The sequence below is a fragment of the Pseudomonas sp. 910_23 genome (assembly GCF_052850795.1).
In genome coordinates, this window is the sequence record NZ_VXCZ01000002.1 from 1 (window position 1) to 56,779 (window position 56,779).

Below are 56,779 nucleotides of genomic sequence, written 5' to 3' on the forward strand. Positions count from 1 at the left end.
TTTGGATCTCAGTGCTCTTGGGATCAGCTCAGGTTTTCCAAGGTCTGCGTGTCCCACCTTTGGGTCTTGATCGCCAGGTAGAGCATACCGATGGTCAGCGGTATTTTGTCGCCACGGCCTTTGGCGCGCCGCTTCAAGAATAAGTCGAACATCGGCGGCTGAAAGTAACGATAAGCGTCGTAGTCGCTTAGGTCGACCCCAAAATCCTGTTCCAGTGCCTCCATGAATTGCTTGGCCTCAACGCCATCGCAAGCAAGGTCGAAGTTGAGCGAGGTTTGCAGGCGAATGGTCTTGTGTTGCGGCAGACCGATTTCTTCATGCAGCAATTGCAGGAGCTGCTGCATGACGGGGTCTTCGGGGAAGTGGGGGGCCAGGTTCATGGTGGGGGCACGTAGGAGTGGGTGAGGGGGCCTTTTAGCTCTTGTCGATTGTTTGGCATCACGGTGAGTCGAATTACCGTGAAAGTGATGCCATAGTGACCGACATATTGAGTCCTTTCGATGTTCACAAATTTATGCCGACAGAGCTTGGAGAGGGCTCTAGTTTCGCTCAGGCGAAAGGTATTTCCGTAGAGGGCGAGCGATTGTTTGAAGCAGTTTGGGAAGCGGACGACGCGCCATTTGGTGGTTTCTTACAGTGGTTTCCTGGGTTTACGGCTTGATACCGATTTGGCAGGCTGAACTGGCAAAAAGTGGGAGCCGGGCTTGCCCGCGATGGCGGTGCGTCAGGTTTAAAAAATATAGCCCGATACGCCGCCATCGCAGGCAAGCCAGCTCCCACACGTTTAGCTGTGTAGCGGATCGCTTTGTGTTGGTTGGTCGGCCGCTGGTCGCATTTGCACGTGTTGAGTAGCTTCGAGCAAATCACAGCCGTCCTGAACGAGCAGGTACAGCGCATTGATGATGTGAGAAATGTCTTTGAGGTCGGCGTGTTCGAAGGTCAGGCAAGAGAAGGTTTCTACTAAATCGCTGGCGGCGCGGATACGCTGGTGGGCGGCGGATTGGATGTCATCACAGTGTTCCAATACAGATTCAAAGAAATACGCCAGAGGAGCTGGCACGTTTGTCTCTGCTGTTTTTCGGGTGACCAAACCCGGTCGCTGAATTGGCAGCGACGAGCTGAACCTTAGAAGTGAGGTTGTTCTCGAGCAATAAACATATGGTTTGGTCGTTCGCGGTTCGATCAGGCTCTGGGAGGCTTACTGATACACCGCTCAAAAATCGCCTCCAGTCCTCGATAGTCACACGCCACCGCATCAATATTCGCGGGTATCCATGCCGCGTGTTTCACCAGCCACCAATTCACCGAAAATCCCGCATTCACGATGATCTGTTCAAAGAGGATCCGCTGAGCCCGTCCATTGCCTTCACGGAAGGGATGGATGACATTCAGATCGCCATAAGCTTCAGCGATGTGGTGAACGAGATCGGCCTGGGACGCGCCGGTATACCAATTGGCTTCCTGCATATGCCGAATGATTTTTGCAGCTTCCGGCGGGATACGCTCCGGAGTGCAGAACAGCGTCTCACCTTTCTGGATGTTGACGCTGCGCAGTTCACCGGCCCAATCGTAGATGTCACCGAACAGGACGCGGTGGATGTGTTGCAGACGATCAAGGTCGTAGGGCGGCGGAAAAAGCGGAAGGTTGCCTACTGCAATCTCGGATAACTCCCGCTCTGCCTCGTGCAGGCGGTGTTCATCGAGCAAATCGAGGCGGTTGCGCAGGACGCTGCTACCGGGGTAGCAGTACGGGTCCTGGCCCACCCCGTATTTGTCGAGCATCAGCGTGAGGTATTGCGGTATTTGGCCAGGACGGCTTCGCGGGTCGGCAGGGGCTTGTCGACATCGGTCGGTTGGGTATCGAACCCTTCCAGGCGCAGGCTGGCCAGGTAATTGGAACGGCGGATCTTGTGATAATGATCCTGCTTTTGCTCAAACGTCAGTTCGCTCATTGCAGCGTACTCCTGGGTAGCAAGGCTGTGATTGTAGCGCAATGCTTCAGGGGGAAGGCAGTATAAAAACCAAGTCGTAACCTGTATCAAAATCCCGCCGAAGATCTTAATTCAATGTGAGTTTTCGCAATATTCCCCGTCGGCCCTGGGCCATCCCCTGCCTGTGTATCATCTTGTCTCTTATTTCCTTGCGACCTTTCTCGATTCGCCGAACTTACTGGGCTACGTTTTTAAGCCACGTTCAGCGGTCAATGGAGTGACAGCCTTATGCACGACACCCTCCAGCGGGTCTTTGGTTATCCACAGTTTCGCCTGGGCCAGGAAGAGACGGTCAGCGCCGTCCTGGCCGGGCGTTCGGCAGCAGCAATTTTCCCTACGGGGTCGGGTAAATCTTTGTGCTACCAGCTGTCGGCGGTGTTGCTGCCGCACCTGACGCTGGTGGTGTCGCCTTTACTGGCGTTGATGCAGGATCAATTGGGGTTTCTGCAGCGTCATGGCATTTCGGCAGGCAGTATCGATTCGGCCCAGAGCCGTGATGAGGCCAACGATGTGATGGCCCGTGCGCGTTCGGGCGAGTTGAAAATCCTGATGATTTCGGTGGAGCGTTTGAAGAACGAGCGCTTTCGTAACTTCCTGCACAGCGTGCAGATTTCGCTGCTGGTGGTGGATGAAGCGCACTGTATCTCCGAATGGGGCCATAACTTCCGCCCGGATTACTTGAAGCTGCCGGACTACCAGCGCCAGTTCAATATCCCGCAAGCATTGCTGTTGACGGCCACAGCCACGCCCAAAGTGATTGCCGACATGCAGGCCAAGTTCGCGATTGCCCCCGGGGATGTGGTGACCACCGGCTTCTATCGGCCCAACCTCAACCTGCTGGTGGAACCGGTCAGCGGCCAGCACAAGCGCCGCAGGTTGGTTGAATGGATGACGGAACGGGCCAACCAACCGAGCATCGTCTATGTCACTTTGCAAAAAACCGCCGAGCAGATTGCCGAGCATCTGAACCACCACGGCATTCAGGCCGAGGCTTACCACGCGGGGCTGCCCCACGATAAACGCGAGGGCATCCAGCAGCGTTTCATGGGTGGGCGTTCCAATTGCATCGTCGCAACCATCGCGTTTGGCATGGGCATCGATAAAAGTGATATCCGTAATGTGGTGCACTTCGACCTGCCAAAGTCCATCGAGAACTACAGCCAGGAAATCGGCCGTGCAGGGCGTGACGGGCAGCCATCGGATTGCCTGGTGTTGGCCAATCGCGACAGCCTCAATGTGCTGGAAAATTTCGTCTACGGCGACACGCCGGAGCAAGAGGGCATTGGCCGTGTCCTCGAGGAGTTGCAGGCCGCACGCAGTGAAGGGCAATGGGAGTTCCTGCTCAGGTCGCTGTCCGACCACAGCAATATTCGCGAGCTGCCACTCAAGACGCTGCTGGTGCAGTTGGAACTCAAGGGTGTGATCGCGCCGCGCTACGCGTTTTATGCCGAATACCGTTTCAAGTACCTGGTCGAGCCCGACGCTTTGCTCGCACGTTTTTCCGGCGAGCGGCAGCAGTTTGTCGCGGCGATCATCCAGGTGTGCAAGCGTGCGAAAACCTGGGCAACAGTGGATTTCGACGCGCTGTATCAACAGCACAATGCCGAGCGCAGTCGGGTGGTGAAGGCGCTGGATTACTTCCAGGAACAGGGCCTGATCGAGCTGGAAAGCAAGCAGATGACCGAGGTCTACAGTTTGCTCGACACCGATTTTGATCCAGTGGTGTTGAGCGCCGAGTTATACACAGGCTTCAAGCAGCATGAAGTGACGGAGGTGGCGCGGATTCACGCCATGCTCGACCTGTTCGCCACCGAACACTGCCTGGGGCAACGCCTGGCGCAGTACTTCGGTGATGAAAACGCTCCCCAGCGTTGTGGGCATTGTTCGGTGTGCCACGGCCATGTCGCGTATCTGCCGCCTCCGCCAAGCCTGCCGCCACTTGTGGATAAAAGTTTTATGGGGCTGTGCGGCGATTTTATCCACAGGCATCATGAGCACACTGGCGAGCTACCCGGTGCCGAGCGGCTGACGCGATTTCTCGGTGGTATCAGCGTGCCGTTGTTTACCAAGTTGAAGGCGCGGGGGGTTCCCGGTTTTGCCGCGCTGGAGGACTACCCCTACGCCGAAGTGCGCGACTGGGCCCACGCTCAATTAAACCTACTCTGACGAGACTTGCCGATGCCTGACTCAACGCCCCAGCGCGCCGATTACCGCTACTTCCAGCCGATCACCACGCGCTGGCACGACAACGATGCCTACGGGCATGTGAACAACGTCACCTACTACAGCTTCTTCGATACGGCGGTGAATACCTACCTGATCGAACAGGGCGGGCTGGATATTCACGACGGCGAGGTGGTGGGGTTCGTGGTGAGTTCGGCGTGCGATTATTTTGCGTCGATTGCCTTTCCCGAGCGCATTGAAATCGGCCTGCGAGTGGGCAAGTTGGGCAACAGTTCGGTGCAGTATGAGCTGGCGGTGTTCAAGGCAGGCGAAGAAGAAGCCTGTGCGGCGGGGCGCTTTGTGCATGTGTTTGTGGATCGGGCCTCGAACCAGCCTGTGCCGATACCGGGGATGTTGCGCGAGGCGTTGCAGCGACTGGTGGTCTGACCTTGCGGCACCCCATGTGGGAGGGGGCTTGCTCCTCCCACATTAGTACTGCGGTGCTCTTCAGAGCTTACCGATGACGGTAGTGGTGCTTGTTCTTGCGATGCCCATAGGCATGACCACGGCCTGGATGGCCATCGCGGTAGTAGCGACGGTCGTCACGGTCGCGGTCGCGATAACGGCGGTCGTCGCGGTCACTTTCGTTACCCATGTAGTTGCCCAGTGCACCGCCCGCGCCACCGCCGGCCGCCGAGCCGATCAGTGCGCCGGTACTGCCGCCGACACTGCGGCCCACGACGTTGCCGCCAGCTGCGCCCAGTGCGCCGCCAATGGCGGCTTCGCCACGGCTGCGCTTGTCGGCGCCGACCGCACTACCACCCGCGCCGCCCAGGGCCGCGCCGATGGTCGAACCGGTATTGCCGCCCAGCTGCTGGCCGACAACAGAACCTAGAACCCCGCCCAATGCGCCGCCTACACCGGCTTCGGTGGTGCCACCGGCCATGGCTGCGCCACTGACCAGGCCAAGGGACAACAAGAGAATCGAGGAGAACTTCATTCAGGGAAACCTCAAGGGGATGACGGCGCGATCCTGAGGTTGTATCGAGCCGCTGACAATCGAAATCCGACCGGCGGAAGAGGTTGTATACAATTTGCTAAGTTGCTGTTTTGTATGGGGAACTTAAGTTGTTTTTACAGGTCTTTAGTTACTTCGGAACGGCCGCTTTTATGCAAAAGCGGCCTTTTTTGTGCCCGTAGAATATGTAGAGATTGTGCGGGCCTCGAAAGCGGTCGTTCAAACAACAAAGATCCCGGGTCAGGCCGAGCGCGCCATGATCAACCCAGTATCACTCGCCGCCTCCAGACGAATCGCGACGAACTTCGACGTTGGCGTATGGCTGCCGTCGCCAGTGCTTTCCAACGGCACCAGTGGGTTCACTTCCGGGTAGTACGCTGCCGCCTGTCCGGCCGGAATATCAAACGCCAGCAAGGTAAAGCCCTTCACCCGGCGCTCACGGCCGTCCTCCCACAGCGACACAATGTCGGCCTTCTGCCCTGGCTTGAAGCCCAGGCGGATGATGTCGGCTTCGTTGACGAACAGCACGTCACGCTGGCCCTTGACGCCACGGTAACGGTCGTCCAGGCCGTAGATGGTGGTGTTGTACTGATCGTGGGAGCGCATCGACTGCATGATCAGGTCTGGTACCCGGCCCGTGGCGTGGGTGCGTTCGTGGATCAGGTCTTTGGGCAGGATGTTAGGGCGGAAATTGGCGCGGCCCGACGGCGTGTTCCAGCGACGTGCACCGGCCGAGTTGCCAAGGTAAAAACCACCTGGGTGCTTGATGCGTTCGTTGAAATCCTTGAAGCCCGGGATGGTGTCGGCGATCAGGTCGCGGATGCGCCCGTAGTCGGCTACCAACCAGTTCCAGTCCACCGGTGTGCTGCCCAGGGTGGCGGCGGCAATTCCGGCGAGGATCGCGGGCTCGGATTTCATCAGCGCCGACAGCGGTTGCAGTTGGCCATTGGAGCCATGGACCATGCTGAACGAATCTTCCACCGTCACCGCTTGCGGGCCGTCGGCCTGAATGTCGATGTCAGTACGGCCCAGGCACGGCAGGATCAGTGCGTCTTTACCGTGCATCAGGTGGCTGCGGTTGAGCTTGGTGCTGATTTGCACGGTCAGGTCGCAATTGCGCAGGGCTTCGAAGGTACGCGGGCTGTCAGGCGTGGCTTGGGCGAAGTTGCCGCCCAGGCCGATAAACACCTTGGAGCGGCCTTCGAGCATGGCGTGAATCGCTTCCACCACGTTGTGACCATTGTCTCGCGGCACCTGAAACTGGAAACGACGCTCCAGCGCGTCAAGGAACGCCACCGGTGGGCGCTCGTTGATGCCCATGGTTCGATCGCCCTGCACGTTGCTGTGACCGCGCACGGGGCACAGGCCGGCACCAGGGCGGCCGATATTGCCGCGCAGTAGCATCAGGTTGGCGATTTCCTGGATGGTCGGCACCGAGTGACGGTGCTGGGTAATCCCCATTGCCCAGCACATGATCACGTTCTTGCCTTTGGCGTACATGCGCGCCGCTTGCTCGATCTCGACCAGGGGCAGGCCGGATTGCTCGACGATTTCTTCCCATGAGGTGTCGTCGATCTGGCCCAGATACTCCAAAACGTTGGCGGTGTGCTCATTGAGAAAGTCATGGTCGAACACCGCTTCCTTGCCTTCGGCCAGCGCTTGGCGTTCCCACAGCAGCAGGAACTTGGCCATGCCGCGCAGAATCGCCATGTCGCCGCCCAGGGCCGGGCGGAAGTAGGCAGTGTTGGTCGGCTTGTCGCCGTTAGTGAGCATTTCGAGCGGATGTTGCGGGTGCTGGAAGCGCTCCAGGCCGCGCTCTTTCAGGGGGTTGATGCACACCACCTGGGCACCGCGCTTCACCGCTTCGCGCAACGGTTCAAGCATGCGCGGGTGGTTGGTGCCGGGGTTCTGGCCCCAGACGAAAATAGCGTCAGCATGTTCGAAGTCGTCAAAGGTCACGGTGCCTTTGCCCACGCCCACACTTTGTGCCAGGGCTACGCCGCTGGCTTCGTGGCACATGTTCGAGCAGTCCGGGAAATTGTTGGTGCCGTAGGCGCGCACAAACAACTGATACAGGTAGGCGGCTTCGTTGCTGGCGCGACCCGAGGTGTAGAACTCGGCCATGTTCGGGCTGGGCAAGGCGTTGAGGTGCTTGCCGACCAGGTCAAATGCCGCATCCCAGCTGATGGGGGTGTAGCGGTCGGTTTGTGCGTCATAGCGCATCGGCTCGGTCAGGCGGCCCTGGTATTCCAGCCAATAGTCGCTTTGCTCCAGCAATGCTGTGACGCTGTGCTTGGCGAAGAAGGCTGCATCGACGCGGCGCTTGGTGGCTTCCCAGTTGACCGCCTTGGCGCCGTTTTCGCAGAACTTGACCATGCCGCTTTCCGGCGAGTCGCCCCAGGCGCAGCCCGGGCAGTCGAAGCCGCCGTTCTGGTTGGTCTTGAGCATCATGCGCAGGTTTTTAAGCGCGTTATCGCTGGTCAGCCAGGCTTGCGCCACGCTGATCAGGGCGCCCCAGCCGCCGGCCGGGCCTTTATAAGGCTTGTAGCGCGGAGTCGGGGTTTGGTCGGCTTGGTGGTGAAGGCTCATGGCTGGTGCTCCATCGCTGGGCTGTAGACCCGTGGCGCGCTTTTCTGCGGCAGGTGGATGAGATTGAGGTTATGCCGGCGCGCCCATTGCAAGGCCAGGCCGGTGGGCGACGACAGGCTGACCAGGGTTTGGATGCCTGCACGCAAGACTTTCTGGATCAATTCAAGGCTGCAGCGGCTGGTAACAATCGCCAGGCCGCCGTCGGTCTGAATCTTTTGGCGGATCAACGCGCCGATCAATTTATCCAAGGCGTTATGCCGGCCGATGTCTTCACGGCCCAACAGCAATTCGCCTTGATCGTTCATAAACACCGCTGCGTGCACTGCACCGCTGTACTGGCCCAACGGTTGGAACGCACTGATGCGCTGGCGCAGGCCGTCGAGCCATTGCGCTGGCGGCAAGGGCGCGCCGGGCAGCACTTGAAGGTCGGGCAGGGCCTGCTCAACCGCTTCTACACCGCACAGGCCGCAGCCGCTGGTGCCCGCCAATTGGCGGCGCTGCTGCTTGAGGTTCCAGAAGGCCCGGTTGGAAATCTGTACCTGAGCATACTGAGCGGAGCCCGCGCCGCTGATTTTGAGATCATAAATATCGCTAACGTCGGCAATAATGCCGCTGCCGAGGCTGAAGCCGACGATAAAATCCTCAAGATCAGTCGGTGTGACCAACATGACAGCCTGACTGATATCGTTATAGGCAATGGCCAACGCCACCTCTTCGGCCAACGCAGTGCTGCCGACTTCAGTGTGTTCAAGATTGCAGTATTGGTAGCTCTGGCTGGCGGCGGGCGCGGGCGTTTCAAGGGCGGGCGCCGCGCAGGTTGGGCGCTTGGCGTTCATGGGGCAGTACCACCGACGGATTGATCAGTGTTCAGACTAGGCGCGACAAAGGGTCGCGTCTAATTGCCAGTATTGATGTATTGATAGATGGCGTCGATCAAGGTTCCCGCCCATTTCGCCGGGGGCTTATTCCAGGGACGGCGGATCTGGATACTTTTGAGTCTTTAGCCGGTTTGGAACCCAAGTCTGCTGGACTGGTCTAGTCTTGGGCATCTGGAAATTAAATCCCAAGGAGAGCGCACCATGAGTATTTTTAGCTTTATCAAAGAAGCCGGCGAAAAGATTGTCGACCTGTTGACGCCGGGTAATGCGAATGCGAGTGAGCAGCTGAAGGAGCATGTGAGCAAGGTGGGCCTGGGTAATCCAAACGTGCAGACCACGGTGGATGGCGACAAGGTCACTGTGACTGGTGAAGTGGCGAGCCAGGAAGAGAAAGAAAAGATCCTTTTGGCACTGGGCAACATTGCTGGCGTGGCAAGCGTAGATGACCAGATCACTGTCACCGGCCCTGCAGTTGCCGCGGCTCGCTTCGTCGTGGTGAAAAAGGGCGACACACTCAGCGCGATTTCTCTCGCGGTGTACGGTAACGCCAACCAGTACAACAAGATTTTCGAGGCTAACAAGCCGCTGCTGTCGCACCCGGACAAAATCTATCCAGGCCAGACACTGCGTATCCCTGAGTAATACGCAGGACAAAATGTGGGAGGGGGCTTGGCCCCCTCCCACATGGGTTCAGAGCCCGACAATGAGATCGCGGTAATCCTCTACTGCCGCAAACTCTGCGGTGTCCTTCGGGCCTTTCTTGCTATCAGGCTCTTTGACTGCCAGCAAATGCCCCACGCCGAAATCCCGGGCACTGCGCAGGATCGGCAAGGTGTCATCTATAAACAGACTACGGGCCGGGTCAAAGTGGATATCGGCTTGCAACGCTTCCCAGAACTGTGGGTTTTCCTTGGGAAAACCGTAATCATGGGAGCTGATCAATCGCTCGAAATACGGCGCCAGTTCAATGCGTTCCAACTTCAATGACAGCGAATCACGATGAGCGTTGGTGATCATGATCACGCGCTTGCCGGCCTGTTTGATCGCCTTCAGAAAAGTATCGGCATCCGGGCGCAGGGCGATCAGGTGGGCGGTTTCCAACTTGAGTTCGCGCACCGGGATCGCCAGTTCAGTGCTCCAGAAATCCAGGCAATACCATTGCAACTGTCCGGCGTTACGCTCAAACAACGGCTGCAACTCCATTTCGGCCATGGCCCGGCTCACGCCGTGCAGTTCGGCGTAGCGGTGGGGCAGATGTTCCATCCAGAAATGGTTGTCGTAATGCAGGTCGAGCAGGGTGCCGTCCATGTCCAGCAGGACGGTGTCGATGGCGTGCCAGGGCAAAGAGGGCATGGTGCGTTCTCATGTAAGTAAAGATATCCGACACAGACAATCGGAAAAGCCACGGTATAGTAACCCGATCACGCCAAGGAGCCGCTTATGCGCCAGAAACCCACCGTCCTCGCCCGCGAAATAGTCGCCAGTAGCCGTTTGTTCCGCGTGGAGGAAGTGCAGTTGCGCTTTTCCAATGGCGTTGAACGGACCTACGAGCGCCTGGTGGGGCGCGGCGCGGGCTACGGCGCGGTGATGATTGTGGCGATGATCGACGAGGATCATGCATTGCTGGTCGAAGAATACTGCGGTGGCACTGACGAATATGAATTGTCCTTGCCCAAAGGTTTGATCGAGCCCGGCGAGGACGTGCTGGCGGCGGCGGACCGCGAGCTCAAGGAAGAAGCTGGCTATGGCGCACGGCAGTTGGAGCACATCACCGAGCTGTCGTTATCGCCGGGCTATATGAGCCAGAAAATTCAGGTAGTACTGGCCACCGACCTTTACGAAGAGCGCCTGGAGGGCGATGAGCCTGAGCCGATGCGCGTGGACAGGGTCAACCTGCGGGAGCTTTCTGCGCTTGCGCAAAACGAGCAATTCAGCGAGGGCCGAGCGCTTGCCGCGCTGTACCTGGTACGCGATCTGTTGACCCAGCGTGGAGCGTTCAACGCATGAGCGAACTGTTTTTAGGCCACCCGTTTATCGCCCCCGTGATTGAGCTGGCCCGCCAGGCCGGCGAAGCTATCCTGCCCTACTGGCGCGCCAATGTAGCCGTGACCTCCAAAGCGGATGATTCGCCGGTGACGGCTGCCGATCTGGCCGCTCACCATCTGATTCTCGCGGGCCTGACCGCGCTCGATCCGAGTATTCCGGTACTGTCCGAAGAAGACGCCGATATCGATCTGAGCGTGCGTGCCCAGTGGCAGCGCTGGTGGCTGGTGGACCCATTGGATGGCACCAAGGAATTCATTTCCGGCAGCGAAGAATTCACTGTCAATATTGCCTTGATCGAACAGGGCCGCGTGGTGTTCGGCGTAGTGTCGATGCCGACCACTGGCCGTTGCTACTTCGGTGGCGCGGGCCTTGGGGCATGGCGTTCAGATGTGAAGGCCGCACCCAAGCAGATCCAGGTACGCCAGACCCCGGCCGTGGGCGAAGCCTTTACTGTGGTCGCTAGTCGTCGGCATACCAGCCCTGAGCAGGAACGCCTGCTGGATGGCTTGAGCGAAGGTTTGGGCGCGCTGAAGCTGGCGAATATCGGCAGCTCGTTGAAGTTTTGCCTGCTGGCCGAAGGCAGTGCTGACTGCTATCCGCGCCTGGCACCGACCTCACAGTGGGATACCGCTGCGGCACAGGGCGTACTGGAAGGCGCGGGAGGTGAAGTGTTGGAGTTGAATGGTCAGCCGTTCAGCTACCCGGCGCGGGAATCGCTATTGAACCCGTTCTTTCTGGCGCTGCCAGCCAAGGCCGCATGGCGTGAGCGCCTGTTGACCCTGGCCAGATCTTAAGATCACTGCAGAGCAAAATGTGGGAGCATCGCTTGCCCGCGATGACGGAGTGTCAGTCATACAGGTATTGGCTGATCCACCGCTATCGCAGGCAAGCCAGCTCCCACTTTTATTTTATGTAATGGCTGCTAGCGGTGCAGGACGTACTGGCCGGTAAAGGCCACTGCACGCTCCTCACTGCCCTCATTCACAATCCATGTCTGCAGCGCCAACCGCGCCCGTCCATAACGCTTGTACGTCGCCAGGAAACGCTTCCACACTTTTTCTTCCGGCGCCGCGCAAATGGCCGTTGCATCCTGCGTCACCGGCAGCGGATAGCTGATCTGCCCTTCCTGAATCACGATATGACCGTCTTCTATCCCCGCTTCGCGCAGCTTCAGGTGCAGCCAACCCCAGCCTGCCAGTACGGCGCCACAGTAGAGGCTGCCACCGAACATGGTGCTTTTGTGGTTGATATTGGCTTGCAAGGGCAGGTGCAGCTGCAGTTGGTCGTGTCGCCAGTCGAGCACCTTGAGACCCATCTCCCGGGTGAGGGGAATGTCGTGGTGAAGGACGGCTTCCAGGTAACGGCTGTCGCGGCTCATAGCGGTCTCTTGGTGGTAGGCGGGTTCATTCGTCGTCGGCGCTCTGGCTGGTGCTGTCGGCGAAGTTCAGACCGTGTTTGCGTAACTTGTCGTGCAAGGTCTTGCGCGGCACGCCCAACGCTTCGGCGAGGCTGCGCACGGAGCTGTGAGGGCGGGTGAGTTCGGCGGCGATCAAGCTTTTTTCGAACTGCTCGACTTGCTCGCTCAAGCCGCCGGGCGTGGACGTCAGCACGCCCGCGGCGGGATTGTCCTGGGCGCTATCGAGCGCCAACTCCAGGCCCAGGGCGAAACGCTCAGCGGCGTTTTGCAGTTCCCGCACATTGCCCGGCCAGCTGTGGCGCAATAACAGCGCGCGTTGGCCCGGTTGCAGCTCATGCAGGGGCAGGCCGTGGCGGCTGCTGGCCTCGTCGGCGAAGTGCTGGAACAGCATCAATGCATCTTCACCACGCTCGCGCAGAGGCGGGATGCGTAGCGGTGCGACGTTGAGGCGGTAATACAAGTCGGCACGGAAACGGCCCTGGTCGGCGGCTTGGCGCAGGTCTTCCTTGGTGGCGGCGATAATGCGGATATCCAGCGGAATCAGCTGATTGCCGCCCAAGCGCTCCACCACGCGCTCCTGCAACAGGCGCAGCAACTTGACCTGCACATCCAGGCTCATGCTTTCGATTTCATCAAGAAACAGCGTGCCGCCATTGGCGAACTCGAACTTGCCGATGCGGCGTTTCTGCGCGCCGGTGAACGCCCCCGGCTCATGGCCGAACAGTTCGCTTTCTACCACCGATTCGGCCAGCGCCCCGGCGTTGATCGCCACAAATGGGCCACTGCGGCGGCTTGAAAGATCATGCAGGGCGCGGGCGACGACTTCTTTGCCAGCACCGGTTTCGCCCAGGATCAGCACATCGGCCTTGGTCGCGGCCAAGGCGCCAATCTGCTCGCGCAGGCGCAACATTTGCGGGGAGTGCCCCACCAGGCGCGTGCTCAGTTGCTGACGATCGCTGAGGGCCAGGCGCAGGCTGCGGTTGTCCAGCACCAGGCGACGCAAGGCCAGGGCGCGGCGCACGCTGTCGAGCAGTGCGTCGCTGGCGAAGGGTTTTTCGAGGAAGTCATACGCGCCGGCACGCATGGCCTGCACCGCCAACGGTACGTCGCCGTGGCCGGTGATCAGCAGCACCGGCAGGTCCGGGTCCTGGCCATGCAGTTCGGCCAGCAGCTCCAGGCCGTCCATGCCGGGCATACGGATGTCGCTGACCACCACGCCAGGCCAGTCGCGGGACAGGCGTGCGGTGAGGCCGGTGGCTTCGCCCAGGGGCAGGACTTTGAGTCCGGCCAGGTCCAGGGTTTGGCACAGGGCTTGACGCAGGTGTGGATCGTCGTCGATCAACACCACCTGAATCTGGTTGTCGATGCTCATACACTGCGGTCCTCGGACGGTTGCAGACTGACGCCCGGCGAGCCGGCACGCAATTTCAAGGTTAACAGCGCGCCGCCTTCCTTGTGGTTGGCGAACAACAGTTCGCCACCAAAAGCGCGCATCAGGGTGTCGCAGATTGCCAGGCCCAAGCCTAGGCCCTGGGTGCGCGTCTTGGTGGTGTAGAACGGCTCGCTGGCGCGGCCCAGGGCTTCCATGCAAAAACCTGGGCCGTTGTCGCGAATGTACAGGTTGACGCCCTGGGGCGTGGTTTCGGCACTCAGCCAGAGTTTGCGCGGCGGGCCTTTTTCAGTGAGGGCGTCCAGGGCGTTGGCCAACAAGTTACCCAGTACCTGGCGCAGGCGGGTTTCACCGGCCTGCACCCATAGGGTTGCTTCCGGCAGGTCGCGGATCAATTCCACTTCCATTGAGCGCCGCCGCTTGGCCAGCAACGCCAGGGCGTCATCCAGGGCCGGTTGCAAGGCTACGCTCTCCGGTGCGTGACGATCACGGCGAGCGAATGCACGCAAATGGGCGATGATCGAGGCCATGCGCCCGGTCAGCTCGCTGATCAGTTTGAGGTTGCCGCGGGCATCGCTGGTGCGCTCATGGTCGAGGAGGATTTCGGCGTTTTCTGCATAGCTGCGAATCGCCGCCAACGGTTGGTTCAGCTCATGGCTGATACTCGCCGACATGGTGCCCAGGGCCGAGAGTTTACCGGCCTGGACCAGGTCGTCCTGGGCGCGCACCAGTTCCTGCTGGGCGTGTTCGCGTTCCAGCACTTCCTGTTTCAGGCGCCGGTTCAGGCCCTCCAGGTCGCTGGTACGCTCGGCCACGCGCATTTCCAGCTCACGGCGGGCCTTGGCTTCGAAAGCGATGCGTTCCAGGTAGTGCCGACGGCGCTGCATCAGCAATCCCAGCAACAGCATCAGCACCAACAACGTGGCACCGCCCACGGCGACAACCGTGCGCACCGGACGGTTGATCAGCGAGCGTGGCGCCAGGATTTCCACATTCCAGCCGGTTTCGGCGATGGCCGTGGATTGGCGCAGCCAGGCGCTGCTGCTCAGGCTCAGCGGCTGCGGGTCACGGGTGGGGTAGGGCTGTATGGCGATGATGGCCTGGCGCTCTTCGGCGGTCAGTGGCCGCGTGGCGCGGAATCGCCATTGCGGGCGCGAGGTGAGGATCACCACGCCGTTGTGGTCGGTGACCAGCAGTTGTTCCGGGGTATTGCCCCACAGGCTTTCGGTGTGATCAAGGTCGACCTTGACCACCAGCACGCCGATGATGGTGTCGCCGTCACGCACCGCGGCGGCGAAGAAGTAGCCGCGCTTGGCTGAGGTGGTGCCCAGGCCGAAAAACCGACCCAGGCGCCCGGCCATGGCTTCGCTGAAATAGGGCCGAAAGGAGAAATTGCGCCCGACGAAGCTGTCTTGTTTGTCCCAGTTGGAAGCGGCAAGGGTCTTGCCAGTGGTGTCCATCAGGTACATCACTTCCACACCCGCCTGGGCGGCGACATCCTTGAGCAACAGGTTGGCATTGGCCAGGTTGGTACTGACGTGAGGTGCGTCCAGGGCGACGCGCAGGGCCGGCAAATCGCCGAGGATTTGCGGCAATACTTCGTAGCGGTGCAAGGTGCCCAACAGGTTGGCGACATACAGGTCGAGAGTCTGGCGGTTTTGCCCGGCCAATTCGCTGCGGTAGTAGCGCTCGGCCAAATGCTCCAGCGGCCATAACAGCGGTGCCAGGCACAATGCCAGCAGGGCGAGGCTGCGCCAGCGGGGTCTTCGCGGAAGGGGTGGAGTCATGGGGAGTGTGCGCCTGTGGGTACAGGCGCATTATGCCTAGTGCTGCTTGGCAAGACACTCGTGCAATGCATCTTGCCAATGGGGCTGGCTGACGTGCCATTGCTGTTGCAGACGCGAGCAATCCAGGCGCGAGTTCAGCGGGCGCTTGGCGGGGGTGGGGTAGGCACTGGAAGGGATCGGCTCCAGTTCGGCGCAGGCTTTGCCTTCGATCCGCAATTGCTCGCCAATGGCTTGGGCAAAGCCGAACCACGAGGTCTCACCTTGTGCGGTGAGGTGGTAAACCCCCCAGCCCCCGGCCTTGCCAGCCTGCCACTGCTGAATCAGCGCGCGGGTGCTGCTGGCGATGGTCCCGGCCCAGGTCGGCGCACCGATCTGGTCGGCGACGATGCGCATCTGCGGTTTTTCCTGCAGCAGGCGCTGCATGGTCAGCAGGAAATTCTTGCCATGGCTCGAATACACCCAACTGGTGCGCAAGATCAGGTGTTCGCCACCCACGGCAGCAATCGCCTGTTCACCCGCCAGTTTGCTCTGACCATAGACACCCAAAGGGTTGGGTGTGTCGCTTTCGATGTAAGGGGCAGGTTTGCTGCCATCGAACACGTAGTCGGTCGAGTAATGAATCAGCGGGACGCCCAGTGCCTTGGCTTCCTCGGCGAGGATGCCGGGGGCGATGGCGTTGATCGCAAAGGCTGCGTCCGGTTCGCTCTCGGCCAGATCCACGGCCGTGTGAGCTGCCGCGTTGATGATCAGGCCAGGGCGGTGGGCGCGTACCTGTTGGCGGATGAGGTCAGCGTCGGCCAGGTCAAGCTGGTCGCGGCCCAGGATGACGAGTTCGCCAAGACCCTGGAGCCGCTGTTGCAGCTCCAGGGAGACTTGGCCGTGTTGGCCGGTGATTAATATTTTCATGGGAACAGGTCGGCTTCCATCAGCAGTTTTCCGACCTGGTCTTTGGCAGACAATTGCGGCGGCTCGACCAGCTCCCAGTCGATAGCCAGCGTTGGGTCATTCCAGAGAATGCTGCGCTCGGCGCTTGGCTGGTAGTAATCGGTGGTTTTGTACAGGAACTCTGCGTGGTCGCTCAACACCACGAAACCATGCGCAAAACCTTCCGGCACCCACAATTGACGATGGTTCTGTGCCGACAGGCGTACACCCACCCAGTGTCCGAAGTTTGGGGAGCTGCGACGGATGTCGACGGCTACATCCAGCACTTCGCCGTGAGTGACACGCACCAGCTTGCCTTGAGTGTGCTCAAGCTGATAGTGCAAGCCCCGCAGTACGCCTTTTTGCGAGCGCGAGTGGTTGTCCTGCACAAAATCACGCTTGAGCCCGGTAGCTGCTTCAAAAGCGCGGGCGTTGAAGCTTTCGTAGAAGAAACCGCGCTCGTCACCGAATACCTTTGGCTCAAGGATCAGCACGCCGGGTAGTGTGGTTTCAACTACGTTCACTGGGTCTCTCCGGCGAGGGAATACAGGTACTGGCCATAGCCGGTCTTGCCGAAGTATTTGGCGCGTTCCAGCAGATAGTCGCGGTCGATCCAGCCGTTTTCGTAGGCGATCTCTTCCAGGCAAGCCACTTTCAAGCCCTGGCGGTGCTCGATGGTCTGCACGTAAGTCGAGGCCTCCAGCAGGCTGTCATGGGTGCCGGTGTCGAGCCAGGCAAAACCGCGACCGAAGCGTTCTACATGCAGGTCGCCGCGCTGAAGATAGGCGTTGTTGACGTCGGTGATTTCCAGCTCGCCGCGCGGCGAAGGCTTGACGGCCTTGGCGATCTTGATCACGTCGTTATCGTAGAAATACAGGCCGGTGACGGCATAGGGTGACTTGGGCTTCGCCGGTTTTTCTTCGATGGACAGGGCGCGGCCCTCTTTATCGAAATCAATCACACCGAAGCGCTCCGGGTCTTTTACCCAGTAGCCGAATACCGTAGCGCCCGATGAACGCTCGGCTGCAGTGCGTAATTGATCACTAAAATGTTGGCCGTGGAAGATGTTGTCCCCCAGAATCAGGCACACGGCGTCATCACCGATGAACTCTTCGCCAATGATAAATGCTTGAGCCAACCCGTCTGGAGACGGCTGTTCGGCATAGGTGAAATGCACGCCAAACTGGCTGCCATCTCCCAGCAGGTTTCGGTACTGTGGCAAGTCTACCGGCGTGGAGATCACCAGGATGTCCTTGATCCCGGCAAGCATCAGCACGGATATCGGGTAGTAGATCATGGGTTTGTCGTACACCGGCAACAGCTGTTTGGACACTCCCAGAGTAATGGGGTGCAAGCGGGTGCCGGAGCCGCCAGCCAATACGATGCCCTTCATCATGCGATTAGATCCTTCAAGTCGGTGTTGCCCAATCGTTCGCCCTGATAACTACCGTCCTGGACCCTGCGGCACCATTCCAGGTTATCGAGGTACCACTGCACGGTTTTGCGCAGTCCTGTCTCAAAGGTTTCTTCCGGGACCCAGCCCAGTTCGCGTTCGATCTTGCTGGCGTCGATGGCGTAGCGCTGGTCGTGGCCAGGGCGATCCTTGACGAAGGTGATCAGGTCAGTGAATTTTGCCACGCCGGCAGGGCGCTGCGGCGCCAGCTCTTCCAGCAGGCCGCAAATGCCACGTACCACGTCGATGTTCTTCTGCTCGTTATGACCACCGATGTTGTAGGTCTCGCCAACCACCCCAGTGGTGACCACTTTGAGCAGTGCACGGGCATGATCCTCGACGAACAGCCAGTCACGTACCTGCAAACCGTCGCCGTAGACAGGCAGTGGCTTGCCCGCCAAGGCGTTGAGAATAACCAGCGGGATCAATTTTTCGGGGAAGTGGAATGGCCCGTAGTTGTTCGAGCAATTGGTCAGCAGTATCGGCAGGCCGTATGTACGCTGCCAGGCGCGTACCAGGTGGTCGGATGCCGCCTTGCTCGCGGAGTAGGGAGAGCTGGGCGCGTAAGGCGTGGTTTCGGTGAAGAGGTCGTCTACGCCGTGCAGGTCGCCATACACTTCGTCAGTGGAAATGTGGTGGAAGCGGAACGCGCTTTTGGCCGGTTCTGCCAGCTTCTGCCAGTAAGCCCGTGTGGCTTCCAGCAGGCTGTAGGTGCCGACGATGTTGGTCTGGATAAAATCCGACGGACCGTCAATGGAGCGGTCAACGTGGGACTCGGCCGCCAAGTGCATGATCGCATCAGGTTCAAAGCGTGCGAGTACGGCGCTGACGGCGGCCTGGTCGATGATATCGGCCTGGACAAACTCATAGCGGCTGTTGGACGCGATGCTGGTCAGCGATTCAAGGTTGCCGGCATAGGTGAGCTTGTCCAGATTGAGCACTTCATGTTCGGTATCTTGAATCAAATAGCGGATCAGGGCTGAGCCGATAAAGCCAGCGCCGCCAGTAACGAGAATGCGCATATCGGAGGGCCCTTTCCTTAGATGGACATTAAGCGAATGAAGCATAGCTTGAGTTGTGTGGGCCGGGTGGTGCAAGTCCGGCGTTTACTGGGGGTTGCCTTGTGACCTGGAACAATGGCGATATAGACGTCTGAAAAAACAAAGGTCGTCACAATGTCGTTAGCCACATTGACCCACCGCGCCAGTTTACCTTGCCCACAAGTAAGCCCCGACCAGGCGGCAAGCCTACTCGAGCGGCATTATGGGATGAGCGGTGTGCTGCAAGCGTTGGGCAGTCAACAAGACCTCAACTACAAGATTGACAACGCCCAGGGCCGTTTTGTTCTCAAAATCTGCCGCGGTGACTACGCCGCCGTTGAACTTGAGGCCCAGCACGCGGCCCTCAATAGTCTGCAAGCACATGTCCATCTGCGCGTGCCCAAGGTGATTCAAGCGTTGGATGGTAGTGAGCTGCTGACGGTAGACGTGGACGGGCACACCCTGCACCTGCGGCTACTGGAGTACATCGACGGCCAGCCCCTCACGCATTTACCGCACCTGGGCCGCGATGTGATCGCAGGCTTCGGTGAGATGTGCGCGCAGATGAGCCTCGCGCTGCAAGGTTTCGAGCATCCGGGCCTTGCGCGTACCCTGCAATGGGATCCGCGCCATGCGCAGGCGTTGATCACTCATCTGCTGGCAACCTTGCCTGACCTGCCGCAACGCGCCGTATTGGAGCACGTAGCCACGCAGGTCGAGGCGTATGTCCAACCGTTGGCACCACGCCTGCCGTGGCAAGCGGTACATCTGGACATCACCGATGACAATGTGGTGTGCCAGCGTGATGCCCAGCGGCGCTGGCGTATCCACGGCGTGATTGATTTCGGCGATTTGGTGCACACCTGGCGGATTGCTGACCTGTCGGTAACCTGCGCGTCCCTGTTGCACCACGCTCACGGTGACCCGTTTGCGATTCTGCCGGCAATCCAGGCCTGTCACGCGGTGATGCCGTTACAGCGCGAAGAGTTGGAGGTGTTGTGGCCGCTGATCGTCGCACGCGCGGCGGTGCTGGTGCTCAGCAGTGAACAGCAGCAACGCCTGGACCCGGATAACACGTATTTAAAGAAAAACGCTGAGCACGAGTGGGAAATTTTCCATGTTGCGACGGCGGTGCCGTTTGCACTGATGCGAGCGGCGATTCTCACTGGCGTTGGCGAGACGTTGCCACCGGTTGCCAGCCATGACTTTGCACCCTTGTTGCCGGGCCTGGTGGGCCGCGAGTTCGCGCTGATCGACCTGGGCGTACTCAGCCCGCATTGGGAGGCCGGTAATTGGGAAACCCCGGGAATAGATCGGCGGTTGCTGGCTGAAGCAGCGGCAGTACATGGGCTGGCGGCCAGCCGGTATGGGCAATACCGCTTGTCGCGTACCTGTGCCGACAGCGCGGTAGAGCCGCAGACCTTCCCCCTCCATGTCGAACTGCACCTGCCCCACGGCAGCGTGCTGCAAGCCCCCTTTGCAGGCACGCTGCGTGAAGGCGCCGATGGCTTGCTGTGCTTGCACGACCCTAGGCTGAGCCTGCGTGTGTGGGGCTTAAAAACGTCACTCACGCCTGGAGCGTTGGTAGTGAAAGGGCAAGTAATGGGGGAGGTTCACGCGCCGTTGACTGTGCAGTTATGCAGCGCCGACCTTGAACCGCCACTGTTCTGCGCGCCCTCCCGAGCCTCGGCCTGGCAGGCGTTGTGCCCGTCACCGGCGGCGCTGTTGGGGCTGGCCTGCGATGCCGAGCCGGAACTGGACCCGCAGGCTCTGCTGGCCAGGCGTGATGCCAGCTTCGCCCGCTCCCAGAAGCATTACTACGTGGACCCGCCACGTATCGAGCGGGGCTGGCGCAACCACCTGATCGACATGCAGGGCCGATCCTACCTGGACATGCTCAACAACGTAGCCGTGCTGGGCCATGGTCACCCGCGCATGGCCGCGGTGGCAGCGCGGCAGTGGTCGCTGCTCAACACCAACTCGCGGTTTCACTATGCTGCGATTGCCGAGTTTTCCGAACGGTTGCTGGCGCTGGCGCCCAAGGGCATGGACCGCGTGTTCCTGGTCAACAGCGGCACCGAAGCCAATGACCTGGCGATTCGCCTGGCCTGGGCCTACAGCGGTGGGCGTGACATGCTCAGCGTGCTGGAGGCGTACCACGGCTGGTCAGTGGCGGCAGACGCCGTGTCCACATCAATTGCCGATAACCCCCAGGCATTGAGCAGCCGCCCGGACTGGGTGCACCCGGTGACAGCACCCAATACCTACCGCGGCGAATTCCGCGGGCCGGACAGCGCACCGGACTACGTGCGAAGCGTGGAACACAACCTGGCGAAAATTGCCGCAAGCCAGCGCCAATTGGCCGGATTTATCTGTGAGCCGGTATACGGCAATGCCGGGGGCATCTCTCTGCCGCCGGGTTATTTACAGCAGGTGTATGGCTTGGTCCGTGCCCAGGGGGGCGTGTGCATCGCCGATGAGGTGCAGGTAGGTTACGGCCGCATGGGCCACTTCTTCTGGGGCTTTGAAGAGCAGGGTGTGGTGCCCGACATCATCACCATGGCCAAAGGCATGGGCAACGGCCAGCCTTTGGGGGCGGTGATCACCCGTCGAGAAATTGCCGAGGCGCTGGAGGCCGAAGGGTATTTCTTCTCGTCATCGGGGGGCAGCCCGGTCAGTTGTCAAATCGGCATGGCGGTGCTGGACGTGATGGAAGAAGAGAAACTCTGGGAAAACGCCCAGGTGGTTGGCGGGCATTTCAAGGCTCGGCTGCAAGCGCTGATCGACCGCCATCCGCTGGTCGGAGCGGTACACGGTTCGGGCTTCTATCTGGGCCTGGAACTGGTGCGTGACCGACACACCCTGGAACCGGCGACGCAAGAGACGGCGCTGTTATGTGATCGTCTTCGGGAATTGGGGATTTTCATGCAGCCTACGGGTGACTACCTGAATATTCTCAAGATCAAACCGCCGATGGTGACCACCCGGCAAAGCGTGGACTTCTTTGTCGACATGTTGTCGAAAGTACTGGATGAGCAGTTGTGATAGATCGATTGTTATCGGCTATTTTGTGTAATATTCGGGATCTATAATCGTTAAGCGCTTCCAAAGCCGATTTTTATCCATATCAAGTCGGTCGTCACCCCATTCGGAGTTTTGAACGCCATGACCACCCTGCACAGTACACCTCGCGCCGATGGCTTCCATATGCCTGCCGAATGGGCGCCACAGACCCAAACCTGGATGATCTGGCCCGAGCGCCCCGACAACTGGCGTCTGGGCGGCAAGCCTGCGCAGGCCGCCCACGTGGCTGTGGCCAAGGCCATCGCCCGCTTTGAGCCCGTGACCGTTGCGGTTTCCGCCGGCCAGTACGAGAACGCCCGTGCACGCCTGGATGTACCCAATATTCGCTTGGTGGAAATGTCTTCCGACGATGCCTGGGTCCGCGATACGGGCCCCACGTTCGTGATCAACGACAGCGGCGAAGTGCGGGGCGTGAATTGGGATTTCAATGCTTGGGGTGGTTTTGACGGCGGCCTGTATGCACCGTGGAACCGTGACTCCCAGGTAGGCGGCAAGATCCTCGAGATCGAGCGCGCGCCGTGCTATCGCACCCAAGGCTTCGTGCTTGAAGGGGGTTCGATCCATGTGGATGGCGAAGGCACCCTGATCACCACCGAAGAGTGCCTGTTGAACCGCAATCGCAACCCGCACCTGGATCGTGCCGCCATTGAAGCTGTACTGGCTGATCACCTCGCGGTGGATAAGATCATCTGGTTGCCGGATGGCCTGTTCAACGACGAAACCGATGGCCATGTGGATAACTTCTGCTGCTATGTGCGCCCGGGCGAAGTGTTGCTGGCCTGGACCGATGACCCGCAAGATCCGAACTACCCACGCTGCCACGCAGCCATGGATGTGCTGCAAAACAGCACCGACGCCAAGGGGCGCGCGTTCATCGTGCATAAAATGCCAATCCCGGGACCGCTGTATGCCACCGAGGAAGAATGCGCCGGTGTCGACCCGGTGGACGGCAGCCAGGAACGTAACCCGAGCGTGCGGTTGGCCGGGTCCTACGTCAACTTCCTGATCGTCAACGGCGGCATCATCGCGCCGAGTTTCGATGACCCGCTGGACCACCAGGCCAAACAAATCCTGCAGAGCCTGTTCCCGCAGCACGAAGTGGTTATGGTGCCGGGCCGCGAACTGTTACTGGGGGGAGGCAATATTCATTGCCTGACCCAACAGCAGCCCGCACCGCACAGAAATTGAGTGCAGTTGTAACGGTGCTTTGAGGGCGCGTGGGCGCTGCGCAACCGCAGTGTTCCAGCCAAGCCCGCGACCCAGCCAGGTCGCGGGCTTTTTTGTATCTGAATACCAAGGCGAACGGCACATTGGCATAGCTCTTGTATCGCTGTCGGCACAGTGAATCTGTGCGATGACTGCGCAGTTCTGTCACAAACCTTGAGTAAGTTAGCCGCTCACGCAGCAGGAGAGAGCGCTGAAATGAATGCCGATATCGACCTGATGAACACGCGCACGTTTCACCCCTTGCGAGTCAACGGCGATGCGATCCATGCGTTGGCGCTATGGTTGAAGGCAAACGGCTCGCGCCAGGTCAGGCAGGTGCCTGACTTGCGCAGGGTGATGAGAGAACGCTACCCGGTGGGGTTGTTCACGGAGGATGAAGTGCAGGCGTTATGCGAGTTGATGAATAAGTGAAGGCACACTGCAGTCAGTGTGCCAGATGAAATATTAGAAACTGTAGGTACCGGTGACCACCAGGCTACGCGGCTCCCCTGGTTGAATCTGCGCCGCACTGGTCGCCGAGGCGTAGTAATTTTTGTCGGCAATATTGTTCAGCGCCGCTCTCACGTCCCACTCTTTCTGACGGAACCCGGCCAGCGCGTCCCAGCGCCCGTATCCCGGCAGTACCACGGTGTTGAGGTTGTCGGCGTAGCGATCACCCACCAGGGTCAAACCGGTTTCGGCGTACCAGCCCATTTCCGGTTTCCAGGTGATGAACACGCTGGCATTGCGCTTGGCCACGTCGCTGATACGTTTGCCTTCAAAGCCGTTGTTGTCCTTCTCCACCTTGGCGTCCTGCAGGCCTACACCACCGCGTACGTACCAGTTGTCGATGATCTTGCCGGTAGCCGTCAGCTCCACGCCGCGTGAGCGTTGCTCGCCGGTGAGCAGGGTAATGGTGCGGTCCAGCGGGTCGCTGGTGCGGCGGTTGTAGAGTTCCAGCTCGTACACGGCGAGGGTGGTGCTCAGGCGGTCGTCGAGCCAGTCGCTCTTCACGCCGATTTCCTTCTGCCTGGTCAGCTCCGGGCTCAGGTCGTTGACGTTCCCGGTGGCGTTCGGCGTGATACCGATCAGGCCGCCGCCCGCTGGCGAGAAGGTCTTGCTCCACGAGGCATAGAACGAATGATGCTCCAGCGGCGTCCACACCAGGCCGACGCGCGGGCTGGTGCTGTGGCTCTTCACGTTCTCCTGGGTGTTGAGCACCTTGCTGGTGGTGTCCACTTCAAAGCGGTCGTAACGCAGCCCGCCCAAAAGTTGCCACTGGTCGTTCAGGCGCAGTTGATCCTGCACGTACAGCGCGCTGCTTTCGACTTCAGTGTGGTTGTAACTCGACAGTCGCATGCTCCCTGTGTGGCTCAGGCGGCGATTGGGTTGGTTGAGGCCCAGGCTGGGGACCGTCCTGGCATCCCGAGCCGAGTACAGCTTCGGGTCGCGCCGCTGGCTGCCCAGCTCGATACCGGTGAGCAGGCGATGCTCCAGGCCAAATGTGTCGAAACCACCCTCCAGCTCAAGGTTGTTGAAAACATTGCGGGTGGTCAGGTCTTGCTGCCAGTGTTGGCGGCTGACGCTGTTGGTTTTCGCGTCGTAGCCGGTCTGGTAGGTGTTGTCGAAATCGCTGTCGAGCTTGAACACACCGAGGGTGTGGCGCAGTTGCCAGTTGGCGTTGAGCTCGTAGGCGAGCTTGGAACGCAGTGACTGGGATTTATCGTCGATGTAGTCGCCGTGATCGAAATAAGTGGTGCTGCGGCTCACATCCGCCGGGCGCCCGTTGACCCCGGGAATGCCACGGTCCGGCGTGCGGTTGTAGCGGCTGTATTCGTATTGCACCAGCCAGTTCAGGTCGGGCGTGAGCTGCCAGCTCATCGACGGCGCAAACAACTGGCGGTTGCCGCTGACGCCATCGCGAAAGCTGTTGTTGTCCTGGTTGCCCATGTTCAGACGCAGGCTGATGGTGTCGCTCGGGTCGGCGCTCAGGTCGGCATACAGGCTGCGCAAATCGTTGCTGCCACCTTGGGCTTCGATACTCGACTTATGACCCGGCGTGGGCAATTTGCTTACGCGGTTGACGATGCCGCCCTGGCCACCTCGCCCGTACAGCACGGCGGCCGGGCCCTTGAGCACTTCGATACGCTCGATGTTGTGCAGGTCGCGCACGTACTGGCTGTCGTCGCGAATGCCGTCCAGATAGAAGTCATTGCTGGCGTCGAAACCGCGTATGCGCAGGCTGTCGAAGCGTGTGTCGGCGCCGCTGCTGACGTTGGGAATACCGCTTAACGCCTGGCCCAGGTCGTTGGTGCCGTAGGACCGCAAGTTGTCGGTTTTCACCGAGTCGATCGCCTGGGGCACATAGCGTACGGAGGTCGCGGTGCGCGTGGCGGTGTTGGTCTCTTTGACCCGTGGGTCGTCTTCATCCGCTTCGGCATTGATCGAGGTCTCGGGCAATACCGTAGTCGCGCAGGCAAAACCGGCAGACAGCAGCATGGAGAGCCCAAGGGCGATGGGCGTCAGGCAAGGGGTGTGCATGGGGGTGTATCCAACAAGTTGGGCAGGAAATTTGCGCGAATGGTAATGCTTTGCATTTGCGCGTGTTATCTATTCCCTGTCGTGTCGCCTGTCAGATTTGTTACTTGATGTGTTTTTTATCGGTGGCGTAGGTCATTCAATCGTTTTCAGCGTAGTGCTTTAGCTCGCCCCTTAGACGAATATCGCCTAAATACAGACGATTCACGAAATTGACACATAGTTCAACGCCCGCATAGGATTGCGCCCAACGCCTGTGGCTCACCGCCATGACTTACTCCAATAAAAAAGGCCCGCGGCAGTTCAGTCGTCCGCGGGCTTTCTTTTTGCGGCAAAGGTCGACACCAGAAATAGCAACATGGAGCCTGGTGTCACAGCGCGTACTCAACCCGTAATAAGGAATATAAGAATATGTTGAAGCAACGGATGAGTCTGATCGCTCTGGGGATTTTGAGCGCATCGACAGCAATGGCAAACGACCAGGAGCAATCCAAGGGGTTTGTTGAAGATAGCCACCTGAACATCGCCGCACGTAACGCCTACATCAGCCGTGACTACAAAAACGGCAAGCAGGACAAAGCTGAATGGGGCCAAGGCTTCATCGGCAAGTTCGAATCCGGCTTCACCCAAGGCACCGTGGGTGTGGGTGTGGACGTGATTGGCCAATACGCTATCCGCCTGGACGGTGGTAAAGGCCGCAGCGGCGCTGGCGGTATCGACTTCTTCAAGCAAGGTGACAGCGGTGAAGCCGCCAACGACCTGGCCAAAGGCGGCGCGGCCGTGAAGGCGCGTATCTCCAACACCGTGATCAAATACGGTCAGCAAATGCCGGCCGTACCGGTCCTGCAATACGATAACTCGCGCTTGCTGTCGGAAACCTATGAGGGCACCTCGATTGTTTCCAAAGAGATCGCCGGCCTGCAACTGGACGCCGGTCACTTCACCAAGGAAGCTCGCAAGAGCGCCGAGGGCAGCGACAGCGGCCGCTTGAAGAGCATCAACTACATCGGCGGTAGCTACAAATTCACCGAAAGCCTGTCGGCTGCCCTGTATGCCTCCGACATGCAGGACGTGCTGAAAAAGCAATACGTCAACGTCAACTACGTGCTGGCCCTGCCAGAGAAGCAATCGCTGACGTTTGACTTCAACGGCTACAAAACCAAGCTTGATCGCAGTTTCGCCCTGGAAAACCAAGGTGATGCGGACGCACGCGACAACAAAATCTGGAGCCTGGGCGCGACCTGGGCCGTTGGTGCGCACAGCTTCACCCTCGCTCACCAGCGCAGCACCGGCGACACTGGCTACCTGTACGGCGGCTACCGCAACGCTGGCGGCATCGGCGACGGCGGCAATACCATCTTGCTGGCCAACTCCTACTGGTCCGACTTCAACGGCAAGGACGAGCGTTCCTGGCAAGCAGGTTACGGCATCGATTTCGCCACCTTCGGCGTACCGGGCCTGACCTACAACATTGCCTACGTGCGTGGCACCAACATCGACGACGGCACAGGCCGTGGCGATGGCACCGAGCGTGAAATCTGGAACCAGTTCAAGTACGTCGTACAGAGCGGCCCAGCCAAAGACCTGAGCCTGCGTGCTCGCGCCTCGTGGCTGCGCGTTTCCAACAACGCCAGCAACTACAACGTAGGCGGTAACGAAATCCGTCTGTTCGCCGACTACCCGATCAACGTTTTCTAATTGATCGAGCGTCGTGCCTGATGCCAGGCAATAAAAAACCCCGACTGGTTCGGGGTTTTTTTATGCCAGGAGCAAATGTTGCCGCCTAGGCCTTGGCCGGTGCGAGCTTCTTGCAGTTTTCCTTGCGTGTCGGGTACTGCTCGCACTTGCGCAACACCGTTTGCACCTGCTGCACATTCTGCAGTTGCTGGTTGGCCAACAGCTTTTCGGTGATGAACAGCTCCTCCGAGCCCAGATTGCGTTCAGCTTTGTCGATCATCGCCAGGGCCGATTGCCCATCACCCCGCTTGAGGTGATAGCTGATCATCAAGTCATAGGTGGAGGGGCCGGCCAGGGACCAGTCCTTGATCGCCTGCAACTCTTTCACCGCTTCGCTGTTTTTGCCCTGGGCCAGGCGCACGGTATAGGCCGTGCGCCGAATGCTCGGCTGGTCCTTGACCGGTGACGCCAGGGCCTTGCGGATAAACCCTTCAGCATCCGGCACTTTGTTTTTCTCCAGGGCATCGATGGCGAAGTACGCGTCTTTATAACCCTGTAAGGCCTTCGCCACTTGCGGCGTAGTCTTCATCTTCGACCAGCTTTGTGGGTTGACCCGAGCGCGGCGTTCCTGGCGATATTCGCGTTGCAAGTACTGGCGCAGCTCGGTGTCACGGTCCATCGCCGACATGTGCGAGCGGTTGAAGTATTGCGTGGTTGCGGTGATGCCGGTGGTCAAGCCGTCCTTGACCAGCACGTCGAGCTCTTTGGTGAACTGGTTGAGATTGAACTGCTGCAGCGAATCCTGCATGGCATTCTTGCGCGCCATGAGGAAGCCCGTGAGTAAGGGTTTCTGCTTGCCCTGGAAGTCATTGAGGCGCTCCAGGCTATGGGTGGCGGCACGCGGGGCGTAACCGGCGCGGATCATCAAGTCGGTGCCCAGCAAGTCGGCCTGGTCTTCCTGGCTGCGGCCCCAGGCGGTGCTCCATACCTGGTCGGAAAAGGTATTGGCCAGTGCGGTGTACAGCACTGTGTTACCGATGGTTTTCTGGGTGCCGGCCGGGTCTTTGCTGAACAGCTTCATCGTCCCGGAGCTGCGGTCGACGCCCGTATCGGCAGCCATGGTGGCCAAGGCGACCGTGGAGGCGACGGTGGTGAACATGTCTTTCTGCTGCTGGAAGGCAGCCATGCGGTCATGGTGATGTAACAGCACGTGGCTCATTTCATGGCCAAGCATCGCCGCGATTTCGTCTTCGCTGGCGACGTTGTCCAGCATACCCAGCGGCACGAACAGGTTGCCGTAAGGGTCTGCCGATGGCCCGAAACCATAACTGTCGGTGATCTTCACCTGCAGCGGCGGCAACTCCCCCGGCCAGCCCTTGGACAAGCGCGTGACAATGCCCTGCAAGTAGGCTTGCAGCATCGGGATATCCACCAGGTTCTGCTGACGCGCTTCGGCAGCCGGCACCGCCCGTCCGTCATAGCTCAGACGCTGCCGGCTCTGGCGCTGTGGGTCGAGCTTGTAATACTGGCGCACGTCGGTGTTGTCCACGTAGTGGCCCTGGACCCGGGATTGGGTCGAGGGCCCCACCAGGTTCAGGAACGCCTGGTCCGCGCCCTTCAAGGTGGCGCAACCGCTGAGCACCGAACTGGCCAATAGGCTGGCCGCGACTAGATATCCCTTCACCGCACCGCTCCTTTTATTGATTGCAACCGGCACCAAAACCAATGGTGGAGTTATTGCGGCTGTCTTTGGCCTGGCTTTTGGTCAGGCCCTGGCAAGGCAGGTCGACGACGTTCAGCGGCGGTTCGATGCGCAGGTCCATGGTGTCCAGCCAGACCTTCTGGCCCGCCAGCTCGACCTGCACCAGGTCCAGCGCCTGGTTGTACTGCAACACCGGTACGGGCTGGGTGGGCGCATCCTTTTTCGCCAACTCACGTTGTTGCTTGCCTTGCTCGTCCAGTACGGTCACCGGGTCGGCCAGGAACGCTTTGATACTGTGAGTTTCCGCCCAGGCACCCTGGGTGAAGAGGGCGGTGAGCAAAACGATGAGACTTCTGTTCATCCTTGAATTCCTTGAGTCAAATGACAAAACGGCACACTCAGCGGTCGCGGTCGAAGAAGGCTTCGATCCGCTCGCTGAACAACACCAACGACAGCAAAACAATACCCAGCACGTTGACCGGGGTGATGTCATTGAGGCTCAGCAACACACTGACCGCCGCCAACATCGACATCACCAACAGCCACGACGGGCACGGCGAAGTAAAAAACCAGATTTCCTGGCGCCGCCACCGGCTCCAGGTGCGCTGGCCCGCCAGGCGACGTGCGTGCAGCGCCTTGAGCACGGCAATCAACGCCAGCAGCCCGAGCTCCAGCAGGTCCAGCCAATTGAAGGGCAAGCGGGGAAAGTCGGCCGGTTCATGGTCGTAGTCCATGCCAGAATTGATCAGGTTATCCAGGGCCATGGCGTGCAAGTACACGCCGGGGAGTTGGCCATGTACCGGCGACTCCACCAGATCCCCCGTGGACGCGATATTGGCGCCCACCAGCACCAGGCGGTCGCGCAGCAACTCTGCAATCAATGCCTGATCGTCGGGGTCGCTGACCTCCAGGTCACTGGCCGACAACGTCAGCGTATAAGGGCACCGCGCCTGGGCCGAGTCATCAAGCTTCCAGAACACGGCCTGAAAGAACTGCGCCACCCCATCCAGCAGAAAATGCCGCGCGGGCGCGCAGTGGCTGATATCGGCAATACGCGTCTGTTCCGCCGCCAACTTCAGCCCCCACTGCACCGCAATGGGCTGGCGTTGCGCAGCGGTCTGCGCATCCTCCGGCGGCTTTTTGCAATGTTGCGTGGCACAAAACTCGCGGTACAGCGCCATCGCTGGGGTTTCCAAAAGCCCTGCCTGTGTGTGCATGGCCAGCGGGTACTTGTCGTCCACCCCTTCCCACACCACCAGCGCTGGGCGGCTGACCTGCATAAAAGGCGCCAGCGTGTTGGCCTGGCCCGCCTCCGCACGCGTCAACCCGGTATTGGCCAACCACAGCGGGATGCCCTGGCGCTGATAACGCTCAAACACATTCGCCAGCAACTGACTGCCCCGCGCCGGGTCGCCCAACGAGTGGTCATGGCTGTACAGCAAATCCACAAACACCGCCCGAGGCTTGTACGCCAGCAAGCGCTTGAACAACTTGCTCTGCTCGCCATAGGGCATGGGCCATGAGCTGTCATTGCGCATCAGGTAGGCATCATCAATCAACACCACCGCCACCCGCTGCTGCCCAAGGCTCGGGTAGTGGCTGGCGAACATGCGATTGAGCCACTGCGCCGACGCCTTGTCGCTGGAACTCGCCAGGCCGAAAGGATCAAGAATCGCCAGCAACACGATGATGACCGCCAGCCAATAGCGGCGGTATTTGAACAGCGGAGGGTTGGACAACATCCATGTCTCGATAAAAGCGCAAGCAAGGCGGGGTTTTTAAAGGAGTGGGGAGGGGGTGTCAATCGAATAAGTGGCTAAGTGCCATATTGCCTTTGGCTCGTCTTTCGCAAAAAGCCCCGACCTATTCAGGCCAGGGCTTTCCTGTGTGGGAGCCGGGCTTGCCCGCGATGACGTCAGCCCGCGAACCACACGACTTCTTTATTGCTCAACATTCCCTGGCGACTCCAACACCTTCACCACATCATCAATCACCGCCTTGCTCATCTCCTGCAAATAATGCGACGCCCAGGCATAACGGTCCGTGCCCTGCGTCAACGCCGCATCTTCTGCGAGCAGCTTGGCGAGGTGGAGCAAGTCGGAAACGTGATGCAAGGCTTCATGCAGGGAAACACCGCTGTTGACGCGGAACAGAGGTTGGTCGGAGTGAAAGGAAAAGGGGGTGACGCCGAGGGTGGTTAACGCAGACGCATTTGTAACGGTCATCGGTAAAACTCCCGTATCAAGTGAGAGCTACCACATTCGTTATCAGGCGAATTGGGTGGCAGCTGTGCGCAGGCTGATAAACCGGAGATACAGGAACCCGGCAGACCCGAAGGTCTCCCACGCACAGCCGCCATTGCACGAATTTTGAGGCGAAAAAAAACGCCTGCAAATCGGGTTTTGGGGGCGCTTGGTGTGCGCCTGCATCTTGCCGGGTTATCAGGCCCGGTCGCTGAATTGGCAGCGACAGGAGGGAGGGTAGCGTGGTGGGGCGTGGGGAGCAATCAGGAAAATGGATCGGTTAGGCGCCTGCTGGGTTAAGAGCAGGAATTGACTGGATCATTATTGGTTTTATGGGAGCGGCATAATTATTGGCTATCCATAATTTTCTATAAAAGCTTGATTGCTAGCGAAAGGCACTGGCTGAGGTGAGAAGGCGTTCGAGGGCATGCCACGTAGATCGTCGGTGGATTGGATGGCACACGAGGCGCCCGGATTGCAGTGTGTGGAAAAAAGAGGACGTGCGGAAACTACAAAGCCCTCACATTTCTGCGAGGGCTTCGTTTTTGTATGGTGCGGCACCAGACGAACGGTAGTGGTCGGCGGGGCTAGGTTTTCTGTGGGTCTGTAAGTTGATGGAAAATTTGGCGTACCCCAACTAGTAACTATAAATAAATCAGCTAGTTATGGCCTTCAATGGAATCGAATCAGGGATTTTTAAGGCGTCAGCACGTTTTCGACCAGATAGTTGGCGTGCACGCTGAGAGAGAAACTGTCGCTGAAGCTGTCACCAATCGCTATTGGATGTCCATGGACTGCGCTGGAGGCCTTGAAAAATAGCGAGCGGGTGAAGGGAAGCGAACTCTCGGTATCATAATTTTTCAGCCCCTCTCTGGAAAGAATCACTGTCTACCCATTTTTGAGATAGCAAATGGCTATACCTCCATTTACAGTAGAACTTGTTCCATGATTTGGGACCGATGAGGTCCGGGCTAGCCTGAGGAAAAGCCCAAAGATCGACGACGCCGTGATTGAACGCAAAGGAGAAAGTCTTGAAAATTGTTTCCGTTTTCAATAACAAGGGAGGCGTAGGAAAATCGACCCTCAGCTTCCACTTGGCACACGCACTAGCCGAACAAGGCATCAAAACACTCTTGGTTGACCTAGACCCTCAGTCAAATCTGACACTTCAGTGTCTAGCCTCAGAAGATTTGGAAAAGATGTGGAGCGAAGAGGAGCCTTACATTGAGGACTTCCAAGCTGCAGTTGAAGCAAGTGAACAAACTTACGAAGAATTCATCTCAAAACCTCGTTCCATACATTGCCTACTAAAGCCAGTTGAAGATGGTGTATATGAAAGCTTCGTATTGGGCGCAGTGCATGAGATCAATGAAAATCTAGGCCTGATACCGGGCCGACTCAGTCTTCACACATATGAGGACAAGCTTGCCAAATCTTGGAGCGATGCATTCATGGGCGAACCTCAAGCACTGAGGTTGCTGTCTGCCATCAGAGGTTTATGCCTGGAGGCTAGTAAAAAATACGGTTATCAAGTCGCTATACTGGACACGTCACCAAGTCTAGGGATGATGAATAGAGTCATCATTTCGACCTCCACTGGATTTTTTGTCCCTTGCATGCCAGATATGTTCTCCACATTCGGCCTAACTAATATTGGCCTTGCATTGCGCACGTGGAGAACACAGTTTGAAACAATGTATAGCTTACTACCTGATAAAAAGCGGAGCAACTTTCCGGGCCATTTCGTAAAATTTCTTGGTTACACTATATTTAACTCAAAACGATATGCTGGTCAAAACGATTTAGACTTAGCCACCGCGCATTACAGCTACGCAAAAATGATTCCGGATATAATTTCGGAACGGATTCCCCAGGAGTCATATTCACACCTCTCCGGTACTGATATTTCTCAACCGATTGGCGGGAAGGCTATCATGCATTCTCATAACACCTTCCCTGCGATGGCACAAAAATACCGAGTCCCAATGTGGGCAGTGCCATCAACGGACAACTTGCTTTCCGAAGATAAGAGTACTGTTTCTGGAAACAAGGGTGAGTATTTGGCAACACAAGATAAGTATCATACTTTCGCAAGAGACCTGCTCTCGCGCTTGGAAGGGTTGGACGACTAATGCCCGATCAAAACGTAGATGAATTTAACGAAGCCATCCGCCAATCCTACGATGATAATTTTGATGCATTTGATTTATTTCTAAAAAATGTAAAAAACTTTTTTGAAGGCCGTAAGCTTTCAAAAAATGTTCACTCGATCAGACATCGTATTAAAGACGTAGATCACTTTATGGAAAAGGTGAAAAGGAAAAATGCTGAGGACCTAGCAAGAGAACCTGATAACAGGCAGGGGCCGATTACGCCTGAAAATGTATTTGAAAGAATTACCGATGTGGCGGGCCTACGTGTGCTCCATCTTCACACCTCCCAATTCGAGTTCATCCATAATACTTTAATGTCGAAAATCGACGAGGGGGAGTTTACTCTACTAGAGCCACCAAAGGCTTACACTTGGGATCCTGACTCCGGAATCTATTTTGAATCCCTGGGTCTTAAGCGAGAATTGAAAGATAGTTACTACACCAGCATCCATTATGTGCTTCGTCCAAATTCACGAGCAAAAGCAACTTGTGAAGTTCAGATCCGGACATTGCTTGAAGAGGTATGGGGGGAAATTGATCACACAATGAACTACCCCACACCTACAACCGACGAGCACTGCAAAGAGCAAATTAAAATCTTGGCGAGATTAGTAGGTACAGGCACGCATTTAGCTGATTCCATAATGAGACGATATGGCAATCGCGACTAGTGATCGCCATCGTAACAAACCCGCTTTAGTAAGCGGGTTTTTCTACAGCGCCAATCAGCTGTCAGGCTTTAAGTCTTACAAATACCAACGTATTACTAATTGGTGCGCTGACTATTGAGGGTTTCCAAGGTATTAATTGAGACAGCATGCTTTTAGCGTGGAGTGCTGAGTAATATTCAATTCATGCCTCGATATGGGGCGTACTTCCGCATGATGTTTTTGCTGTCTGCTCATATGCGCCTGATCCGGTCGCGATTTTTATGCTCAGGTGACGAAAGTTTATAGTTTTTATTGATTGGTCTTTGTGTTTCTTGATATACTCAGCCAGAGAATTCTATCGCTAACGAAGTCGCAGAGTTTCTAGATTATTATGATTAAAGAAGAAACTTCTCAAGTGGAAATGTTTGAACTTCCCAATGTTGACGTGATTAACTATCTCACTAGTGGCAACGGGCAAGGCAACATAATTCTGATTGGGTGTGGTCGGCGAAAAAAAAGTGGAACACATAAAGCGAAGAATTTGTATTCCTCAAAGAGATTCAAGATTTCATTGTCGATTGCTGAGAACCTCTGTACAAATTTTTTTATAGTTTCTGGAAAACATGGTTTATTGGCTCCGGAAGAAGACATTGAATGCTACGATCTCGATCTAAGAAAGCAGAGTGATGCTTATAAGGCAGATTGGGGTCTGAAAATTGTTGAGCAGCTTCTTGAGTTTCGTGACCGAAAGATAACGATCCTAGCTGATGAAGATTACGCTGGGCTCATATTTTCGGCCAATGTGGTAAGTGGGAGTAAGCTCGATCTGTTGTTGCCGCATGTTGATGTTCAAGAGTGCAACTACCCAATATGGCTTGAGCAAGCTCAGCACATGTCTTTAAGATTGCGCGATATTAAAGCATTTTATGCCTTACTAGCTCAAGCTAGGTTGAATGGTAAAGTTTTTGCGTTTCAAGAGTTGAGCAATCAATTTGTAGGAAAGCGAGGCGTCTACATAATATTGGACCCTACTGAAAAAAATTTTTTAGGCGAGTACTCCCGTGTCGTGAGAATTGGGACTCATGCAGTTAGCGCAGGGTCCAAGGCGACCTTAAGAAACCGGCTTCGAAATCATCTCGGAAAAGCGGATGGAACAGGAAATCACCGCGGATCTATATTTAGATTACACGTTGGCCGCGCGTTGTTGGGGCTTCTTGATAAAGCCGATAGTTTCCCTGCTTGGGGGATAGGTCAAAATGCGGAGTTAACGACGAGGCAGCAGGAGGAGGAGTGGGAGAGGAAAGTTAGCGATTATCTTGCAAGGTTAGAGGTTTTCATAATTCCGATTGACGATGAGGCATCAAAAGACAGTCTCAGAGCGCATGTTGAAACGCAATTAATAGCTTTGTTCAGTGAAGGGTTAAACACCATTGATAAGGCAGGCCAGAGCTGGCTGGGTAATCAGTCTCCTACTAGAATGGTGGTGCAGTCTGGTCTTTGGAATATCCGAGATGTAGGAAAAAAATATAAGCCTGAAGGTCTTGGGGCGATGAGTTATATCGTGAGTATTACAGGGATTGTTAGCGATGAGTGAGCTTGTTGAAGCAATAAAGCGGCAGCCTAGTCTTCCGAGATTTTTATGTCATATTTATCAGCGTCTCAAACAACAACGCCTGAATTTAGTGGCAGGAGCCGGTATATCTATAGACTCCGGTGTCCCATCTTGGTTAGGTCTTCTGGAGTCACTGACGGAACATTCAGAAGCTTTAAAAGAGGATCTGGACGCGCATCGTAAATCAGGGCTTAGCCCCGAATATTTAGGGCAAATAATCTACCATCGTCATCGTCACGACAATGACTCTGGTACTGAAGACTCGAAAGGTGATGCGACCATTAATTATGGATGGGCAGAAGCTATACATGGCGCAATTTACAAAGATGTAACAACTGATATAGAGCAGTTAGTTTCGGATCATCCATATTTAGGGCAGTTGCGCGATCTGACTCGAAAAGTGCCAATGGTAATAAATTTCAATTTTGATGACATATTAGCTCAGGCTGTTGGGAAACAGATTACTGAAGATGGCAAAGGTAATTCGTTTTCTGTGGAGTGGCGACCTACGATTATGGACAGAAAAGACCATACAACTATATATCATGTAAATGGATTGTTGCCGCAAGTCTCCTTGAAAAAGCGAAGTCCTAAGCTTATTTTTACGGAGGATTCTTTTACCGACGCGATTGCAAGGTCGCCTGGTATGAGCGCAGACTATTTGTTAATGCGGTTTATCCAAAATACGATGTTGATCATAGGGCATTCACTCGGAGATGCGTCCTTAAAAAATTATCTTCGACAAAATAAAGATAAGAGTCCGGCGAATCATCATTATATGATTTATTGGATACCAGCTTCAGGTGGCTTATCGGGATCAAGACAGTCGGATATTTTTGAAGCGAATCTAGAACTTTATAATTTAATTACCGTTTTTCTAACGTCTGATGAGATAAATGAATTTCTCTCGGTTCTGAATAAAGATGAACGGGATTTTATTGATTTCTTAGAGTCTGTAGGTGGGGACAAGCGAGCTTGCTATTGTTACTATATTGCCGGTCCAGTAGCGGCAGGGAAGTCATCTCTCTTGGAGCATTTGAGATGCTTTGAGACATATGAAGAGTGGACCCGTCCTCCTCCGAAAGAAATGTATTTATCTTTTAATAAGTTAACACCAGAAGAAACTAGTATGGTGGACGGATTTATTTATAGCGAATTGAAAGAAAAAAATCGTAGGTTAAGTAGGGCTGAAATTGGATTTCACTTCATGGATCGGGCGCCCTTAGATCTCTATGCATTTTCAAAGGATGAGGCTGAAAATAAAGAAAAAACGGTGAAGTTGCGAAGGCTTGTCGTAAACAATAAGAGGTTGCAGGATGGAGAAATCCTGTTCATTTACGCCAAGGGAGAAACATTGGTTGAGCGAAACTATAGTCGCGGGCGGCGTCCAGAGGATGCTGGAAGTGCCCTGTATTACGATGATCAATCCAATGACCTAAAAAAAATATACTCTCCGACTTTTTGCTTGGATACAAACTCACATACAGCTGGGCAAGTGGCTAAGAAAGTTGTGAGGCATGTATTGCTAGGGAAGTATTCGCCAGTTGATTTGAATGCGGTTATGGAGAGATACAAATGAAATCTTTTCAAGCTGAAAAGCAAATATATTTTGCAGCTCCACTATTTAATGATATGGAGCGGTCATTCAATCTGGAGGTTGTGAAGAAAATAGAGCGAAACTTTAGCGTTTTTTTGCCCCAGAGAGATGGCTATTTGTTGCGTGAGTTAGTAGCTTCGGGCATTTCGCTAGAAAGAGCAAGAACCATGGTGTATGAAAATGATTTAATGGCAATTAGAGGTTGTAAGCTTGTTGTTGCTATTTTAGATGGTCGAACGATAGATGAAGGGGTAGCGGTGGAGTTGGGTTTTGCGAAGGCTTTGGGTAAAGTTTGTTTGGCGTTGAAGACAGATGATCGGGCTATGCTTCCCGGGGGTGATAATCCTATGGTCATGTGCAGCTGCGATAAAATATTTTCTTCAATAGAGGAATTGGTCGAAGGGATAAGTCTTTTTGTCTTGAGATTGAAATGCTTGGGGGAAGAATTCGGAACCTCTAAGCGTATTACTCAAATTTGAATTTTCGCTTTGACTGGTTGTTTAGCTTGAGCTAAAGGCTGAATCGCCACGTTTTTCTCAAGCGAAGCGTGAGTAAATTTACGGTCAGCAGATAGTAATAGCGCGTCGAAGCAGAGTGTCGGTTCACGTGCTGATTTAAAAACCACGCGAGATGCTTTCGCTGCCAGGTCCATGGGTTGTCCCGTTGCCAGCGTTCAGAAATAGCCGCTTGAATGGCCTTCGCTTGGCGAAGGTGGCGCTGACGGCTGGCATACGCCCCGTTCAGAATTCCCGCTAAGAACAGCTCCATATCGAACGGTCTGCTCATATTCGACCACCGATGTAGGCCGATGCTACGTCGATTCGACCGTGCCCAAGTTCATAGCTGATTTGTAATCGTGCCTCTTGATCAAGGCGTGGATCAAGCTTGTTGCACTTGCCTCCGTTGATGGGGGCTAGGTGATGGATGACCTGCTCGTAGCGTTCGCATGCATAGGCTGCCCGTAATTCGTGGAAGCCTTTGAGGTTATGCACATGGAGGATATCTCGGGCGGGACGGACGACTTTTTGCTGGAAGTCGAGGTAGCTTTCGTCCGGCGCAATCAGATTGCGGCTACCGTCGGGCGAGACCTGTTCGGCATATCTGAGCGCATCACGAATTTGATCGTCTACCGCGATCCAGCGAGGTGCTGACGCTCCTGAGCGGCCGCCTTTGGTACCGTCCTGAATGTTGATCTTGCCGAATTGTTCGGCCTCACGTTTCAAACGTGGCAGGTCGGCCAAGACGGCCTCGCGCAAGCGCATGCCGGTGGCTCGGGCCAAGCGCACAATGGCAGCGGCGCGCGGTAGTCGGTGTTCGCACAGTGCGTTGACGATCCCCTTAACCTGTTCACGATCCTGGCCTGATGGTGCTGAGATGCGGACGCTGGTGCGCTGCATCCCCAGTGCTTTGCTCGGATTCGGCACTTTCACATACTGATCGCCGCGAAGCGCAGCGAGGGTTCGGTTCACACTGGACAACCGGTTTTGCGCAGTCGCGATGGCCAGCTCACCTCGTTCAACTTGTTGGCGCAGATGTCCGGTGTAATTCAGCAAGGTCTGCCAATTAATCTGCCGCGCATCGTTAAATCCTGGTCCATCCTCCGACCGACACCACTGAACAAACGCCTGCCAGCGATCACTGTGCGCTTTGACCGTCCCGTAATGCCCACCACCAAACAGATCTTTCAGCGCTTGCGGCCCGGCATAGCTCAATTGCCGGCCGTAGCCAAAATTGCGCCCATCCCGTCTACCGACCAATGCCATGATCGAACTCCTCTCGAAGCCAAAACTTTTAAAACCTTCCTCACTTCATCCCGCCAAGAATGCTGAGTGTTATCAGGGATCAAGGCCCCTGCGACCTGTGAGGGTTGTCCACTAACGCGGGACTGGCGGCTCTTTACGACCGGGAGCTTGGGCATCTCATGATCTGGCCTCCTGAACACTTCCGCAGAAGTGGGCGGGTGGAGGCTGCACTGGCTGACGAGACCGGCGCCGCGAGATCCTGAGTCAGGTGAAGGCAGTGATGCGATGACCGGGGCATGCCTGACTGTCAGTCAGGTGCAGTCCATTCCTTGGGCTGCGGCACCATCATCTGCATCGCTGTTGCTGGTGACTTCGGTGTTTGTCACGTCGATTGTCACGAGAGGGAATGCCGCAAAGCCTTGTACGAGTTGGGCTGCAGCAGCGGTAGGAGCGCCCGTCTCTTTCCGGGAGAAAGAGACGGGCGCAGGTTGGCGCAGTGAAATGGCCAAGCGGATAGGTTGCTGCAGGGCAGCTGGGTAGGGTGTGTATTTGCCGCAATGGCAATGATCTGAAGTTGGCATCCATCACTCGGTGAGTGACCGTGCGAGCCGCCGGACGCTAATCGCACTTTGGGTGAACCACCACGGTGTGGCGTAGCCTCAAAGGTTCTGGCTACCTGGGTTGCTGTCGACGACAGCGCTTTGCCCGATCTTTTCTACGCCTGTGGATAATTCGGGTCAAGGCTCGAATTTTCGGGGATTCTGCGGCTGTGGATGAAATTATCCACCAGTGGAAATCAGTAGTTTTCCACAGACAGTTTGTATGGGTTTTAGATTTTTTAAATGAGGTCCATCCAAGCAGGGCGGCTTTGCAGCCCCGCTTGGATGGACCCGCGTGGAAGGGCGGACAGCGGTGATCTCAAAGGCTTACCCACGTTTGGATGCGCCACGGCTATTTTGTAGGGCGGTGATGTTGTTGCCGACTGGGTGAGCGAATTCGTGAGGCGTTACATGGCCGCTGCGATTGGCATCAATATAGTTGCTCCACCACGCCATGATCAGCCGGCGCTGCTCCAGAAATTCAGCTTTGTGGATATACGCGGCGCGCACGCGGTTGCGTTCCTTGTGGCTCATTTGTCTTTCGATGGCTGCGTCGGTCCATAACCCGGACTCCAGCAGGGCGCTACAGGCCATGGTCCTGAAGCCGTGGCCGCACACGTCCTTGCTGGTGTCATAGCCGACGTTGCGGAGCATGGTGTTCACCGTGTTCTCGGACATGGGCTTCCAGTACTTGTGGTCGCCCGGTAGCACTAACTCTGAAAAGCGACTGAGGCTGCGCAGGCGCTCCAGTATTTCGATGACCTGCGGCGAGAGCGGGACCATTTGAATGTCTCCGTTCATCTTGGTCCCCCGTGTGGAGTTGCGTACACCTTCAATCGGTGCGCGCGTATCGGGGATTTCCCACATGGCGCGTTGGAGGTCGAATTCACTCCATCGAGCAAAGCGCAGTTCGCTGGAGCGGACGAACACATGCAGAGTCAGCAGCACGGCAAGGCGCGTCAGCTCGCGGCCGTTGTAGTTGTCGATACGGTGTAGCAGTTCGGGTAGGCGGTTGAGGGAGAGGGCCGGGCGATGGACTGTACGCGGCGCGTGAATCGAGCCTGCCAGATCCAGTGCAGGATTCATGGTGATTTGCCGAGCCCTTTTGGCCCCGCGCATGATGGTGGATAAGTAGTTCTGTACCCTTAACGCCACATCCATGGTGCCGCGTTCCTTGATGCGCTGGGTGATCTCTAGCAGGTCATGGGTATCGAGTTCAGCGATGGGGCGTTGGCCGATCAGCGGGAAGACGTGGGTACGCAGCCGGCTCATCACGGTTTTTGCGTGGCCTTCGGTCCAGCGGCGGGACATGTCTGCGTGCCATTCCAGAGCAACGGTTTCGAAAAGCAGTGCCGCCCGCTGGGCTACGATCTTGGCCTTCTTCTTTTCTTCCATTGGATCGAGGTTGTCGAGCAGCAATGCCTTGGCTTCGTCTCGCTTACGCCGTGCGACTGAAAGGGTAACGATGGGGTAATTGCCGATGATGAGCGTACCTTCCTTGCCGTTGGGCTTGGTGTACTTCAAGCGCCAGGTCTTCACGCCATTGGGTTTGACGAAAAGGTACATGCCGCCGCCGTCGAACAGTTTGTAGGCGCGTTCGCGGGTTTTGGCCGTGCGGCATTGCAGGTCGCTGAGGGGGATCGCTAGACGTGGCATAGGGGTACGCGCTCCTGACCGGGAAATCGCAATACCCCTAACATACCCTCGGGGAAGGGGGATTTTGTTGGATCCCGACAGAGGGTCCTGGAACGAAAAAACCCGCCAAAGGGCGGGTTTTCGGGGCTTCCAGAGCATTCGGTGGAATGCAATGGAGCCTAGTGTGGTGCCGGCACCAGGAGTCGAACCCGGGACCTACTGATTACAAGTCAGTTGCTCTACCAACTGAGCTATACCGGCGTGTTAGGGCGACGATTATAGCGATTGGAAAGGTTCTGTAAACCCCTGAATTCTGACTATTTTTGCAAAAACCAAGGTTTCTTGCGATTAGCGTGTTTTCCACACGGCGTGGCAGCGTAAAAAGCCGTCACTTCGGCGTCAGGCCAGGTACCCCGCGTACCTGAGCGATCCGACGTCCAACGAGGTTCTCCGCCCGCTGAAACCGCCAAAAACCACCCTGCAAAGTCCGCTTTATACGTTTAACGTCTGATGCTTATGCACAATCGGTTGGTAACAGCTGTCACGAAACAGCCATTTTGTGCAGCCGTTCTCAACATGCAGCAACTGCCTGTTTTGCGTGCGTTTTATTTTATGAACAAAAAATGACCAGCCTCGCTTTTGGCGTTCAATGCCGATTGCTACAGCCTCTGCAAAGATTCCATCAACAGAGTTATCCACAGGGCGCGTGCAGGAAATTTTGCACCTTATTCGCGCTGGGCCAGCACCATCAGGTTGCGTGGGGTGAGCGTTGGTTCGCAGAAGGTGCCGACCTCGACGTTGTAGCCCTGTTCGCTCAAAAACAGGGCGCGGTCCAGCACCAGCCACATTTCCAGTGGGCGTCGAAACAAACCCCTTACCAACTCCAGGTTTCGCACTTCGGCCAGGCGCTGCCAGCCGTGGGCTTCGAGCGCCGGCCAGTCTTGTTCACCTGTGGATAAATTCTTGAGGTTTGCCAGCTCGCGGCAGTAGTCGGCAAAGGACTTATCCAGCCAACTGGCGGGCAACGAGGGCGTCGGCAGGTAGTCGTTGCAGCCGCGCAGTTGCCGCTGTAGTCGATCAAAGCCCAGGCGCCGCGCCATGGAGGTGTCCCGTTGCTGGCGCACGCGGTTGCCGGCGGTGACGGTTTCGCTCAGGGGTAATCCCAGATCATCAATCGACAGGGTTAGCAGGGATGCGCGCCCGGCGGCGGACAGTGCCTGGTAGCGCTCGGCATTGATGCGGTTGTAGCAGCAGGGCGCCAGGGCCAATTGTTTGCAGCCAGCGGCGCTGGCCAGTTGCAGCAGGCGCACGTGCAGGTCGCCGCAGGCGTGCAGGGCCACAGGTGTGTGTTCGGGGTCGATCGTTACATCGGCCATCACGTCTTGCAGGCAATGGGCAGCGGGCAAGCCGTGGTGATCGCTCAGGGCTTGGCCGGACGCAATCAGGGCCGGGTCATATTCCAGGCAGGTCAACCGTTGGCCGGGTTGCAGCAGGCGACGGCCAAGATGGCCTTTGCCGGCGCACCAGTCCAGCCAGTGGGCAGGCGTCTGGGCAAAAGTCAGTGCGGCGCCGAAGGCTTCGATCTGTTGCCACTTGCGCCCGGGCACATCCACATTCAAACGGTGGCGAGCGGGGTCAAGGGAGTGGGCGGGTAACTTATCCACAGCACTCAGGCGCAGCGCTTGAGCGGCCAGCTGTGGAAACGGCGCAGGCGCAGGCAGGTCGTGGGGGTGGTTGTGACTGGCTTCGGCTTCGGCCAGCGAGCGCTGGCGCAGCCATCGGGACAGCGCCGGGTGTTCGGCTTCCCAGGGTAAGTGCAGATGAGTAAAGGGCCGTGGTCGCCACAGCCCTTGGTACTCGATCAGGAATGCATCCAGTGCCTGGAAGCGTGCCTCAACGTCCTTGGCACGCATCGACGCGCAGCCACTTTTCCAGCAGTTTGAAACCGCGCACCAGCACGTAAGCCATCAGCAGGTAGAACAAGCCTGCGGCGAAGAAAATCTCTACCGGCAGGTAAGTGCGGGCAATGATGGTGCGCGCCATGCCGGTCAGTTCCAGCAGGGTCACGGTACTCGCCAGGGCACTGGCCTTGAGCATCAGGATCACTTCGTTGCTGTAGGCCGGCAGGCCGATGCGTGAGGCGCGGGGCAGGATGATGTAGAACAGCGTTTTCGGTTTGGACATGCCCAATGCCCGCGCTGCTTCGATCTCGCCCGGCGGAATGGCCTGGATTGCACCGCGCAGGATCTCGGCAATATAAGCGGCGGTGTGCAGGGTCATGGTGGCAGTGGCGCACCAGAACGGGTCGCGCAGGTACGGCCACATGAAGCTGTTGCGCACGGCATCGAACTGCGCCAGGCCGTAATAGACCAGGAATAACTGCACCAGCAGCGGCGTGCCACGGAAGAAGAAGATGTAGCCATAGGGCAGGGCGCTCACGTACCAACGGCGCGAGGAGCGCGCGATACCCAGTGGAATCGCCAGCAGCAGGCCGGCGATCACGGCGATTGCCACCAGCTCCAGGGTCAAAGTCGCGCCCTGGGCCAACTTCGGCAGCCACTTGATGATCACGGCCCAGTTCAGGCCCAGGTCAAAGTGCGATAGCCAGCTGTAGTCGCCGCTCATTGGGTGCTCCTTGCAAAGCCGCGGGCGGCGCGTTTTTCCAGGAAGTGCATGCTCGTCATCGCCAGTACGGTCAGGCCCAGGTACATGAACGCTGCGACCATGAAGAAGGTGAATGGCTGCTTGGTCACGGTCACGCCGATTTGCGCGTGGCGCATGATCTCTTCAAGGCCGATCACCGACACCAGTGCGGTGTCCTTCATCAGGATCATGAACAGGTTGCCCAGGCCCGGCAGAGCGATACGCCACATCTGCGGCATGATCAACCGGGTGAAAATCCGAAATTTCGACAGCCCCAATGCCACACCGGCTTCGCGGTGGCCCTTGGGAATGGCGAGGATCGCGCCGCGAAACACTTCGGTGGCGTAGGCGCCGAAGCACAGGCCCAGGGCGATGACGCCGGCGGCGAAGGCACTCAGCGACAGGTCGGGGTTGCCAAAAAACTCACCCAGGGCTCGCATCAGGTTGACGGTGCCGAAGTAAATCAGCAGCACCCACAGTAATTCGGGAATACCGCGAACGATGGTCGAATACGCACCGCCCAGCCATTGCAGCGGCTTGTACGGCGAAGTCTTGGCCAAGGCGCCGGCAAGGCCGAGCACCAGCCCCAGGCACAGGGCCGTGAGCGCCAGTTTGACGGTCATCAGCGCGCCGGCGGCGAGGGCCGGGCCGAATCCGTAGAGATCGAAATTCATGGTGTTTTCATATCGCGGCAGGCATTGCTGAAAGCCGACGCGCTCACAGGAGCGCGCCGGGCAGGCCGTTCAGGTCATTCGATGCTGAACGGGAAGTACTTGTCGTTGATCTTTTTGTAGGTGCCGTCTGCCTTGATCTCTGCCAGGGCTTTGTTCAGGCGCTCGCGCAACGGGTCGCCCTTGCGTACGGCGATACCGATCTTGTCGCTTTCCACCACCGGGTCGCCTTTGAACTCATAGGCCGAACCATCTTTGCTCTTGAGCCACTCGTACTGCACGTACTTGTCGGCGAGGATGCCGTCAAGGCGACCGGAGGTCAGGTCGAGGTAGGCGTTTTCCTGAGTGTCGTAGAGCTTGGCTTCGGTGTCCGGCAGCTTGTCTTCCAGGTAGGTACCGGCCAGCGTTGCACGCTGTGCACCGATCACCTTGCCCTTCAGGTAAGCGGCGTCAGTCTTGAAGTCTGCCGTGGCTTTTGGCGCGATGAACTGCAGCTTGTTCGAGTAGTACGGGTCGGTGAAGTCAACCGCTTGCTTGCGCTCATCGGTGATCGACAGCGAAGACACCAGGAAGTCGAACTTCTTGGCGTTCAAGGCCGGGATGATGCCGTCCCAGTCGGACACATACACTTCGCACTTCTCGACTTTCATCTTGGCGCACAAGGCGTCGCCGATGTCCTTGTCGAAGCCCACTACGTTGCCGCTGGCGTCTTTATTGTTGAAGGGCGGGTAAGCCGCTTCGATCCCCATTTTCAAGGTTTCTGCCATGGCCGTGGCGCTGAACGCCATCGAGACGGCCGCGGCCAGAAGGAATTTCTTATAGGTCTGCATGCATGTTGCTCCGTTAGCGGTTGCTGGACATGAATTGTTTGCAGCGCGCCGAAAGCGGGTTTTCAAACACCTGCTGTGGCGATCCTTGCTCTTCGACCAGGCCCTGGTGCAAAAACACCACTTCGCTGGATACCTGGCGGGCGAAGCCCATTTCGTGGGTGACCAGCAGCATGGTGCGGCCTTCTTCGGCCAGTGCGCGGATCACATTAAGTACTTCCTGAACCATTTCCGGGTCAAGCGCCGACGTGGGTTCATCGAACAGGATGACCTTGGGTTGCATCGCCAGAGTGCGCGCAATCGCCGCCCGTTGTTGCTGGCCGCCGGAGAGTTGTGCAGGGTAGGCGTGACGCTTGTCGGCAATACCGACCTTGGCCAGCAAGGCCTCGGCCACTTCTATTGCTTCAGCCTTGCTTTGGCCGAGTACGCGACGAGGGGCCTCGATGATGTTGTCGAGGATGCTCATGTGCGGCCACAGGTTAAAGTTTTGAAACACAAAACCAATTTCGCTGCGCAGGCGGTTGATCTGCTTGCCGTCGGCGGCCATCAGCTCGCCGTTTTTTGCGGCCTTGAGCTTGAGCTCTTCGCCAGCTACCAGGATCTGGCCCTGATGCGGGTTTTCCAGCAGGTTGATGCAACGCAGGAAGGTGGACTTGCCGGAACCGGAGGAACCCAGGATCGAGATCACATCGCCGTCGCGAGCGGTCAGCGAGATACCCTTGAGTACCTCAAGCTCACCATAGCGTTTGTGCAAGTTGCGGATTTCAAGCGCGGGCGTGGCCTGGGCCATGTGCGGTCCTCATTGTGTTCGTTGCGATCTTCGCTGTTGGGCCGCCTTCCTGGCGAGGCGCCAAGCTAGCATAGCGTTTGGATGACAGCCAACAGCGCTGCGGACGGTTAACTGGTGGTCTGCGGCAGTGTGTCGCATCGGCGCAGTAGCGTGTCGCGCCATCAACAACCTACAGACGTTTGAACCGGAAAGATCCACAGGCTTCGCGTAAAAAAGGGCGCGATGGTGCCAGCTTTGGCCGGGTGTTGGAAGGGTTAACCGGGCAAACGGTCCATATCAGCCCGTTTATGGGGCGTCACGTACTTTTTGTGTGTGTTTTTGGTGCGCCTGATTGGCTTGAAGGTGAGTCGCACGGTAACGCTATAGCGGAATGCCATGATTCTCAAAGACTTGCGAGCGCTGATGAATTGTCCTACAGCCCGCGTCAATGGCGGCTCTGTTACATTTTGGCGCAAATCTTGCGTAAAAAATAAAGAACGCCCTGTTGGATTCTTTTCACGAGAAAGGCTGCAGGCCGGGCGAACCCGTTTTCGCAATTCCTCGCAAAGGTGTGTCAATGAGTAGTACTCAAAGCTCCAATGACCTCGAACAGGGGCTCAAGCCGCGGCATGTCACCATGCTGTCGATTGCCGGCGTAATCGGCGCAGGTTTGTTTGTCGGCTCTGGCCATGCGATTGCTGCCGCCGGCCCCGCCGTGCTGCTGGCCTACGCGGCCGCCGGTACGTTGGTGGTGCTGGTGATGCGGATGCTGGCCGAGATGGCTGTTGCGTCACCCGATACCGGTTCGTTCTCTACCTATGCCGACCGCGCAATCGGTCACTGGGCTGGGTTTACCATTGGTTGGTTGTACTGGTGGTTCTGGGTGCTGGTGATTCCGTTGGAAGCCAACGCGGCGGCGACTATCCTGCACGCCTGGTTCCCCGACGTGGCGATTTGGGTGTTTACCCTGGTCATTACGTTGTTGCTGACTGCAACCAACCTGTTCAGCGTGAAGAACTACGGTGAGTTCGAGTTCTGGTTTGCATTGATCAAAGTCGTGGCCATCGTCGGCTTTGTAATCCTCGGCCTGGCCGCGATTTTCGGCTTTTTGCCCACCAGCCAGGTCAGCGGTGTTTCGCACCTGTTCGATACCCAGGGCTTTATGCCTAATGGGATGGGCGCGGTTCTGGCAGCGATCCTGACCACCATGTTCTCGTTCATGGGCACTGAGATCGTGACCATCGCTGCAGCGGAATCCAAGAACCCCGGCCAGCAAATCACCAAGGCCACCAACTCGGTCATCTGGCGGATTGGTTTGTTCTACCTGCTGTCGATCTTCATTGTCGTGTCGCTGGTGCCTTGGAACGATCCGACCCTGGCCGCCGTAGGTTCCTACCAGACGGTACTTGAGCGCATGGGCATCCCGAATGCCAAGCTGATCGTCGACCTGGTGGTGCTGGTGGCTGTTACCAGTTGCCTCAACTCGGCGCTCTACACCGCCTCGCGTATGTTGTTCTCCCTCGGGCGTCGCGGTGATGCACCAGCGGTGGCCAAGCGCACCAACAAAAGTGGTACACCTTATTGGGCGGTGTTGCTGTCCACCGGTGCGGCGTTCCTGGCGGTATTTGCCAACTACGTGGCCCCGGCGGCCGTGTTCGAATTCCTGCTGGCCAGTTCCGGCGCCATTGCGTTGCTGGTGTACCTGGTGATTGCCGTGTCGCAACTGCGCATGCGTCAAAAGCGTGCGGCGGCGGGCGAGCAGATCGTGTTCAAGATGTGGCTGTTTCCTGGCCTGACGTACGCCGTGATGGTGTTTATCGTCGGTACGTTGACCATCATGCTGTTCCAGGAAGCGCACCGGGTCGAGATCATCGCGACGGGAGTGTTGAGCTTGCTGGTGGTGTTGGCGGGGTTGTTCGTGGCGAGCCGCCGCAAGGCCCAGAAGGTAGGCGCAGCAGTGCTCAACTGACGGGATGTGGTGCAAATGTGGGAGGGGGCTTGCTCCCGATGCAGTGTGTCAGTCACTGAGATGTCGACTGAGACTCTGCCATCGGGAGCAAGCCCCCTCCCACATTTTGATACGCGTCAGTCTGCTGAGGTTGTCAGCGACTGAGATGCTGAGCTTGCAGGAGGTATTGGTAGTGGCGAGCTGCGGCAAGGCCCAGAAATCAGGCGCAGCAGTGCTCAACTGACGGAATGTGGTGCAAATGTGGGAGGGGGCTTGCTCCCGATGCAGAGTGTCAGTCACTGAGATGTCGACTGAGACTCTGCCATCGGGAGCAAGCCCCCTCCCACATTTTGATATGTGTCAGTCTGTTGAGGTTGTCAGCGACTGAGATGCTGAGCTTGCAGGTGGTATTGGTAGTGGCGAGCTGCGACAAGGCCCAGAAATCAGGTGCAGCAGTGCTCAACTGACGGAATGTGATGCAAATGTGGGAGGGGGCTTGCTCCCGATGCAGTGTGTCAGTCACTGAGATGTCGACTGAGACTCTGCCATCGGGAGCAAGCCCCCTCCCACATTTTGATGCGCGTCAGTCTGCTGAGGTTGTCAGCGACTGAGATGCTGAGCTTGCAGGTGGTATTGGTAGTGGCGAGCTGCGGCAAGGCCCAGAAATCAGGCGCAGCAGTGCTCAACTGACGGAATGTGGTGCAAATGTGGGAGGGAGCAAGCCCCCTCCCACATTTTGATATGTGTCAGTCTGTTGAGGCTGTCAGCGCCTGGGATGCTGCTACATAGTCCGCCTGGAACTGCGGCGATTCGATCCACGCCAACGCAGCGGCCTCGTCATCGCTGTCAGTGGCCCACTGCCTATATTCAATCAGCGCCGCCAGGATAAAGTCGGTCGCTTCCTCTTCACCTTCCTGCTCCAGCACCAGCGCCAACAGCGGGTGCGCCAGGAATACCGCGCACAGTGCCTGCTGGCTGATCTCGCCTGCGGTGCGCATCTCGACGAACAGTTCGGTCAAGTCCACCGATTCAAGATCGATGCGGCTGTCGTCGCCGGCGAACGCATCCGGCTTGGCCGCGACGGCGCGCTGGGTGCGGTTTTGCTTGGCCTTGGTCTTTGCCCGCTGGGCGCGTTTTTGCTGCTTGTTCGGCGAGGCCATGGGCTCAACATCCTTGGGTTCTGGATCGGGGTGGAGTATTGAAGCGCAGGTTGGGGCAAATCCCAAGGAAATCCGGGCGGGGTTTGGTCGTTCATCGCGCTCGACCACCAGGCCATAGATCAATAGGCTATGCCTTTGTCATCTGCCAGAGCGTCTTCATGACCCGCGATGCCCTTGAGCATAACCAGATCCCTCTCTATTTTGTCGCCATCCTGCTGGCCGCTGCCTGTGGTGTATACACGCCGCTACTGGCTCACGGTTTGAGCGTATTGATCACGCCTGCCATCGCGGTATTGATGTACGCGATGTTCCTGCAGATTCCTTTCCTCGATCTGCGCCAGGGTTTGGGCAATATCCGCTTTGTCTCGGCGTTGTTGCTGGCCAATTTTATTCTGGTGCCATTGCTGGTGTGGGCGCTGACCCGAGGCCTGTTGGGGCATCCTGCGCTGTTGGTGGGGGCCTTGCTGGTGTTGTTGACGCCTTGTATTGATTACGTGGTGGTGTTCACCCACATCGGCAAGGGCGATTCGCGGTTGATGCTGGCGGCCACACCGTTGCTGTTGCTGTTGCAGTTGGCACTGCTGCCGGTGTACCTGGGTTTTATGCTGGGGGCGCACTCGGGTGTGGTGGTTGAGATCGGCCCGTTTATCGAGGCATTCCTGTTGTTGATCGTGGTGCCGATGCTGCTGGCTGTGCTGACGGCCTACCTGGCGCGACGATCAAGGCTGGTCGACAAATGGAGCAGTGCGTGGGCGTGGTTGCCGGTGCCGGCGATGGCCCTGGTGCTGTTCGTGGTGATCGGGTCGCAAATCACATCGGTGATGCGCGACTTCGACCTGTTGCTGCCGGTGCTTGCGATCTACCTGGGCTTCGTACTGCTGGCGCCGTTGATGGGGATCCTGGCTGCGCGATTGTTTGCGCTGCCTGCACCAAGCGCACGGGCGGTGACGTTCAGTGCTTCGACGCGCAACTCGCTGGTGGTATTGCCATTGGCGCTGGCCTTGCCGGAGGACATGCGCGGGTTGGCTGCCGCGGCGGTGATCCTGCAAACCCTGGTCGAGCTGGTGGCCGAGTTGGTCTACGTTCGCCTGATCCCGGCAGTGGTGTGGCCCGCAAGTCGATAAAAGCGTGAATGTTCAGGTTCGTTCAGGCGCTATTCAGGGCAGTGCTCGGCACCATACGCCAGCGCTTCCCACCTGACAGGTCACCCGATGGATCATCGCAACCGTTTTCGCCTGGAGTCCTTGGGCCTCTTTCTGATCGCCCTGTTGTTGTTCACGTTGGGAATCTGGGATCAGCAGCCCCAGGGCTTTGATGGGCGCTGGGCGCTGTTCATGCAGGAAATGTTTCGCCACGGCGCAAGTTTTTTCCCCACCACTTACGGTCAGCCTTACGCGGACTACCCAGGCACCGCGACCTTCTTCAGTTTTGTATTCGCTCGCTGGTTTGATGCGCCGAACCATCTGGCGAATGTGCTGCCCACCGCGCTCGCATCGGCCGGTGTGATCGCGCTGATGTACCGCTTGCTGGCGCCGTTCAGTCGCCCATGGGCATTTTTGACGGTGCTCCTGACGCTGCTTACCACCCAGTTGCTCGAAAAATCGCGCTCGGTCTGCCTGGACCAGATGATCGCGCTGCTGTGTGTCGGCAGCTTCTATCTGCTGCACAGTGGTGAGCGCCTGGGGTCGACGCTGCGGCAACTGGCGGTGTTCCCGTTGTTCGTTCTGGCCTTTGCGATTCGTGGCCCGCTGGGGTTGATCGAGGTGTGTGGGGTGGTGTGCGTGTATTGGGCGCTGGGCAGTCCGGGCGAACGCGTCCGGCAAGTCCTGATCCACGGCGTTATCGGCCTGGTGCTGCTAGCAGTGTGCTGGTGGCTGCTGATGAAGCTTGCGCGATTGAGTGGCGGTGATGCCTTTGCTGATGAAGTGTTCAGGATGCAGGTCGGCGGGCGCCTGGATGAGTCCGGTGAGCCGTTCTATTTCTATTTCCAGCTGAGTTTGTACCGTTACTTCCCGGTGGTGCCGCTGGCGTTAGCCACTCTGGTCGCGCTACGCCATCGCTGGCTGGAGCGCTGGGTCGACGGGCAGGTGCAACTGCTAGTGCGCCTCGGGGCGTGTGGCTTGATGATTCTGCTCGGGTTGTCGGTGCCGCACTTCAAGCGCGCTTATTACATCTTGCCGATGGTGCCGATGTTTGCGGCTGTTGCGGCCTATGGGCTGCTCCAGGCGCAAGGTTGGCTGTTGGGCGTGCGCCGTTGTTACGAAGGGCTTGTCGCAGCGTTACCGGCGTTGTGCGTGGTTGTGTTGTTTGTGTGTCGGAACGCCTGGCACAAGCAGGGCTATTGGCCGGATATTTCCCTGCCGCTGATGATTGGTGCGTTGGTGGTGTTGCAACTCGCGGCGTTGATTGCCTGGCGCCGGCCGTTGCGTCTGGTATGGCTCAGCGTGATCGCACTGGCGGCGCAATGGTTGCTGCTGGTAGCGGTGATAGAACCGGCCAAGGACCTGCAATTCGACACCCGACGGTTTGTCAGCCAGGTGGAGGCGCTGCGTGAGTCGCAGCCTGGCCCTTTGGTGTTTGTCGACCTGGCCCGGGACACCTGGGCGGTGCGCTACATGATGAACCTGGATCACGATGAGCAGCCACTGTTTGTCGGGCGTCACCAGCTTGAGAAACTGAGTGAGCTGCCCCGGCCATCCTGGGTGATTGTGTCGCGCAAGGAGACTGCGCTGTTGAAGGGCTCGCCGGTGGAGCAATTGGCGCCAAGCTTTGCGGGGCGGTTGAATGACAATCCGTTGATGGTGTTTTTGCTGAAGTGAGGGGGCAACTTGGCGGGCCTCCTCATGGATAAGGTTTGTCCAGCTGCTCAGGGATAAAGCCTTCTTCGCGCAGGGATTTGATAACCCCTCTGATCAAATAATTATTTGAGAACCCGATTGTGTACTGCCGAGCGCCTGGACTGATGGGAAGCAGCATCCCTTGGTCGACCAGTTTTTTTATTTGATAGGTTCTTTGGGCGGCGGACAGTGTGGGTAGAGCGTCAGCGATATCGCCCGACTTGACCACCTTCAGTTGGATCGCCGTGCTCAGAATTTTCTCTTCAAGAGGCGTTATCCATGCGCGGTCTTTCGCCAATGCAATGGTGGGGGCAAGAATGTGCCTGGTCAGGTAGCGGTAGTCCGTCAGCCTGCTGACTTTCTCTAATTCATCTCTAATGCCTGCCAGCACATACGTACACCAAGCCTCAAGGCCTTCCTTGGTGCCTGTGTCAGCGGTGGAAAGCATCGAGTAATACTTTTCGCGGTCGATACAGAAGACTGCCGTCGGATTCAGGACTCGGCCGCCAGCGCTCACGTTGAAGCCGTACTTCATCAACATTGCGTACGTCAGAAGGCGCACGACGCGGCCATTGCCGTTGCCAAATGGGTGGATCCAGCCAAACCGGTGGTGGGCCAGCGCGACTTTCATCAGATCGTACTTGGGGGCATCCTGCTTATTCACAAAGGCGACGAGTTCTTGCATGTAGCCTGGCACCATCACCGCCTCGGGCGGGAGGTGATCGGACTGGGCAATGCTGACCCCGGACTCGCGGTAAGCACCTGGCGTACGATCACCTTCGCGTTGCAGTCCCTGGACGGTGATTGAGTGAAGCTCTCGAATCGCAAACTCCGTGAGATCAGCGCCGGTCTGCATGATGCTTTCGACGTAGTCCATGGCCTTTTCGATATTCGCAATTTCCCGCAACGGATCTGAAGCCTCGGCTGCCCCTTCGACTTTGCTTTCGATGTAGTCGGCCAGTGTCGTGTGGTTGCCCTCGATACGTGCAGAGCCCAGGCTTTCCAGCGTATGAAACAGGGCTTTCAACTGGAAAAAAACAGCAGGCGGTGTATCGCCACCCAGTTGCAGGCGGCGCAGGTGTTCCAGCTCGCTCAGAACATCAACCAGGCCCGAGTCGAACGAGGGGTTCAATAGCTCCAGATCGTGATGAGCAAACTCGGGCATATGGAAAGTATCTCCAATTGATATTTTGATTATCTCGAAAGCAGGCTGATTTGATGCCCGTAGGGAAGGCGTTAGGGGCCTGATGAGGCCCTACACTATCTCAAAAAAACAGTTCGGATAAGTGAAAAATATCCCAAATGAAACTAGGTCCGGTTGGCTTTGGTCAGGGTGCCCAAGCTGTATCCGGACGGGAGCAAGCTATTTGCAGCGATACCCCTCAGGCATCGTCACCGTGTAATTGCGCTGCACGCGGTCCTGGAAGTTCAGGTTCTGCAGGCCCTGCTGCACCAGGAAGGCTTCGACCTTGGCCGCCTGGCAATCGTCGTTATAGGACGATACTCGAAGCACGTACACGGCGCGCCTGCTCGCCTCGTCCCGAGCGGTAGCCCGGAAGGTGGTGAGGGTGGTGTAGCCGGTGCGTTCCGATGTGCCTACCGGGCCATAGGAGGTGTTCGGGGTGCTGGTGCAGGTCAGTTGATCGGTCTTTTTCTTGTTCTTCTTGCACTGTGTGGTGGTGCTGTTTGCCACTTGGCCATACTCGGTAGCGGTGTAGCGGTAAGTGACCTGCTTGCTTTCGACATCAAGGGTGATGGTCATTTTGATCGGTGCATGGTTCTTGGGCAGCGTGGTGTCGGTAAAGACATTGCGAAAGCCCTGGTCCTTCATGGCGCTGACCATGTCGCGCAGGTAATACCGGGCATTGAGTGCGTTTTCGTCGCTGCCCCCGACGGATGTCACCAGTACGGTTGCCTGGCGGTCGAAGTGATAGTCCGGATCGGGTGTCGCGTTGATCGCTACGTCCATTTGCGTGGCGCATCCACTGAGTAGTGCAGTCAGCAGTAATAGCGAGCAGAGCAAGAGGCGTGTCATGAAAGAAACCTTACAGCTGTGAATGGGGTAAAGGGTGAACGATTGAAGCCAGTGAAAAACAAGCCTCAATCGCTCTGGGGCTTAGCTTGGCCTGCGCAGGATGGGGTCAGGCAAAACACAAAGGGTGCGCGCACCTCGACTTCACCATTCTTGAGAACTGACGCAGGCGGAGCAGGCATTGGCGATGCGGCTGGAAGAGATGCCTGCACGGCAGCAACAAAAAGCTCAGAGCCTGAGTGACTGATCACGCGCTGACGCAACAAGTTGCCGTGGGCATCGATGATGAATTCAATATTGACCTGGCCTTCCAGCCCCTGCGCCTGAGCGTTTGCCGGGTAAAATTTGAACAGTTGTATATGGCTTATCAACTGTTGTTCCCATAGCTGCTGTTCTGCCAGTTGCTCTGGGGATGGGGTTCTTGCGCAGGCGCCAAGCAGCAGGGCAAGTGCGATCCAGCAATACTTCATACATATTTCCTTGAGCATTTTTTGCGTCCGTACTATCTGGCGCCACAGAGTATTCAAATCCAGGCGCTTGGAAGGCTCACTCCCTCGACGGCTCTCTCGATGGGCCTGATCGGTGCCGGTATCGTGATTGCCTGACTCAAGGTGCTCCTGCTCGGCATCCGGGTCCAGGGTGATCCAGGGCCCATTAAATCGCAGGCAATAAAAAACCCCAAGGAACATATTGTTCCTTGGGGTTTCTCGGTATTTTGGTGCCCAGAGACGGAATCGAACCGCCGACACGGGGATTTTCAATCCCCTGCTCTACCGACTGAGCTATCTGGGCAACGGGGCGCATTAAACGGGTTTTTCAGGGGGTCGTCAAGCAAGTTTTCAAAAAATATTTAATTATTACCGTCGCTTACGTGCCGACCCCGGTTTTTGATCAATTATTGAGCAGGCGGCACGTAGCCGTCGGCCTTGGCGTATTCCTCGCCGGAAAAGAACTTGTCCATTTCACCGGCCAGGTATTTGCGGTCTTCGGCGTTCATCATGTTCAGGCGTTTTTCGTTGATCAGCAGGGTCTGGTGTTTCAGCCAGTCACCCCAGGCCTTGGCGGAAACGTTGTCGTATATGTCCTGGCCCTTGGCGCCCGGGTACGGAGGGCGTTCCAGTCCTTCCAGTTCTTCTTTGTACTTGCGGCACATTACGGTGCGGGTCATGACGAAACTCCTGCGTTCAATACGTCGGCCGCGCGCTTGAGCAGCGTCTTTACCGGGGCGGCAAGGCCCAGGCGCGGCGGGGTGGCGAGGTTATACCAGAGCCAGTCGGCCTCGGCCACGTGATGGGCGGATTCCTCGACCTGGACCAGCCAGGGTTCGATGGACAGTTGGAAGTGGCTGAAGGTGTGGATCAACCCCGGCAGTTCCTGATGCTTGCCCAGTGCGAGGGCGTGCTGGTTGGCCAGGTGGTCGAGGTCGCTCAGGTCATCCAGCTCGGGCAAGCTCCACAAGCCGCCCCACAGGCCCGTGGAGGGGCGACGGTAAAGCAGGATCGCGCCCTCGGCGTTCGCCAGCATGGGCATCAGCGTGCGCTTTTGCGGGATGGTCTTGCGTGGCTTGGGGATCGGGTAACGCGTCTCCAGGCCGAGCATGTGGGCTTCGCAGCCTTTTTCCAGCGGGCACAGCAAGCAACTGGGCTTGCTGCGGGTGCAGAGCGTGGCGCCCATGTCCATCATCGCCTGGGTGTAGGCATTGACGCGCTCAAAGGGTGTAAAGCGCTCTGCGGTGGCCCACAGTTGTTTGGCCACCTTGGGCTCGCCCGGGTAGCCCTCCTGCGCGGTAAAGCGTGCCAGCACGCGCTTGACGTTGCCATCGAGGATCGGCGCGCGCAGGCCCATGCTCAGGCTGGCTATCGCACCGGCAGTCGATAGGCCGATGCCCGGCAGTTCGGTGAGCTTTTCGACGTCGCGGGGGAATTCGCCGCCGTATTCGGCCACCACGATCCTGGCGGTCTTTTGCAGGTTGCGCGCCCGGGTGTAGTAGCCCAGGCCGGTCCACAGGTGCAGCACTTCGTCTTCCGGTGCGGCGGCCAGGGCTTCGACCGTCGGCAGGGATGCCATGAACCGGTCGAAGTAATTGAGCACAGTGCTCACCTGGGTCTGTTGCAGCATGATCTCCGACACCCACACCCGGTACGGGGTGATGCCCTGTTGCCAGGGCAGGTCATGACGGCCGTGGCGGTCGTACCAATCGAGTACCGCCGCTGAAAACTGCTCGTCTCTCATCGGTTGAACAGACCTTTCAAGGCGTCCTTGATTTTTGGATTGACCTTGTCGAGCTTCTCTTCCAATTTCTCGTTCAGGCGATTGCCGGCAGCCTTGAGGGCGACCTGGCCCAGGCCGTCCTTGTCCAGACGGCAGGCCTTGGCGCCAAGCTCCAGCGGGCCACGGCAGCGCAGCGGCACTTCAATGCCCTGGAAGTTGGCGCCGACCTGGCAGGCCGGGTCCGGCACCTCGCGCTTGTCGCCTTCGACAATGATGCCGACGCGGTAGTCCATGCCCTGCACGCGCAAGTCGACATCGCCGTTGCCATTGACCGTCAGCCCTGGGATACGCACTTTCAGGTCAGGGTTGCTGGCCACGCCGTTACGCAACGTCAGGTTGCCGCGCAGTTCCTGGAAGGGGGTGTCCTTGCCCGGTGGCGTGCTGGCCAGGGTCTTGCGGTTGAGCAGGGCGATACCGGTGCAGACCTGTTGCTCGATATTGGCGTTGAGCAACACACCGTTATTGATCACAAAGCTGGCGGTGCCGT

The 56,779-nt window shown here is 57.6% G+C and carries 52 protein-coding genes and 2 tRNA genes (1 of these 54 cut by a window edge); 17 read left to right on the plus strand and 37 right to left on the minus strand.

The annotated features are described in order from the left end of the window. Window positions 1–23: 23 nt before the first annotated feature. From FW800_RS02190 to FW800_RS02205, 4 genes are all read right to left on the minus strand, one after another. The gene (locus FW800_RS02190) at window positions 24–380 is read right to left on the minus strand and encodes a DUF1493 family protein (protein ID WP_446436879.1); all 357 of its coding nucleotides are present in this window, start codon (window positions 378–380) and stop codon (window positions 24–26) included. Between the two features lie 404 nt (window positions 381–784). After that, entirely contained in the window at window positions 785–1,060 is a 276-nt protein-coding gene (locus FW800_RS02195) for a hypothetical protein (RefSeq protein WP_032878404.1), read from the minus strand. 122 nt (window positions 1,061–1,182) lie between these two features. After that, window positions 1,183–1,782, minus strand: coding sequence for a putative adenosine monophosphate-protein transferase Fic (locus FW800_RS02200; protein WP_032878403.1), 600 nt, complete (start codon window positions 1,780–1,782; stop codon window positions 1,183–1,185). After that, complete coding sequence (locus tag FW800_RS02205; RefSeq protein ID WP_003187692.1) at window positions 1,782–1,952, minus strand: YhfG family protein; 171 nt, start codon at window positions 1,950–1,952, stop codon at window positions 1,782–1,784. The genes FW800_RS02200 and FW800_RS02205 overlap by 1 nt, the downstream gene beginning before the upstream one ends. 267 nt (window positions 1,953–2,219) lie before the next feature. Here FW800_RS02205 and FW800_RS02210 point away from each other — a divergent pair, with 267 nt between their 5' ends. Further along, window positions 2,220–4,157, plus strand: coding sequence for a RecQ family ATP-dependent DNA helicase (locus FW800_RS02210; protein ID WP_446436880.1), 1,938 nt, complete (start codon window positions 2,220–2,222; stop codon window positions 4,155–4,157). Between the two features lie 12 nt (window positions 4,158–4,169). Beyond that, a complete protein-coding gene (locus tag FW800_RS02215; protein ID WP_446436881.1) occupies window positions 4,170–4,601 on the plus strand; it encodes an acyl-CoA thioesterase in 432 nt (143 codons plus the stop codon). Window positions 4,602–4,668: 67 nt separating this feature from the next. On the opposite strand, the gene FW800_RS02220 is transcribed toward FW800_RS02215, so the two are convergent. The 3 genes from FW800_RS02220 to fdhD all read right to left on the minus strand — a co-directional run bounded on the left by FW800_RS02220 (window position 4,669) and on the right by fdhD (window position 8,597). Next, complete coding sequence (locus FW800_RS02220; RefSeq protein WP_005783837.1) at window positions 4,669–5,154, minus strand: glycine zipper domain-containing protein; 486 nt, start codon at window positions 5,152–5,154, stop codon at window positions 4,669–4,671. Between the two features lie 258 nt (window positions 5,155–5,412). Then, window positions 5,413–7,761: an FdhF/YdeP family oxidoreductase gene (locus FW800_RS02225; protein WP_446436882.1), complete on the minus strand. Its 2,349-nt coding sequence runs from the start codon at window positions 7,759–7,761 to the stop codon at window positions 5,413–5,415. After that, a complete protein-coding gene (gene fdhD / locus FW800_RS02230) occupies window positions 7,758–8,597 on the minus strand; it encodes a formate dehydrogenase accessory sulfurtransferase FdhD (RefSeq protein WP_446436883.1) in 840 nt (279 codons plus the stop codon). The genes FW800_RS02225 and fdhD overlap by 4 nt, the downstream gene beginning before the upstream one ends. Before the next feature lie 243 nt (window positions 8,598–8,840). Here fdhD and lysM point away from each other — a divergent pair, with 243 nt between their 5' ends. Further along, window positions 8,841–9,281: a peptidoglycan-binding protein LysM gene (gene lysM, locus FW800_RS02235; protein WP_078820043.1), complete on the plus strand. Its 441-nt coding sequence runs from the start codon at window positions 8,841–8,843 to the stop codon at window positions 9,279–9,281. A 48-nt stretch (window positions 9,282–9,329) separates the two neighbouring features. On the opposite strand, the gene yrfG is transcribed toward lysM, so the two are convergent. After that, window positions 9,330–9,992 carry a GMP/IMP nucleotidase gene (yrfG, locus tag FW800_RS02240; protein WP_032878397.1) on the minus strand — a complete coding sequence of 221 codons (663 nt, stop codon included), beginning with the start codon at window positions 9,990–9,992 and terminating at the stop codon, window positions 9,330–9,332. Window positions 9,993–10,079: 87 nt separating this feature from the next. Between yrfG and nudE the strand changes: the two genes are divergently transcribed. Both nudE and cysQ read left to right on the plus strand, forming a co-directional pair. Then, on the plus strand, window positions 10,080–10,646 hold the full coding sequence (gene nudE / locus FW800_RS02245; protein ID WP_005783845.1) for an ADP compounds hydrolase NudE: 567 nt from the start codon (window positions 10,080–10,082) through the stop codon (window positions 10,644–10,646). Next, on the plus strand, window positions 10,643–11,479 hold the full coding sequence (gene cysQ, locus FW800_RS02250) for a 3'(2'),5'-bisphosphate nucleotidase CysQ (protein WP_005783847.1): 837 nt from the start codon (window positions 10,643–10,645) through the stop codon (window positions 11,477–11,479). Before nudE ends, cysQ begins: the two co-directional genes overlap by 4 nt. Window positions 11,480–11,607: 128 nt before the next feature. Here cysQ and FW800_RS02255 read toward each other — a convergent pair whose 3' ends face one another. The 7 genes from FW800_RS02255 to rfbB are packed head-to-tail and all read right to left on the minus strand — an operon-like array spanning window position 11,608 to window position 18,678. Beyond that, complete coding sequence (locus FW800_RS02255; RefSeq protein WP_148853131.1) at window positions 11,608–12,063, minus strand: thioesterase domain-containing protein; 456 nt, start codon at window positions 12,061–12,063, stop codon at window positions 11,608–11,610. A 25-nt stretch (window positions 12,064–12,088) separates the two neighbouring features. Then, window positions 12,089–13,474, minus strand: a complete 1,386-nt coding sequence (locus tag FW800_RS02260; protein WP_148853129.1) for a sigma-54-dependent transcriptional regulator — start codon at window positions 13,472–13,474, stop codon at window positions 12,089–12,091. Then, window positions 13,471–15,279: a sensor histidine kinase gene (locus tag FW800_RS02265; protein WP_103733976.1), complete on the minus strand. Its 1,809-nt coding sequence runs from the start codon at window positions 15,277–15,279 to the stop codon at window positions 13,471–13,473. The genes FW800_RS02260 and FW800_RS02265 overlap by 4 nt, the downstream gene beginning before the upstream one ends. Before the next feature lie 36 nt (window positions 15,280–15,315). Further along, window positions 15,316–16,185 carry a dTDP-4-dehydrorhamnose reductase gene (rfbD, locus tag FW800_RS02270; RefSeq protein ID WP_446436884.1) on the minus strand — a complete coding sequence of 290 codons (870 nt, stop codon included), beginning with the start codon at window positions 16,183–16,185 and terminating at the stop codon, window positions 15,316–15,318. Next, on the minus strand, window positions 16,182–16,727 hold the full coding sequence (gene rfbC, locus FW800_RS02275; protein WP_032878390.1) for a dTDP-4-dehydrorhamnose 3,5-epimerase: 546 nt from the start codon (window positions 16,725–16,727) through the stop codon (window positions 16,182–16,184). Before rfbC ends, rfbD begins: the two co-directional genes overlap by 4 nt. Beyond that, entirely contained in the window at window positions 16,724–17,599 is an 876-nt protein-coding gene (gene rfbA / locus FW800_RS02280; protein WP_005783860.1) for a glucose-1-phosphate thymidylyltransferase RfbA, read from the minus strand. Before rfbA ends, rfbC begins: the two co-directional genes overlap by 4 nt. Beyond that, window positions 17,596–18,678, minus strand: a complete 1,083-nt coding sequence (gene rfbB / locus FW800_RS02285; RefSeq protein ID WP_078820047.1) for a dTDP-glucose 4,6-dehydratase — start codon at window positions 18,676–18,678, stop codon at window positions 17,596–17,598. Before rfbB ends, rfbA begins: the two co-directional genes overlap by 4 nt. A gap of 153 nt (window positions 18,679–18,831) precedes the next feature. Here rfbB and FW800_RS02290 point away from each other — a divergent pair, with 153 nt between their 5' ends. From FW800_RS02290 to FW800_RS02300, 3 genes are all read left to right on the plus strand, one after another. Continuing rightward, complete coding sequence (locus FW800_RS02290; protein ID WP_446436885.1) at window positions 18,832–21,741, plus strand: aminotransferase; 2,910 nt, start codon at window positions 18,832–18,834, stop codon at window positions 21,739–21,741. A gap of 120 nt (window positions 21,742–21,861) precedes the next feature. Next, complete coding sequence (aguA, locus tag FW800_RS02295) at window positions 21,862–22,968, plus strand: agmatine deiminase (protein ID WP_446436886.1); 1,107 nt, start codon at window positions 21,862–21,864, stop codon at window positions 22,966–22,968. 234 nt (window positions 22,969–23,202) lie between these two features. Continuing rightward, window positions 23,203–23,418: a hypothetical protein gene (locus FW800_RS02300; RefSeq protein WP_446436887.1), complete on the plus strand. Its 216-nt coding sequence runs from the start codon at window positions 23,203–23,205 to the stop codon at window positions 23,416–23,418. Window positions 23,419–23,451: 33 nt separating this feature from the next. On the opposite strand, the gene FW800_RS02305 is transcribed toward FW800_RS02300, so the two are convergent. Then, a complete protein-coding gene (locus FW800_RS02305) occupies window positions 23,452–25,527 on the minus strand; it encodes a TonB-dependent receptor (RefSeq protein ID WP_446436888.1) in 2,076 nt (691 codons plus the stop codon). 408 nt (window positions 25,528–25,935) lie between these two features. Here FW800_RS02305 and FW800_RS02310 point away from each other — a divergent pair, with 408 nt between their 5' ends. Beyond that, a complete protein-coding gene (locus FW800_RS02310; RefSeq protein ID WP_032878384.1) occupies window positions 25,936–27,222 on the plus strand; it encodes an OprD family porin in 1,287 nt (428 codons plus the stop codon). An 85-nt stretch (window positions 27,223–27,307) separates the two neighbouring features. Here FW800_RS02310 and FW800_RS02315 read toward each other — a convergent pair whose 3' ends face one another. From FW800_RS02315 to FW800_RS02330, 4 genes are all read right to left on the minus strand, one after another. After that, window positions 27,308–28,885, minus strand: a complete 1,578-nt coding sequence (locus tag FW800_RS02315) for a M48 family metalloprotease (protein WP_446436889.1) — start codon at window positions 28,883–28,885, stop codon at window positions 27,308–27,310. Between the two features lie 13 nt (window positions 28,886–28,898). Then, window positions 28,899–29,264: a hypothetical protein gene (locus FW800_RS02320; protein ID WP_032878382.1), complete on the minus strand. Its 366-nt coding sequence runs from the start codon at window positions 29,262–29,264 to the stop codon at window positions 28,899–28,901. Window positions 29,265–29,301: 37 nt separating this feature from the next. Further along, window positions 29,302–30,645 (minus strand): CHASE2 domain-containing protein, encoded by a 1,344-nt coding sequence (locus tag FW800_RS02325; protein WP_446436890.1) that lies wholly within the window; start codon window positions 30,643–30,645, stop codon window positions 29,302–29,304. 198 nt (window positions 30,646–30,843) lie between these two features. Next, window positions 30,844–31,128: a DUF3077 domain-containing protein gene (locus FW800_RS02330; protein ID WP_446436891.1), complete on the minus strand. Its 285-nt coding sequence runs from the start codon at window positions 31,126–31,128 to the stop codon at window positions 30,844–30,846. 1,049 nt (window positions 31,129–32,177) lie between these two features. Here FW800_RS02330 and FW800_RS02335 point away from each other — a divergent pair. The 5 genes from FW800_RS02335 to FW800_RS02355 all read left to right on the plus strand — a co-directional run bounded on the left by FW800_RS02335 (window position 32,178) and on the right by FW800_RS02355 (window position 37,637). Beyond that, a complete protein-coding gene (locus tag FW800_RS02335; RefSeq protein ID WP_446436892.1) occupies window positions 32,178–33,278 on the plus strand; it encodes a ParA family protein in 1,101 nt (366 codons plus the stop codon). Further along, complete coding sequence (locus FW800_RS02340) at window positions 33,278–33,970, plus strand: (p)ppGpp synthetase (protein WP_446436893.1); 693 nt, start codon at window positions 33,278–33,280, stop codon at window positions 33,968–33,970. The genes FW800_RS02335 and FW800_RS02340 overlap by 1 nt, the downstream gene beginning before the upstream one ends. 370 nt (window positions 33,971–34,340) lie before the next feature. Then, on the plus strand, window positions 34,341–35,543 hold the full coding sequence (locus tag FW800_RS02345; RefSeq protein ID WP_446436894.1) for a DUF6884 domain-containing protein: 1,203 nt from the start codon (window positions 34,341–34,343) through the stop codon (window positions 35,541–35,543). Beyond that, a complete protein-coding gene (locus FW800_RS02350) occupies window positions 35,536–37,140 on the plus strand; it encodes an SIR2 family protein (RefSeq protein WP_446436895.1) in 1,605 nt (534 codons plus the stop codon). The genes FW800_RS02345 and FW800_RS02350 overlap by 8 nt, the downstream gene beginning before the upstream one ends. Continuing rightward, the gene (locus FW800_RS02355; protein ID WP_446436896.1) at window positions 37,137–37,637 is read left to right on the plus strand and encodes a nucleoside 2-deoxyribosyltransferase; all 501 of its coding nucleotides are present in this window, start codon (window positions 37,137–37,139) and stop codon (window positions 37,635–37,637) included. The genes FW800_RS02350 and FW800_RS02355 overlap by 4 nt, the downstream gene beginning before the upstream one ends. 31 nt (window positions 37,638–37,668) lie before the next feature. Here the strand turns inward: FW800_RS02355 and FW800_RS02360 are convergent, their stop codons facing one another. From FW800_RS02360 to FW800_RS02400, 9 genes are all read right to left on the minus strand, one after another. Further along, entirely contained in the window at window positions 37,669–37,944 is a 276-nt protein-coding gene (locus FW800_RS02360; RefSeq protein ID WP_446436897.1) for a hypothetical protein, read from the minus strand. Continuing rightward, window positions 37,941–38,921, minus strand: coding sequence for an integrase domain-containing protein (locus FW800_RS02365; protein ID WP_446436898.1), 981 nt, complete (start codon window positions 38,919–38,921; stop codon window positions 37,941–37,943). The genes FW800_RS02360 and FW800_RS02365 overlap by 4 nt, the downstream gene beginning before the upstream one ends. 905 nt (window positions 38,922–39,826) lie before the next feature. Continuing rightward, window positions 39,827–41,155 carry a tyrosine-type recombinase/integrase gene (locus FW800_RS02370; protein WP_446436899.1) on the minus strand — a complete coding sequence of 443 codons (1,329 nt, stop codon included), beginning with the start codon at window positions 41,153–41,155 and terminating at the stop codon, window positions 39,827–39,829. Window positions 41,156–41,319: 164 nt separating this feature from the next. Further along, a tRNA-Thr gene (locus FW800_RS02375) sits at window positions 41,320–41,395 on the minus strand. Between the two features lie 464 nt (window positions 41,396–41,859). Then, window positions 41,860–43,047 (minus strand): methyltransferase, encoded by a 1,188-nt coding sequence (locus tag FW800_RS02380; RefSeq protein ID WP_446436900.1) that lies wholly within the window; start codon window positions 43,045–43,047, stop codon window positions 41,860–41,862. Next, complete coding sequence (locus FW800_RS02385; RefSeq protein ID WP_032803763.1) at window positions 43,028–43,717, minus strand: ABC transporter permease; 690 nt, start codon at window positions 43,715–43,717, stop codon at window positions 43,028–43,030. The genes FW800_RS02380 and FW800_RS02385 overlap by 20 nt, the downstream gene beginning before the upstream one ends. A gap of 38 nt (window positions 43,718–43,755) precedes the next feature. Next, a complete protein-coding gene (locus FW800_RS02390; RefSeq protein WP_005783890.1) occupies window positions 43,756–44,451 on the minus strand; it encodes an ABC transporter permease in 696 nt (231 codons plus the stop codon). A gap of 74 nt (window positions 44,452–44,525) precedes the next feature. Continuing rightward, on the minus strand, window positions 44,526–45,278 hold the full coding sequence (locus tag FW800_RS02395) for an ABC transporter substrate-binding protein (protein ID WP_005783892.1): 753 nt from the start codon (window positions 45,276–45,278) through the stop codon (window positions 44,526–44,528). 13 nt (window positions 45,279–45,291) lie between these two features. Continuing rightward, window positions 45,292–46,065 carry an ABC transporter ATP-binding protein gene (locus FW800_RS02400; protein WP_003187760.1) on the minus strand — a complete coding sequence of 258 codons (774 nt, stop codon included), beginning with the start codon at window positions 46,063–46,065 and terminating at the stop codon, window positions 45,292–45,294. A 556-nt stretch (window positions 46,066–46,621) separates the two neighbouring features. Here FW800_RS02400 and gabP point away from each other — a divergent pair. Beyond that, window positions 46,622–48,013: a GABA permease gene (gene gabP, locus FW800_RS02405; RefSeq protein WP_078820059.1), complete on the plus strand. Its 1,392-nt coding sequence runs from the start codon at window positions 46,622–46,624 to the stop codon at window positions 48,011–48,013. Between the two features lie 725 nt (window positions 48,014–48,738). Here the strand turns inward: gabP and FW800_RS02410 are convergent. Beyond that, window positions 48,739–49,152, minus strand: coding sequence for a hypothetical protein (locus FW800_RS02410; RefSeq protein ID WP_005783897.1), 414 nt, complete (start codon window positions 49,150–49,152; stop codon window positions 48,739–48,741). 158 nt (window positions 49,153–49,310) lie between these two features. Here FW800_RS02410 and FW800_RS02415 point away from each other — a divergent pair, with 158 nt between their 5' ends. Together FW800_RS02415 and FW800_RS02420 are read left to right on the plus strand one after the other, a co-directional pair. Continuing rightward, complete coding sequence (locus FW800_RS02415) at window positions 49,311–50,276, plus strand: arsenic resistance protein (RefSeq protein ID WP_446436901.1); 966 nt, start codon at window positions 49,311–49,313, stop codon at window positions 50,274–50,276. An 87-nt stretch (window positions 50,277–50,363) separates the two neighbouring features. Continuing rightward, window positions 50,364–51,971 (plus strand): hypothetical protein, encoded by a 1,608-nt coding sequence (locus FW800_RS02420; protein ID WP_446436902.1) that lies wholly within the window; start codon window positions 50,364–50,366, stop codon window positions 51,969–51,971. A gap of 22 nt (window positions 51,972–51,993) precedes the next feature. Here the strand turns inward: FW800_RS02420 and FW800_RS02425 are convergent, their stop codons facing one another. The 7 genes from FW800_RS02425 to FW800_RS02455 all read right to left on the minus strand — a co-directional run. Then, the gene (locus FW800_RS02425) at window positions 51,994–53,154 is read right to left on the minus strand and encodes a Fic family protein (RefSeq protein ID WP_032878370.1); all 1,161 of its coding nucleotides are present in this window, start codon (window positions 53,152–53,154) and stop codon (window positions 51,994–51,996) included. Between the two features lie 198 nt (window positions 53,155–53,352). Next, complete coding sequence (locus tag FW800_RS02430; RefSeq protein WP_005783902.1) at window positions 53,353–54,024, minus strand: hypothetical protein; 672 nt, start codon at window positions 54,022–54,024, stop codon at window positions 53,353–53,355. A 65-nt stretch (window positions 54,025–54,089) separates the two neighbouring features. Continuing rightward, the gene (locus FW800_RS02435) at window positions 54,090–54,710 is read right to left on the minus strand and encodes an energy transducer TonB (protein WP_446436903.1); all 621 of its coding nucleotides are present in this window, start codon (window positions 54,708–54,710) and stop codon (window positions 54,090–54,092) included. Between the two features lie 27 nt (window positions 54,711–54,737). Continuing rightward, window positions 54,738–54,813: transfer RNA gene (locus FW800_RS02440), tRNA-Phe, on the minus strand. A gap of 103 nt (window positions 54,814–54,916) precedes the next feature. Beyond that, window positions 54,917–55,189: an oxidative damage protection protein gene (locus FW800_RS02445; protein WP_043047303.1), complete on the minus strand. Its 273-nt coding sequence runs from the start codon at window positions 55,187–55,189 to the stop codon at window positions 54,917–54,919. After that, the gene (gene mutY / locus FW800_RS02450; RefSeq protein WP_446436904.1) at window positions 55,186–56,253 is read right to left on the minus strand and encodes an A/G-specific adenine glycosylase; all 1,068 of its coding nucleotides are present in this window, start codon (window positions 56,251–56,253) and stop codon (window positions 55,186–55,188) included. Before mutY ends, FW800_RS02445 begins: the two co-directional genes overlap by 4 nt. Beyond that, window positions 56,250–56,779, minus strand: partial view of an AsmA family protein gene (locus FW800_RS02455; RefSeq protein ID WP_446436905.1) — the end only. It continues 1,687 nt past the right edge of the window; only the last 530 of its 2,217 coding nucleotides appear in the window; its start codon lies beyond the right edge, outside the window; its stop codon occupies window positions 56,250–56,252. The genes mutY and FW800_RS02455 overlap by 4 nt, the downstream gene beginning before the upstream one ends.

Coding starts and splice junctions, on each gene's coding strand:
- FW800_RS02415 (WP_446436901.1), top strand. CDS start 49,311: ATGACCCGCGATGCCCTTGAGCATAACCAGATCCCTCTCTATTTTGTC.
- rfbD (WP_446436884.1), bottom strand. CDS start 16,185: ATGAAAATATTAATCACCGGCCAACACGGCCAAGTCTCCCTGGAGCTG.
- fdhD (WP_446436883.1), bottom strand. CDS start 8,597: ATGAACGCCAAGCGCCCAACCTGCGCGGCGCCCGCCCTTGAAACGCCC.
- FW800_RS02305 (WP_446436888.1), bottom strand. CDS start 25,527: ATGCACACCCCTTGCCTGACGCCCATCGCCCTTGGGCTCTCCATGCTG.
- FW800_RS02300 (WP_446436887.1), top strand. CDS start 23,203: ATGAATGCCGATATCGACCTGATGAACACGCGCACGTTTCACCCCTTG.
- FW800_RS02225 (WP_446436882.1), bottom strand. CDS start 7,761: ATGAGCCTTCACCACCAAGCCGACCAAACCCCGACTCCGCGCTACAAG.
- FW800_RS02320 (WP_032878382.1), bottom strand. CDS start 29,264: ATGAACAGAAGTCTCATCGTTTTGCTCACCGCCCTCTTCACCCAGGGT.
- FW800_RS02370 (WP_446436899.1), bottom strand. CDS start 41,155: ATGCCACGTCTAGCGATCCCCCTCAGCGACCTGCAATGCCGCACGGCC.
- FW800_RS02420 (WP_446436902.1), top strand. CDS start 50,364: ATGGATCATCGCAACCGTTTTCGCCTGGAGTCCTTGGGCCTCTTTCTG.
- FW800_RS02360 (WP_446436897.1), bottom strand. CDS start 37,944: ATGAGCAGACCGTTCGATATGGAGCTGTTCTTAGCGGGAATTCTGAAC.
- FW800_RS02210 (WP_446436880.1), top strand. CDS start 2,220: ATGCACGACACCCTCCAGCGGGTCTTTGGTTATCCACAGTTTCGCCTG.
- FW800_RS02255 (WP_148853131.1), bottom strand. CDS start 12,063: ATGAGCCGCGACAGCCGTTACCTGGAAGCCGTCCTTCACCACGACATT.
- FW800_RS02205 (WP_003187692.1), bottom strand. CDS start 1,952: ATGAGCGAACTGACGTTTGAGCAAAAGCAGGATCATTATCACAAGATC.
- FW800_RS02430 (WP_005783902.1), bottom strand. CDS start 54,024: ATGACACGCCTCTTGCTCTGCTCGCTATTACTGCTGACTGCACTACTC.
- FW800_RS02345 (WP_446436894.1), top strand. CDS start 34,341: ATGATTAAAGAAGAAACTTCTCAAGTGGAAATGTTTGAACTTCCCAAT.
- FW800_RS02425 (WP_032878370.1), bottom strand. CDS start 53,154: ATGCCCGAGTTTGCTCATCACGATCTGGAGCTATTGAACCCCTCGTTC.
- FW800_RS02265 (WP_103733976.1), bottom strand. CDS start 15,279: ATGACTCCACCCCTTCCGCGAAGACCCCGCTGGCGCAGCCTCGCCCTG.
- FW800_RS02260 (WP_148853129.1), bottom strand. CDS start 13,474: ATGAGCATCGACAACCAGATTCAGGTGGTGTTGATCGACGACGATCCA.
- FW800_RS02325 (WP_446436890.1), bottom strand. CDS start 30,645: ATGTTGTCCAACCCTCCGCTGTTCAAATACCGCCGCTATTGGCTGGCG.
- FW800_RS02410 (WP_005783897.1), bottom strand. CDS start 49,152: ATGGCCTCGCCGAACAAGCAGCAAAAACGCGCCCAGCGGGCAAAGACC.
- mutY (WP_446436904.1), bottom strand. CDS start 56,253: ATGAGAGACGAGCAGTTTTCAGCGGCGGTACTCGATTGGTACGACCGC.
- FW800_RS02215 (WP_446436881.1), top strand. CDS start 4,170: ATGCCTGACTCAACGCCCCAGCGCGCCGATTACCGCTACTTCCAGCCG.
- cysQ (WP_005783847.1), top strand. CDS start 10,643: ATGAGCGAACTGTTTTTAGGCCACCCGTTTATCGCCCCCGTGATTGAG.
- FW800_RS02200 (WP_032878403.1), bottom strand. CDS start 1,782: ATGCTCGACAAATACGGGGTGGGCCAGGACCCGTACTGCTACCCCGGT.
- FW800_RS02390 (WP_005783890.1), bottom strand. CDS start 44,451: ATGAATTTCGATCTCTACGGATTCGGCCCGGCCCTCGCCGCCGGCGCG.
- FW800_RS02350 (WP_446436895.1), top strand. CDS start 35,536: ATGAGTGAGCTTGTTGAAGCAATAAAGCGGCAGCCTAGTCTTCCGAGA.
- FW800_RS02220 (WP_005783837.1), bottom strand. CDS start 5,154: ATGAAGTTCTCCTCGATTCTCTTGTTGTCCCTTGGCCTGGTCAGTGGC.
- lysM (WP_078820043.1), top strand. CDS start 8,841: ATGAGTATTTTTAGCTTTATCAAAGAAGCCGGCGAAAAGATTGTCGAC.
- FW800_RS02290 (WP_446436885.1), top strand. CDS start 18,832: ATGTCGTTAGCCACATTGACCCACCGCGCCAGTTTACCTTGCCCACAA.
- FW800_RS02380 (WP_446436900.1), bottom strand. CDS start 43,047: ATGCGTGCCAAGGACGTTGAGGCACGCTTCCAGGCACTGGATGCATTC.
- aguA (WP_446436886.1), top strand. CDS start 21,862: ATGACCACCCTGCACAGTACACCTCGCGCCGATGGCTTCCATATGCCT.
- FW800_RS02330 (WP_446436891.1), bottom strand. CDS start 31,128: ATGACCGTTACAAATGCGTCTGCGTTAACCACCCTCGGCGTCACCCCC.
- FW800_RS02395 (WP_005783892.1), bottom strand. CDS start 45,278: ATGCAGACCTATAAGAAATTCCTTCTGGCCGCGGCCGTCTCGATGGCG.
- FW800_RS02400 (WP_003187760.1), bottom strand. CDS start 46,065: ATGGCCCAGGCCACGCCCGCGCTTGAAATCCGCAACTTGCACAAACGC.
- rfbA (WP_005783860.1), bottom strand. CDS start 17,599: ATGATGAAGGGCATCGTATTGGCTGGCGGCTCCGGCACCCGCTTGCAC.
- FW800_RS02340 (WP_446436893.1), top strand. CDS start 33,278: ATGCCCGATCAAAACGTAGATGAATTTAACGAAGCCATCCGCCAATCC.
- yrfG (WP_032878397.1), bottom strand. CDS start 9,992: ATGCCCTCTTTGCCCTGGCACGCCATCGACACCGTCCTGCTGGACATG.
- FW800_RS02445 (WP_043047303.1), bottom strand. CDS start 55,189: ATGACCCGCACCGTAATGTGCCGCAAGTACAAAGAAGAACTGGAAGGA.
- FW800_RS02190 (WP_446436879.1), bottom strand. CDS start 380: ATGAACCTGGCCCCCCACTTCCCCGAAGACCCCGTCATGCAGCAGCTC.
- rfbB (WP_078820047.1), bottom strand. CDS start 18,678: ATGCGCATTCTCGTTACTGGCGGCGCTGGCTTTATCGGCTCAGCCCTG.
- FW800_RS02435 (WP_446436903.1), bottom strand. CDS start 54,710: ATGTTCCTTGGGGTTTTTTATTGCCTGCGATTTAATGGGCCCTGGATC.
- FW800_RS02310 (WP_032878384.1), top strand. CDS start 25,936: ATGTTGAAGCAACGGATGAGTCTGATCGCTCTGGGGATTTTGAGCGCA.
- FW800_RS02365 (WP_446436898.1), bottom strand. CDS start 38,921: ATGGCATTGGTCGGTAGACGGGATGGGCGCAATTTTGGCTACGGCCGG.
- gabP (WP_078820059.1), top strand. CDS start 46,622: ATGAGTAGTACTCAAAGCTCCAATGACCTCGAACAGGGGCTCAAGCCG.
- nudE (WP_005783845.1), top strand. CDS start 10,080: ATGCGCCAGAAACCCACCGTCCTCGCCCGCGAAATAGTCGCCAGTAGC.
- FW800_RS02355 (WP_446436896.1), top strand. CDS start 37,137: ATGAAATCTTTTCAAGCTGAAAAGCAAATATATTTTGCAGCTCCACTA.